The organism is Streptomyces griseorubiginosus (genome assembly GCF_001514195.1).
In the GTDB taxonomy this organism is placed as follows: Bacteria; Actinomycetota; Actinomycetes; order Streptomycetales; family Streptomycetaceae; genus Streptomyces; species Streptomyces griseorubiginosus.
This window is the reverse complement of record NZ_KQ948734.1, coordinates 437,687-493,033: the sequence shown is the minus strand read 5'-3', so window position 1 is coordinate 493,033 and position 55,347 is coordinate 437,687. Positions and strand designations below refer to the sequence as shown.

General features: G+C 71.4%; 53 protein-coding genes, 1 pseudogene and 1 riboswitch (1 of these 55 running past the window's edge). Of the genes and pseudogenes, 25 read left to right on the top strand and 29 right to left on the bottom strand.

The window, feature by feature from the left end; all coding sequences use genetic code 11:
• Positions 1-148 precede the first annotated feature (148 nt).
• Positions 149-2,278 carry a peptidoglycan recognition protein family protein gene (locus AQJ54_RS02270; RefSeq protein ID WP_062233338.1) on the top strand — a complete coding sequence of 710 codons (2,130 nt, stop codon included), beginning with the start codon at positions 149-151 and terminating at the stop codon, positions 2,276-2,278.
• Between the two features lie 157 nt (positions 2,279-2,435).
• Here the strand turns inward: AQJ54_RS02270 and AQJ54_RS02265 are convergent, their stop codons facing one another.
• A complete protein-coding gene (locus AQJ54_RS02265) occupies positions 2,436-2,828 on the bottom strand; it encodes a hypothetical protein (protein WP_174857053.1) in 393 nt (130 codons plus the stop codon).
• Positions 2,829-3,052: 224 nt separating this feature from the next.
• Here AQJ54_RS02265 and AQJ54_RS02260 point away from each other — a divergent pair, with 224 nt between their 5' ends.
• The gene (locus AQJ54_RS02260; protein ID WP_062233335.1) at positions 3,053-3,514 is read left to right on the top strand and encodes a hypothetical protein; all 462 of its coding nucleotides are present in this window, start codon (positions 3,053-3,055) and stop codon (positions 3,512-3,514) included.
• 62 nt (positions 3,515-3,576) lie between these two features.
• Here the strand turns inward: AQJ54_RS02260 and AQJ54_RS02255 are convergent, their stop codons facing one another.
• From AQJ54_RS02255 to AQJ54_RS02240, 4 genes are all read right to left on the bottom strand, one after another.
• Complete coding sequence (locus AQJ54_RS02255; protein WP_062233332.1) at positions 3,577-4,173, bottom strand: hypothetical protein; 597 nt, start codon at positions 4,171-4,173, stop codon at positions 3,577-3,579.
• A 75-nt stretch (positions 4,174-4,248) separates the two neighbouring features.
• Entirely contained in the window at positions 4,249-4,797 is a 549-nt protein-coding gene (locus AQJ54_RS02250; protein WP_062233329.1) for a hypothetical protein, read from the bottom strand.
• 169 nt (positions 4,798-4,966) lie between these two features.
• Positions 4,967-5,749, bottom strand: coding sequence for a DUF4328 domain-containing protein (locus AQJ54_RS02245; RefSeq protein WP_062233325.1), 783 nt, complete (start codon positions 5,747-5,749; stop codon positions 4,967-4,969).
• A gap of 153 nt (positions 5,750-5,902) precedes the next feature.
• A complete protein-coding gene (locus AQJ54_RS02240; protein ID WP_062234835.1) occupies positions 5,903-7,573 on the bottom strand; it encodes a beta-N-acetylhexosaminidase in 1,671 nt (556 codons plus the stop codon).
• 155 nt (positions 7,574-7,728) lie between these two features.
• On the opposite strand from AQJ54_RS02240, the gene AQJ54_RS02235 reads away from it, so the two are divergent.
• The 5 genes from AQJ54_RS02235 (at position 7,729) to AQJ54_RS02215 (ending at position 11,919) form a co-directional block, all read left to right on the top strand.
• Entirely contained in the window at positions 7,729-8,241 is a 513-nt protein-coding gene (locus tag AQJ54_RS02235) for a 2-oxo-4-hydroxy-4-carboxy-5-ureidoimidazoline decarboxylase (RefSeq protein ID WP_062023651.1), read from the top strand.
• A gap of 253 nt (positions 8,242-8,494) precedes the next feature.
• A complete protein-coding gene (sdhC, locus tag AQJ54_RS02230) occupies positions 8,495-8,875 on the top strand; it encodes a succinate dehydrogenase, cytochrome b556 subunit (protein ID WP_007384241.1) in 381 nt (126 codons plus the stop codon).
• 5 nt (positions 8,876-8,880) lie between these two features.
• Complete coding sequence (locus AQJ54_RS02225) at positions 8,881-9,363, top strand: succinate dehydrogenase hydrophobic membrane anchor subunit (RefSeq protein ID WP_062023650.1); 483 nt, start codon at positions 8,881-8,883, stop codon at positions 9,361-9,363.
• 22 nt (positions 9,364-9,385) lie between these two features.
• On the top strand, positions 9,386-11,140 hold the full coding sequence (gene sdhA, locus AQJ54_RS02220; protein WP_030316956.1) for a succinate dehydrogenase flavoprotein subunit: 1,755 nt from the start codon (positions 9,386-9,388) through the stop codon (positions 11,138-11,140).
• The gene (locus AQJ54_RS02215; RefSeq protein WP_030316959.1) at positions 11,140-11,919 is read left to right on the top strand and encodes a succinate dehydrogenase iron-sulfur subunit; all 780 of its coding nucleotides are present in this window, start codon (positions 11,140-11,142) and stop codon (positions 11,917-11,919) included. The genes sdhA and AQJ54_RS02215 overlap by 1 nt, the downstream gene beginning before the upstream one ends.
• A 63-nt stretch (positions 11,920-11,982) precedes the next feature.
• On the opposite strand, the gene AQJ54_RS02210 is transcribed toward AQJ54_RS02215, so the two are convergent.
• Entirely contained in the window at positions 11,983-12,423 is a 441-nt protein-coding gene (locus AQJ54_RS02210) for a hypothetical protein (RefSeq protein WP_062233322.1), read from the bottom strand.
• A gap of 40 nt (positions 12,424-12,463) precedes the next feature.
• Here AQJ54_RS02210 and AQJ54_RS02205 point away from each other — a divergent pair, with 40 nt between their 5' ends.
• The gene (locus tag AQJ54_RS02205) at positions 12,464-13,246 is read left to right on the top strand and encodes a hypothetical protein (protein ID WP_062233319.1); all 783 of its coding nucleotides are present in this window, start codon (positions 12,464-12,466) and stop codon (positions 13,244-13,246) included.
• A gap of 96 nt (positions 13,247-13,342) precedes the next feature.
• Complete coding sequence (locus AQJ54_RS02200; RefSeq protein WP_248845284.1) at positions 13,343-14,626, top strand: M48 family metallopeptidase; 1,284 nt, start codon at positions 13,343-13,345, stop codon at positions 14,624-14,626.
• Positions 14,627-14,757: 131 nt separating this feature from the next.
• On the opposite strand, the gene AQJ54_RS02195 is transcribed toward AQJ54_RS02200, so the two are convergent.
• The 4 genes from AQJ54_RS02195 to AQJ54_RS02180 all read right to left on the bottom strand — a co-directional run bounded on the left by AQJ54_RS02195 (position 14,758) and on the right by AQJ54_RS02180 (position 18,825).
• A complete protein-coding gene (locus AQJ54_RS02195) occupies positions 14,758-17,238 on the bottom strand; it encodes a DUF4132 domain-containing protein (protein ID WP_062233314.1) in 2,481 nt (826 codons plus the stop codon).
• Positions 17,239-17,240: 2 nt separating this feature from the next.
• Complete coding sequence (locus AQJ54_RS02190) at positions 17,241-17,633, bottom strand: hypothetical protein (RefSeq protein ID WP_062233310.1); 393 nt, start codon at positions 17,631-17,633, stop codon at positions 17,241-17,243.
• A 198-nt stretch (positions 17,634-17,831) separates the two neighbouring features.
• Positions 17,832-18,176: a DUF2752 domain-containing protein gene (locus tag AQJ54_RS02185; RefSeq protein ID WP_062233307.1), complete on the bottom strand. Its 345-nt coding sequence runs from the start codon at positions 18,174-18,176 to the stop codon at positions 17,832-17,834.
• 88 nt (positions 18,177-18,264) lie between these two features.
• On the bottom strand, positions 18,265-18,825 hold the full coding sequence (locus AQJ54_RS02180) for a TM2 domain-containing protein (RefSeq protein ID WP_062233304.1): 561 nt from the start codon (positions 18,823-18,825) through the stop codon (positions 18,265-18,267).
• 126 nt (positions 18,826-18,951) lie between these two features.
• On the opposite strand from AQJ54_RS02180, the gene AQJ54_RS02175 reads away from it, so the two are divergent.
• From AQJ54_RS02175 to AQJ54_RS02160, 4 genes are all read left to right on the top strand, one after another.
• Positions 18,952-19,362, top strand: coding sequence for a VOC family protein (locus AQJ54_RS02175; protein WP_062233301.1), 411 nt, complete (start codon positions 18,952-18,954; stop codon positions 19,360-19,362).
• A gap of 106 nt (positions 19,363-19,468) precedes the next feature.
• Positions 19,469-19,864 carry a hypothetical protein gene (locus AQJ54_RS02170; RefSeq protein ID WP_020135659.1) on the top strand — a complete coding sequence of 132 codons (396 nt, stop codon included), beginning with the start codon at positions 19,469-19,471 and terminating at the stop codon, positions 19,862-19,864.
• Complete coding sequence (locus AQJ54_RS02165; protein WP_062233298.1) at positions 19,861-20,355, top strand: thiol-disulfide oxidoreductase DCC family protein; 495 nt, start codon at positions 19,861-19,863, stop codon at positions 20,353-20,355. The genes AQJ54_RS02170 and AQJ54_RS02165 overlap by 4 nt, the downstream gene beginning before the upstream one ends.
• An 11-nt stretch (positions 20,356-20,366) precedes the next feature.
• Positions 20,367-21,170, top strand: a complete 804-nt coding sequence (locus tag AQJ54_RS02160; protein WP_079069693.1) for a TetR family transcriptional regulator — start codon at positions 20,367-20,369, stop codon at positions 21,168-21,170.
• 5 nt (positions 21,171-21,175) lie between these two features.
• Here the strand turns inward: AQJ54_RS02160 and AQJ54_RS02155 are convergent, their stop codons facing one another.
• Entirely contained in the window at positions 21,176-23,614 is a 2,439-nt protein-coding gene (locus AQJ54_RS02155) for an MMPL family transporter (protein WP_062233292.1), read from the bottom strand.
• A gap of 163 nt (positions 23,615-23,777) precedes the next feature.
• Here AQJ54_RS02155 and AQJ54_RS02150 point away from each other — a divergent pair, with 163 nt between their 5' ends.
• Positions 23,778-24,479 carry a response regulator transcription factor gene (locus AQJ54_RS02150; RefSeq protein WP_062233290.1) on the top strand — a complete coding sequence of 234 codons (702 nt, stop codon included), beginning with the start codon at positions 23,778-23,780 and terminating at the stop codon, positions 24,477-24,479.
• A complete protein-coding gene (locus tag AQJ54_RS02145) occupies positions 24,476-25,933 on the top strand; it encodes a sensor histidine kinase (RefSeq protein ID WP_062233287.1) in 1,458 nt (485 codons plus the stop codon). Before AQJ54_RS02150 ends, AQJ54_RS02145 begins: the two co-directional genes overlap by 4 nt.
• Positions 25,934-26,020: 87 nt before the next feature.
• On the opposite strand, the gene AQJ54_RS02140 is transcribed toward AQJ54_RS02145, so the two are convergent.
• The 4 genes from AQJ54_RS02140 to AQJ54_RS46570 form a co-directional block, all read right to left on the bottom strand.
• Positions 26,021-26,419 carry an ATP-binding protein gene (locus tag AQJ54_RS02140; protein WP_062233284.1) on the bottom strand — a complete coding sequence of 133 codons (399 nt, stop codon included), beginning with the start codon at positions 26,417-26,419 and terminating at the stop codon, positions 26,021-26,023.
• 134 nt (positions 26,420-26,553) lie between these two features.
• Complete coding sequence (locus tag AQJ54_RS02135) at positions 26,554-28,110, bottom strand: ABC transporter substrate-binding protein (RefSeq protein WP_062233281.1); 1,557 nt, start codon at positions 28,108-28,110, stop codon at positions 26,554-26,556.
• Between the two features lie 195 nt (positions 28,111-28,305).
• Entirely contained in the window at positions 28,306-29,715 is a 1,410-nt protein-coding gene (locus tag AQJ54_RS02130; RefSeq protein WP_062233278.1) for a metallophosphoesterase, read from the bottom strand.
• Positions 29,712-29,996 carry an SCO4848 family membrane protein gene (locus AQJ54_RS46570; RefSeq protein WP_062233275.1) on the bottom strand — a complete coding sequence of 95 codons (285 nt, stop codon included), beginning with the start codon at positions 29,994-29,996 and terminating at the stop codon, positions 29,712-29,714. Before AQJ54_RS46570 ends, AQJ54_RS02130 begins: the two co-directional genes overlap by 4 nt.
• Positions 29,997-30,189: 193 nt before the next feature.
• Between AQJ54_RS46570 and AQJ54_RS02120 the strand changes: the two genes are divergently transcribed.
• Positions 30,190-31,515, top strand: a complete 1,326-nt coding sequence (locus tag AQJ54_RS02120) for a D-alanyl-D-alanine carboxypeptidase family protein (protein ID WP_062233272.1) — start codon at positions 30,190-30,192, stop codon at positions 31,513-31,515.
• On the opposite strand, the gene AQJ54_RS02115 is transcribed toward AQJ54_RS02120, so the two are convergent.
• The 3 genes and pseudogenes from AQJ54_RS02115 to AQJ54_RS02105 form a co-directional block, all read right to left on the bottom strand.
• Positions 31,460-32,566 (bottom strand): YhjD/YihY/BrkB family envelope integrity protein, encoded by a 1,107-nt coding sequence (locus AQJ54_RS02115; protein ID WP_062233269.1) that lies wholly within the window; start codon positions 32,564-32,566, stop codon positions 31,460-31,462. The genes AQJ54_RS02120 and AQJ54_RS02115 overlap by 56 nt on opposite strands.
• A gap of 200 nt (positions 32,567-32,766) precedes the next feature.
• The gene (locus AQJ54_RS02110; RefSeq protein WP_062233266.1) at positions 32,767-33,747 is read right to left on the bottom strand and encodes a decaprenyl-phosphate phosphoribosyltransferase; all 981 of its coding nucleotides are present in this window, start codon (positions 33,745-33,747) and stop codon (positions 32,767-32,769) included.
• A gap of 149 nt (positions 33,748-33,896) precedes the next feature.
• Positions 33,897-34,391: pseudogene (locus tag AQJ54_RS02105) on the bottom strand (phosphatase PAP2 family protein); the annotation flags it as partial.
• A 133-nt stretch (positions 34,392-34,524) separates the two neighbouring features.
• On the opposite strand from AQJ54_RS02105, the gene AQJ54_RS02100 reads away from it, so the two are divergent.
• Both AQJ54_RS02100 and dprE2 read left to right on the top strand, forming a co-directional pair.
• Positions 34,525-35,952, top strand: a complete 1,428-nt coding sequence (locus AQJ54_RS02100; protein ID WP_062233263.1) for an FAD-binding oxidoreductase — start codon at positions 34,525-34,527, stop codon at positions 35,950-35,952.
• A gap of 114 nt (positions 35,953-36,066) precedes the next feature.
• Entirely contained in the window at positions 36,067-36,822 is a 756-nt protein-coding gene (gene dprE2, locus AQJ54_RS02095; protein ID WP_062233261.1) for a decaprenylphospho-beta-D-erythro-pentofuranosid-2-ulose 2-reductase, read from the top strand.
• A 117-nt stretch (positions 36,823-36,939) separates the two neighbouring features.
• Here dprE2 and AQJ54_RS02090 read toward each other — a convergent pair whose 3' ends face one another.
• Positions 36,940-37,524 carry a 2'-5' RNA ligase family protein gene (locus tag AQJ54_RS02090; protein WP_062233258.1) on the bottom strand — a complete coding sequence of 195 codons (585 nt, stop codon included), beginning with the start codon at positions 37,522-37,524 and terminating at the stop codon, positions 36,940-36,942.
• A 249-nt stretch (positions 37,525-37,773) separates the two neighbouring features.
• On the bottom strand, positions 37,774-38,787 hold the full coding sequence (gene trpS / locus AQJ54_RS02085; protein ID WP_062234826.1) for a tryptophan--tRNA ligase: 1,014 nt from the start codon (positions 38,785-38,787) through the stop codon (positions 37,774-37,776).
• 142 nt (positions 38,788-38,929) lie between these two features.
• On the opposite strand from trpS, the gene AQJ54_RS02080 reads away from it, so the two are divergent.
• The 3 genes from AQJ54_RS02080 (at position 38,930) to AQJ54_RS02070 (ending at position 41,281) form a co-directional block, all read left to right on the top strand.
• The gene (locus tag AQJ54_RS02080; RefSeq protein ID WP_062023600.1) at positions 38,930-39,490 is read left to right on the top strand and encodes an RNA polymerase sigma factor; all 561 of its coding nucleotides are present in this window, start codon (positions 38,930-38,932) and stop codon (positions 39,488-39,490) included.
• Entirely contained in the window at positions 39,483-40,382 is a 900-nt protein-coding gene (locus AQJ54_RS02075; RefSeq protein ID WP_062233255.1) for a hypothetical protein, read from the top strand. Before AQJ54_RS02080 ends, AQJ54_RS02075 begins: the two co-directional genes overlap by 8 nt.
• A gap of 164 nt (positions 40,383-40,546) precedes the next feature.
• Positions 40,547-41,281: a hypothetical protein gene (locus AQJ54_RS02070; protein ID WP_388356584.1), complete on the top strand. Its 735-nt coding sequence runs from the start codon at positions 40,547-40,549 to the stop codon at positions 41,279-41,281.
• 36 nt (positions 41,282-41,317) lie between these two features.
• Here the strand turns inward: AQJ54_RS02070 and AQJ54_RS02065 are convergent, their stop codons facing one another.
• The 4 genes from AQJ54_RS02065 to AQJ54_RS02050 form a co-directional block, all read right to left on the bottom strand.
• Positions 41,318-42,769, bottom strand: a complete 1,452-nt coding sequence (locus AQJ54_RS02065) for a glycine hydroxymethyltransferase (RefSeq protein ID WP_062234822.1) — start codon at positions 42,767-42,769, stop codon at positions 41,318-41,320.
• Between the two features lie 41 nt (positions 42,770-42,810).
• Positions 42,811-42,900, bottom strand: a riboswitch (ZMP/ZTP riboswitch).
• A gap of 109 nt (positions 42,901-43,009) precedes the next feature.
• Positions 43,010-43,861, bottom strand: coding sequence for an LLM class flavin-dependent oxidoreductase (locus AQJ54_RS02060; RefSeq protein WP_062233252.1), 852 nt, complete (start codon positions 43,859-43,861; stop codon positions 43,010-43,012).
• 270 nt (positions 43,862-44,131) lie between these two features.
• A complete protein-coding gene (locus tag AQJ54_RS02055; protein ID WP_062233250.1) occupies positions 44,132-45,316 on the bottom strand; it encodes a glutathionylspermidine synthase family protein in 1,185 nt (394 codons plus the stop codon).
• Between the two features lie 12 nt (positions 45,317-45,328).
• Entirely contained in the window at positions 45,329-45,706 is a 378-nt protein-coding gene (locus AQJ54_RS02050) for a hypothetical protein (RefSeq protein ID WP_062233245.1), read from the bottom strand.
• 134 nt (positions 45,707-45,840) lie between these two features.
• Between AQJ54_RS02050 and AQJ54_RS02045 the strand changes: the two genes are divergently transcribed.
• Positions 45,841-46,695, top strand: a complete 855-nt coding sequence (locus tag AQJ54_RS02045) for a hypothetical protein (protein WP_062234820.1) — start codon at positions 45,841-45,843, stop codon at positions 46,693-46,695.
• A gap of 10 nt (positions 46,696-46,705) precedes the next feature.
• On the opposite strand, the gene AQJ54_RS02040 is transcribed toward AQJ54_RS02045, so the two are convergent.
• Complete coding sequence (locus AQJ54_RS02040) at positions 46,706-48,298, bottom strand: aminotransferase-like domain-containing protein (RefSeq protein ID WP_062233242.1); 1,593 nt, start codon at positions 48,296-48,298, stop codon at positions 46,706-46,708.
• 46 nt (positions 48,299-48,344) lie between these two features.
• Here AQJ54_RS02040 and AQJ54_RS02035 point away from each other — a divergent pair, with 46 nt between their 5' ends.
• The 3 genes from AQJ54_RS02035 to AQJ54_RS02025 are packed head-to-tail and all read left to right on the top strand — an operon-like array spanning position 48,345 to position 50,055.
• On the top strand, positions 48,345-48,890 hold the full coding sequence (locus AQJ54_RS02035) for a carboxymuconolactone decarboxylase family protein (RefSeq protein WP_062233239.1): 546 nt from the start codon (positions 48,345-48,347) through the stop codon (positions 48,888-48,890).
• On the top strand, positions 48,887-49,330 hold the full coding sequence (locus AQJ54_RS02030; protein WP_062233236.1) for a carboxymuconolactone decarboxylase family protein: 444 nt from the start codon (positions 48,887-48,889) through the stop codon (positions 49,328-49,330). Before AQJ54_RS02035 ends, AQJ54_RS02030 begins: the two co-directional genes overlap by 4 nt.
• Positions 49,330-50,055 (top strand): isocitrate lyase/PEP mutase family protein, encoded by a 726-nt coding sequence (locus AQJ54_RS02025; protein WP_062233233.1) that lies wholly within the window; start codon positions 49,330-49,332, stop codon positions 50,053-50,055. Before AQJ54_RS02030 ends, AQJ54_RS02025 begins: the two co-directional genes overlap by 1 nt.
• Before the next feature lie 62 nt (positions 50,056-50,117).
• On the opposite strand, the gene AQJ54_RS02020 is transcribed toward AQJ54_RS02025, so the two are convergent.
• The 4 genes in view from AQJ54_RS02020 to AQJ54_RS02005 are tightly spaced (at most 1 nt apart) and all read right to left on the bottom strand, a layout consistent with a single transcriptional unit that may run on beyond the window.
• Positions 50,118-51,065: an ABC transporter substrate-binding protein gene (locus tag AQJ54_RS02020; protein WP_062233230.1), complete on the bottom strand. Its 948-nt coding sequence runs from the start codon at positions 51,063-51,065 to the stop codon at positions 50,118-50,120.
• A 1-nt stretch (position 51,066) separates the two neighbouring features.
• Positions 51,067-53,013 carry an ABC transporter permease gene (locus AQJ54_RS02015; protein ID WP_062233227.1) on the bottom strand — a complete coding sequence of 649 codons (1,947 nt, stop codon included), beginning with the start codon at positions 53,011-53,013 and terminating at the stop codon, positions 51,067-51,069.
• Positions 53,013-54,155 (bottom strand): quaternary amine ABC transporter ATP-binding protein, encoded by a 1,143-nt coding sequence (locus tag AQJ54_RS02010; RefSeq protein WP_062233225.1) that lies wholly within the window; start codon positions 54,153-54,155, stop codon positions 53,013-53,015. Before AQJ54_RS02010 ends, AQJ54_RS02015 begins: the two co-directional genes overlap by 1 nt.
• Positions 54,155-55,347 carry the 3' portion of a GMC family oxidoreductase gene (locus AQJ54_RS02005; protein ID WP_062233222.1) on the bottom strand. 337 nt of this gene lie beyond the right edge of the window, so only the last 1,193 of its 1,530 coding nucleotides appear in the window; its start codon lies beyond the right edge, outside the window — the gene reads right to left on this strand; it ends in the stop codon at positions 54,155-54,157. Before AQJ54_RS02005 ends, AQJ54_RS02010 begins: the two co-directional genes overlap by 1 nt.

Below are 55,347 nucleotides of genomic sequence, written 5' to 3'. Positions count from 1 at the left end.
TGACGTCTGAGATCGTTGGGACGCTGTGTGAGTGCCACCTGTGCGACAGGTGGCACTTCTGTGTCCGGGTTCAGGGGAACTCCGGGAAGTCCAAGGGGTGGGGTAGGTAGTGAGTCGTCGTAACAGGCGTGCGTACAGACCGCTCAGCATGAAGCGACGGGCGTGGCTGACGCTCGGTGCGGTGGTTCTGGGAGGCGGCGGCATCGCCGGCTACGCCGTCGCCAGTCCGTCGACCGACGGCGCGGGGGGTCCGGCCGAGCGACCGGTGAAGGTCTACAACCTGGGGCTGAAGGCTCCCGAGACCGGCGAGCGCGAGCTGCCGCGCACCGAGACCAAGCAGTTCTCGCTGCTCGGTATCTCCTGGACGGGGGCGACCAAGAAGCTCGACGGCAAGGCGCAGGTGCGCACCCGCAGCGTCGACACGGGCACGTGGACGTCCTGGCAGGACCTGGAGACGGACGCGGACCCGGTGGAGGACGCCGACGAGCGGGCCGGGGCGCGCGGCGCGTCCGAGCCGCTGTGGGTGGGCCCCTCGGACGGTGTCGAGGTCCAGGTCGTCCACGAGGACGGCACCACCAGCGCCGGACTGCCCTCGGGTCTCAGGGTCAACCTGGTCGACCCGGGCGTGACCGCCGCCGAAGCCGACGCCGCGACCGAGCCGGCGGCCTACGCGGAGGACGTGACCCCGAGCCCCTCGGCCCCGTCGCCTACGGCCACCACGCCCGCCGGCCCGGCATCCAACGTCCCCGAGCCGCCGATCGTCTCGCGCGCCGACTGGGGCGCCGACGAGTCGCTGAGCCCGGACCCGTCGGAGTACAACACAGACGTGAAGGCCGTCTTCGTCCATCACACGGCCGGGTCGAACGACTACACCTGCGCCGAGTCGGCGTCGATCGTGCGGGCCATCTACGCGTACCACACCGCCCCGGCCCCCAACGGCAACGGCTGGAACGACCTCGGCTACAACTTCCTGGTCGACAAGTGCGGCACGATCTTCGAGGGCCGCAAGGGGGGCGTCGACCAGCCGGTCCTGGGTGCCCACACCTACGGCTGGAACCGTGAGTCCGCCGGCATCGCGGTCATCGGCGAGTACACCGCCGCGGGCGCCTCGAACGCCGCCCTCACCTCGGTCGCCCGGATCGCGGCCTGGAAGCTCGGCCAGTACGGCGTCGACCCCGCCTCGACGGTCCAGCTGAAGGCGGGCGCCACCCAGAAGAACCTCGCCGGTACGAGCTTCACGTCCGGCACCTCCTACCCCTTCAGCGCGATCTCCGGCCACCGCGACGGCTACGCCACCGAGTGCCCCGGCAACAGCCTCTACGGCCAGCTGCCGACCATCCGCGCCTGGGCGGCCGGCCCGGTGCAGGGCCTGAAGGTCACCTCGCTGACCGGCGCGACCCTGTCCGGCTCGACGTACTGGACCAAGGGCGCGATCACCGTGAAGTGGTCGACGACCACACCGGGTTCGCTGATCTCGAAGTTCGAGCTGCTGGTCGACGGCAACGTCGTCACGACGGTCCCGGGCACGGCCTCGTCCGCGAACACGACCCTGGCAGCGGGCAGCCACAAGGTCGCGGTGCGGGCGGTGCACCAGTCCGGCAAGACCGACGAGAAGTCAACGACCACCGCGCTGACGGTCGTCGCGGACACCACCGCCCCGGTCTTCGCCACCACCCCGAAGATCACCCTGCGCACCGGCACGGTCGAGACCGCGGCCGTCCCGGTCACCCTCGGCTGGAAGGCCACCGACGCGCAGGCGCTGAAGCAGGTCAGCCTGACGTCCCCGACGACGGCCACCTTCGGCCCGACCATCACCAGCTCCAACCGCACCGCCAAGTCCGGTGCGGCGAGCACCTGGTCGATGACGGCGTACGACATCGCGGGCAACACCCGCACCTCGTCGCCCGCCTTCACGCCGATGATCCTCCAGGAGACCTCGGCCACGAAGTCCGGTACCTGGACCTCCCGTTCGTCGTCCAGCTACCTCGGCGGGAAGTCGTACTCCAGCGGCACCAAGAACGCGAGCCTGACCTGGACGTTCACCGGCCGGTCCGCCGCGTGGGTGGTCTCGCGGGCGTCCACCTCGGGACAGGCGTACGTCTACGTGGACGGCACCAAGGTCGCGACCGTGGACCTGAAGTCCTCGACCACGAAGTACCGCCAGGCGATCTGGACCAAGTCCTGGTCGAGCAGCGCCCAGCACAAGATCAAGATCGTGGTCGTCGGCACCAGCGGCCGCCCGACGATCACCACGGACGGCCTGGTCTACGTCAAGTAGCAGTCCACAAGCAGCCGTCCGCGGCACCCGGTTCACCGGCTCGGGCGCCCACTCCCCCGCATCTCGGGGAGTGGGCGCCCGTTCCGCGTTCACCGGCGCCGACAGGGATGGATCGGCGTGGCCGTCGTTCACCGGACGGCGACGGCGATCGGCGTGGTCATCGCCGTACGGCACCCGTGGCGTCCCGGCACAGCAGCCGCAGTGAGCCGTCGCCGACGAAACAGCGGCGGGCCTCGTCCACCGGGTCCCAGAGGCGGCCGTCGGGCGTGCGGACCCAGTACTCGCCGCCGGTCGTCCACCACTCGGCGCCGGTCTGACGGACCACGACCTCACCGGCGTAGGCGCCGAACCCGCGCAGCACGGTCTCGACGGCGGCGTACGGCGCCCCCTCCCGGCGTATCTCCTCGATGAGCCGGTCGACCCGCCACAGGCTCTGCGCGGAGTAGTCGAGCCGGACCCGGGCACCCTCACGCAGGGCGGACACCGCGTCGGCCGCCCAGCGCACGGGTCTGGCCGCGGCGGCGGGCCGGTGGGCCCGGTGGGTGTGCACGTCGGCGGTCGAACGGGCTGTCGCATGAGCGGTCACATCAGTCGTCACACGGGTGACAGCGCTCCGAAGGGGCCGCGCGTCACACGATCCGGGGGGCTTCGGCGACATCGGCGCAGGACCGACGCACCTTCACCGCAACGCCCTTCGGACGGTCACAGGACCCTTTCGCTCCCGAGGTTGACGCCGGAGTGACGCTTCGGTGCCTCCGTGCGCTCCTGTCTCTGATGAGTGACTACTTCCATCTCCGCGCGGTGCCGCCCTCGGCCCTGCGCAACAGCGCCAACTGGTTGCAACGGCTGTTCGAGGACGACTGGGACGCCGTACGCGAACGCATCGGCCGCCACCGTGAGGAGGTGCTGGACAAGTCCTATCTGGACCACGAACTCCTCTACACCGGCGCCGAGGTGGTCCTGGGCGGGCTGCCGGTCTACCCCGCCGACCACGACAAGCCGCCCTTCCTCCTGCTGACCGCGGCCAGGACGCACCAGGTCTCGTCATACCTGGGGGCCGCCGACTTCGAGGCCCTGTGGCGGCTCGCCCGCGAGGAGTTGCTGCCGAGGTACGGCGGGGCGGGTGCCGAGCGGGAGGCGCGGGGGGTGTTCGCGGCGGCGCACCGGGACCTGACGGCGTTCTACGGTCAGACGGCCCGGTACGGGGACGCGGTCGTCAAGTGGCTGCTCCCGTGAGGGCGCTCGCCCCGGCGCTCGCCTCGCCGCTCTCCCGGCCCTCTCCGCCCCCCTCCGTCCCTTCACCCCTTCCGCCGGCTCCTCCGTGACACCACCGCGCGCAGTACCCGGCGGCCCTCCGTGGACACCTCCAGGGCGGGACGCACGCCGGCCGGGCCGTGGCCGGCGAGGAGTTCCAGGACGGTGATCTGACGCCGGAGTTCGGCGGCGACGAGGGGCGACATGCCCTCCGTACGGCCCTCGCGGCGCTCGTCGAGCGAGCCGGCGGTGTCCTTCAGGGGGTCGAGCAGTTGGTGGATCCGCAGCGCGGCGACCGAGCAGGCGTCGGCCCATGCCCGCAGCTCGGCACCGGACCGCGCGGCCGGCGCGGCCTCCAACATCCGCCGGGCCAGTGACACGGCCTCGTCCGCACCGGCGCCCTCGGGGACGGCCTCCGCCGCCGACCCGAACTCCCCTCCCTCGCCCAGCTTTCCGCGAGCCTGGTCCAGAAGTTCGGCCCACTGTTCGGGGCGGCCGTTGTCGGTCGCGAGGGCGGCCCACAGGGGGCGCAGCACCTCGTCGTCGCCGCCGAGCAGCGGTACGCAGCGATCCAAACAAGCCAACCCGCTGGCCGCCAGCCCGCGCTCGTCGGCCTGGCCGATCAGCTCCACCAGACTCATCCACGCCTCCCTCGCGAGCGGCGTTCCCTCACGGAACCCGCACTTCCCCTTACTGCGTGCGATGGCCCGGGAGTGTCACAGGGGCACCACACCGAGTCGGTCGAGCATACGGAAGAAGAGGTTTTCGGCCAACGGGTCGGGTTCGGAGGTCAGTACGTCAAGGAGCGGTTCCTCGGCCACCACGTGCCCCGCCTCCGCCGCCCAGGCGACCGCCCGCGCGGCCGCGTCCCCGGGCTCCAGGAAGTAGTCGTCCAGGGCGAGTCGGTCCCTGTGGGAGTCGCCGGAGTCGTCGGAGTCGTCGGAGTCGTCGGAGTCGTCGGTCCCGAGATACCGGGCCATGGCGCCGCGGGCCAGACAGGTCGTCCAGCCCCCGCTCTCCGGGCCCGCCGCCTCGACCACCACCGACGCGCTGTCCATGACGTAACCGAACAGCGCGGGCGAACCGGTCTCCCGGGCGAGGGAGTTCATGTTTCCGACCTCGCCCTCGCCGCTCGCGTACTCCCAGACCTGCCATCCGTCGGGCGCCGACTCCCGCAGGACCAGGCCCTCGACTCCGACCAGCGCGTCCAGTCCGTCCAGCGGCCGCTCCGAGCGGCCCACGACGAAGTAACCCCAGTAGCCCATCCCCGGTCCCCCCGGCTGCTCGGTACGGTTAGGGCCCGAATACACCACATCCGTACGGCGGTTCACAGGGGGCGGACCAGATCCGTCAGACCGCGGCGGCCACCGTGGGTCCCCGCCGGGCCTTCCGTCAGACCGCGGCGGGCACGGTGGGCCCTCCCCCGGCCTTCCGTCAGACCGCGGCAGGCGCCGTGGGCCCCCGCCGGGCCTTCTCGTCCTGCATCCGGGTCAGTCGCAGCACCATCGCGGCGGCGACCAGGGCGGCGGCGAGGTCGAGCGCGTCCGCGAACAGCAGCTGGCGCGTGGTGTCGTGGATCTCCGCGGAGGTTTCGGCTTCCCCCGCCAGGTTGGCGAGGAACCGCCCGACGACGTTCGTCAGGAGCCACAGCGTCCACCAGACGTTGACCAGCGCATGTCCCCTCGGCCGGTCGCCCACGCTGCTCGCGTCCCAGACGTCGAGCACGATCCGGCGCGGGTACCACAGGCTCACGAACGGCACGATCCAGCCCGCGATCACCCAGCCGCGCGCCTGGCGGTGCCCGTCCGGGGCGAACACCTCGGCGTTGACCCGCACCCGCCAGAGCCAGATCACGAAGACGACGGCGCAGGCCAGCAGCACGACAAGCTGCGCGCCGGCCGCCAGCCCGGTCAGTACGTCCGACGTGTCGGCCCGGTCCAGCACCGCGGCCCCGCTGTCCCCCGCGGCGAGGTCGCCGGTGACGTCGTACCGCAGGTAGTCCGCGACGACGGCGAAGAGGTCGACGGCGGCGGCGACGCCCAGGAGCGCCACGGTGGCCCACCCGAGCCCGACCGGCGAGCGCAGCCAGACCTTCGGCGTGCCCGCTCCGGGCGTGCCGGCGCCGGGCGGGGCCGCGAAACCGGCGGGCGTGGCGCACACGGTGCACAGGACACCGTCCGGTTCCGCTTCGAAGTGATGGCAGCGCGAGCAGAGCATGGTGATCCCCCGAGGTGTTGCACAAGCTGGGCCGCGAGTGAGCCGAGCGGTGGATGAGCGGCAGACCGCGCAGGTTCTCCCCAGAGCCTCACGCGCGGCATGCGGAACATACGGTCCGCCGGCCCCGTACGTCCACCACGAATCGCGGGCCGCTCAACCCAGCCGGTCGCCCAGCGCCTTGAACTGCGTCCAGGTCAGGGCGGGCTTGCGCGGATCCCACAGCTTCTGGGCGGTCGCCCGCAGCGGCATCCGGACACCGGCCGCGACCTGGTCCTGCGTCTGCGCGTTCGGGAAGTCGCACCACACCGCGAAGTACCCGCCGAGGATCTGGCCGTCGTACTTCGAGGAGACGGCCGTCGTGCCGCGCACCACCCGCGGGGTCCACTGCTCGTAGATCCGCTGGCCCCTGGGATAGAAGAACTTGTTGGGCTGCCCGAGGACGTAGTAGAGGAACTCGTCGTTGTAGTTGACGACCTTGCGTCCCGCGCTCAGGTACTCCACCGGCTGCCGGGCGCCGATCTCCTTGCCCGTCCAGTAGGCGACCCGGATGTCGCCGGCGGGCCGCACGGACGTACCCCGGAAGAAGCCGTCGTTCCAGGCCAGCGGCGTCTTGCCCGCGGCCCGGACGGTGTCCGCGCGGTCGTTGAGCCACCCCGTCGTCAGGTCCGCGACCGTCCCGCCCGCCCCGTAGGCCTTCTGGGCGGCGGCGGCGAGCTGGGGGTAGGTCGCCGCCGGGTTCGACACCATCAGCGCCCGGTACTCGTCCCCGCCGAGATGCCAGTCGGAGCCGGGGAACAGGTCGGCGTACTCCTTGAGCAGGTCGTCGACGATCTGGGCGGCCGCGGGCTTGGAGATGTCGATGGTCCCCTGCGGCGCGTTCCCGGCCGCGCTGCGCAGCTGGAGCTCGGGGTGGGCCGCGATGACCGCGCCCAGGTGCCCGGGCGAGTCGATCTCCGGTACGACGGTGATGTGCCGCTGCGCCGCGAGCGCGACGATCTTCCGCACCTGCGCCTTCGTCAGGTGCTGCTTGGAGACGATCTCGGGGTGCGAGTCGGACGCGATCCGGAATCCCTGGTCGTCGGAGAAGTGCAGCTGGAGCCGGTTGTACTTCAGATCGCCGAGCTCCCTGACCCGGTCCTCGATCCAGCCCGCCGTGAAGCTCTTGCGGGCCATGTCCAGGGAGAACCCGCGCACCGGCTTGGCCGGCTGGTCCCGTACGACGCCCTCCGGGGCCGTACCGCCCCCGTGCACCTCCTGCTTGAGCGTGCGGGTGCCGTAGAACACGCCCGCGTCGTCCGGCCCGCTGATGTCGACCCGCCCGCCGCGCACGGTCATGCGGTACGACTCCGGGGCCGCCCCGGCACCGTGGTCGAGAGCCAGTCGTACGTCCCCGGCGCGCACGTCGTCCTTCTTCCCGGCGTACGTCAGCCCCAGCTCACCGGCGACGAGCCGCCCCTCGTCGGCGAGGCCGGCGTCGTTCACGACCACCCGCCGCCCGGCGGCGGGCCGCCAGCCGGGGCCGCGCGCCGGGGTGTGGGCGCGGACGGCCGGGATGGTGCGCGGGGTGGTGGACAGCGCGTACGAGCGGGTGGGACTCGGCGTCGGGTTCTGCCTCGGCGCGGCGGCGGACGCCGACTGCGACGGCGCGTGCCGATCGGCTCCCGCCTGCGTCTCCGCCTGCGCGGACCCGGCGGGGGCGCTGTCGTCGTGGCCCGTCCACAGCCCGAGGCCCACCCCGGCCGCCACGGTCACGGCGACCGCTCCGGTGATCAGCCCTCTCGTCCGCCTCGTCTGCTTCTCCGGTCGCTTCCTGTGCTGGCTCACACCCTCCACGCTAGGGCCTCAGCAGAAAAGGCGCGTCCACCGCACGTTCCGAAACTCTCCCTTGCGGGTGAAATTCGGGCATCCGTCGGACAGGTCATGTCCACACTCGATAACGTGACGTCACACCGCTCACAGCTTCCCCTGCCGAAACACACGTGACGCCCACACACACTTCTGGCCGAGTGGCCATACCGTCCCTGCCCACGGTTCTGGACGCCTTCAACATCGCCCCCGCCGCCGAGGCCCGGGGCCTCCTCCTGGACTGCCTGCGCAGCCTCCGCTGGGCCGAGCGCATCGCGGCCCACCGCCCCTACCCGACCGTGGAGGCGCTCCTGGCGGCCTCCGACGAGGCGGCGTACGACCTGACGTCCGCGGACCTCTCCGAGGCCCTCGCGGCCGAGACGCTCCCGCTGCTCCCGGAGGGTGCCTACTCGCCGGCCCACATGGCCATGGACGCGGCCCACGCCGCGTACGAGGCCCGCTTCGGCCACGCCTTCGTGATCTGCCTGGACGGCCTGCCCGCCGACGAGGCCCTGGACCACGTCCTGGCAGGCATCCGGTCACGATTGACAAACGATCCGGAGGAGGAACGGGTGGTGGCGGCGGAGGAGCTCCGTCGCGTCGCGAGAGGCCGTCTGGTGTCTTCCCTAAGGGGCGCGGGGCTGTAGTCGATGTGCGGCTACCGCCGCGTGGGCGCGACAAGCCCCCACGGCGCCGCACCCGGCACACAACAGTCCAGACCACCTCATTAGCCGCCCGGTTACCCCATCTGCGTGCCACTTCGATCACACCGGTAGGCCCCCCGTAAGGCTTCAGCCACCGCTTGGATAGCATGCTGGGGGCCGGTGGACCGTACCCGGCCGGGCCCGACCGACAGACCAAGCCGGCGCGGCCCCAATCCCCGCTCCCGGAGGGACTTCCGTGCCGGCTGGAACGCTGTACCGCGGCCGGGAAGGAATGTGGTCCTGGGTGGCTCACCGAGTCACCGGCGTCCTCATCTTCTTCTTCCTGTTCGTTCACGTGCTGGACACCGCTCTCGTCCGCGTCTCGCCCGAGGACTACGACAAGGTCGTAGCCACGTACAAGACCCCGCTCGTCGCGTGCCTGGAGTACGGCCTCGTCGCCGCCATCCTCTTCCACGCGCTCAACGGCCTGCGCGTCATCGCCGTCGACTTCTGGTCGAAGGGCCCGCGCTACCAGAAGCAGATGCTCTGGTCCGTGGTGGGCCTGTGGGTCGTCCTCATGATCGGGGCGATCTACCCCGTCCTCGGCCACGCCGCTCGTGAACTGTTCGGGAGCTGATACCGATGGCGACCACTGAAACCACCGCTTCCGGCATCGGCCCCGTCGAGGGCTCCTCCGGTTACGGCGTCGACAACCCGGCGCCCCTGATCGAGGCTCCGCGCAAGCGCACCAAGAAGACCCCGCGCTCGACCCGCGGCAACTTCGAGATGGCCGCGTGGCTGTTCATGCGGCTGTCCGGCATCGTGCTGGTCGTCCTGGTCATCGGGCACCTGCTGATCCAGCTCGTGCTGGACGGCGGCGTCTCGAAGATCGGCTTCGCGTTCGTGGCCGGCCGTTGGGCCTCCCCGTTCTGGCAGGTCTGGGACCTGCTGATGCTGTGGCTCGCGATGCTGCACGGCGCCAACGGCCTGCGCACGATCATCAACGACTACGCGGAGCGCGCCAACACCCGGCTGTGGCTCAAGGGCCTGCTCTACACGGCGACGGTGTTCACCATCCTGCTGGGCACGCTGGTGATCTTCACCTTCGACCCGAACATCCGCTAGGCACGGGGCTGAGGAATTCCTGATGAAGATCCACAAGTACGACACCGTCATCGTCGGCGCCGGCGGCGCCGGCATGCGCGCCGCGATCGAGTCGACGAAGCGCAGCCGTACCGCCGTGCTGACGAAGCTCTACCCCACCCGCTCCCACACGGGCGCCGCGCAGGGCGGCATGGCCGCCGCGCTGGCCAACGTGGAGGAGGACAACTGGGAGTGGCACACCTTCGACACGGTCAAGGGCGGTGACTACCTGGTCGACCAGGACGCCGCCGAGATCCTGGCGAAGGAGGCCATCGACTCGGTCCTCGACCTGGAGAAGATGGGCCTGCCGTTCAACCGCACCCCGAACGGCACGATCGACCAGCGCCGCTTCGGCGGTCACAGCCGCAACCACGGCGAGGCCCCGGTCCGCCGGTCCTGCTACGCGGCCGACCGCACCGGCCACATGATCCTCCAGACGCTGTACCAGAACTGCGTGAAGGAGGGCGTGGAGTTCTTCAACGAGTTCTACGTCCTGGACCAGCTGATCACCGAGGTCGACGGCGTCAAGAAGTCGGCCGGTGTGGTGGCGTACGAGCTGGCGACCGGCGAGATCCACGTCTTCCAGGCGAAGGCCGTGATCTACGCGTCCGGCGGCTGCGGCAAGTTCTTCAAGGTGACGTCGAACGCGCACACGCTGACCGGTGACGGCCAGGCCGCCGTCTACCGTCGCGGGCTGCCGCTGGAGGACATGGAGTTCTTCCAGTTCCACCCGACCGGCATCTGGCGCATGGGCATCCTGCTGACGGAGGGCGCCCGCGGTGAGGGCGGCATCCTCCGCAACAAGGACGGCGAGCGCTTCATGGAGAAGTACGCGCCGGTCATGAAGGACCTCGCGTCCCGTGACGTCGTGTCCCGCTCCATCTACACGGAGATCCGTGAGGGCCGCGGCTGCGGTCCCGAGGGCGACCACGTCTACCTCGACCTCACGCACCTCCCGCCGGAGCAGCTGGACGCCAAGCTCCCGGACATCACGGAGTTCGCGCGCACCTACCTCGGTATCGAGCCGTACACGGACCCGATCCCGATCCAGCCCACCGCGCACTACGCCATGGGCGGCATCCCGACGAACGTCGAGGGTGAGGTCCTGGCGGACAACACCACCGTCGTCCCGGGCCTGTACGCGGCCGGCGAGGTCGCGTGCGTCTCGGTGCACGGTGCGAACCGTCTGGGCACGAACTCGCTGCTGGACATCAACGTGTTCGGCCGCCGTGCCGGTATCGCGGCGGCGGAGTACAGCCAGAAGGCGGACTTCGTCGAGCTGCCGGAGGACCCGGCTTCGCTGGTCGTCGGGCAGGTCGAGGCGCTGCGCAACTCGACCGGCACCGAGCGCGTGGCGGTCCTGCGCCGCGAGCTCCAGGAGACCATGGACGCCAACGTGATGGTGTTCCGCACCGAGCAGACGATCAAGACGGCGGTCGAGAAGATCGCCGAGCTGCGTGAGCGCTACAAGAACGTGGCGATCCAGGACAAGGGCCGTCGTTTCAACACGGACCTGCTGGAGGCCATCGAGCTCGGCAACCTGCTGGACCTCGCCGAGGTCATGGCGGTCTCCGCGCTGGCCCGCAAGGAGTCCCGCGGCGGTCACTACCGCGAGGACTACCCGAACCGCGACGACGTCAACTTCATGCGCCACACCATGGCGTACCGCGAGGTGGGCGACGACGGAGCCGAGTCGATCCGTCTCGACTACAAGCCGGTCGTCCAGACCCGCTACCAGCCGATGGAGCGTAAGTACTGATGGCAACCCCTGTTCTGGACAAGAAGGACGCGGCCGGCGAGCCCGAGCCCGGTTTCGCCGACTCCCCGTACATCACGGTCACCATCCGGGTGCGCCGGTTCAACGCCGAGGTCTCGGCGGAGGCGGTCTGGGAAGACTTCCAGCTGGAGATCGACCCGAAGGAGCGCGTCCTGGACGCCCTCCACAAGATCAAGTGGGACCTGGACGGCTCGCTGACCTTCCGCCGCTCCTGTGCCCACGGCATCTGCGGCTCGGACGCGATGCGGATCAACGGCAAGAACCGTCTGGCCTGCAAGACGCTGATCAAGGACATCAACCCCGAGAAGCCGATCACGGTCGAGCCCATCAAGGGCCTGACGGTCCTGAAGGACCTCGTGGTCGACATGGAGCCGTTCTTCCAGGCGTACCGCGACGTGATGCCCTTCCTGATCACGAAGGACACCAACGAGCCGACGCGCGAGCGTCTCCAGACGGCCGAGGACCGCGAGCGCTTCGACGACACCACGAAGTGCATCCTCTGCGCGGCCTGCACCTCCTCGTGCCCGGTCTTCTGGAACGACGGCCAGTACTTCGGCCCGGCGGCGATCGTGAACGCCCACCGCTTCATCTTCGACAGCCGTGACGAGGCGGGCGAGCAGCGCCTGGAGATCCTCAACGACCGCGACGGCGTCTGGCGCTGCCGCACGACCTTCAACTGCACGGACGCCTGCCCGCGCGGCATCGAGGTCACGAAGGCGATCCAGGAAGTGAAGAGGGCACTGATCACGCGCCGCTTCTGATCGCCTTTCTGCTACGGCGAGTTGGGCCCCGTTCCCCGGTCTGCACCGGGGCGGGGCCCTTCCTCATTCCTCCGGTCTCAGGCTCCATTCCCGGGCCCCGGCCTTGCGCAGCAGTCGGACAGCCGACTCCGGGTCATCGCAGAGCAGCGGATGCAGGGGCTCGACGAAGGCCCGTTGCCCCACCAGGGACTTCTTCATCTGCTTGAGGTTGCGGGCGCTGTAGGAGACGGTGCCGCGCTTGTCGACGACGCCCGCGGCGATGGCGAGTTTCTCGATCCCCACCGTGAACCAGATGTCCGGCGTCCGAAGGCCTGCGGCGGTGCGCAAAGATCCGCCTTCCGACATGTCCAGGTAGATCCGGTACCCGACGGCCCCTCGCGTATAGGTCGAGACGGGCAGCACCTGTTCGGTCTCGACCGGCCCCTCCAGGCCCAGCCTCTCCGCGAGTTCCGTGTACGCCTCGCGCACATCGGCGAAGAAGACCTTCGGCATGGACACGGTCATTCCGACCCCTCCCCCGCGATCAAGACACCAGACTGACGCCATGGCACTCAAGAGAAAATCCGCCGCCGCGCTGTGCGCCGCCGCGGTACTCCTCGTGATACCCCCCACTGCCTCCGCGACCCCCGACACGCACGTGACTCTGGCCCGGGAGAACTTCGACCGGCTGCCCCTCGGGCCCGTCAGCCAGGGGCGCGACTGGGTCGGCGATACGGCCGGCGGGACCTTGACCGTCGTTCCCGGTGGGGCGGGGCATGGGCGGGAGCTTCGGATTCGTACGGAGGGGAACGGTCTGGCCTTTCTTGTGTTCGACAAGCTCTCGCCTCCCGGCAACAGCTTCTGGGGGCGCGTGCGGCTGCGGGTCGACGGGTTTCCCACCGCGCCCGACTGGGCCCACTGGACCGTCGCCGAGGCGTCGGGAGCGGACTCGCCCACGCTGGTGCGGCCGCTCGGGGGGCAGTACGCGCCGACCGACAACGGGAACTTCTGGGGCGTCGGGTCCGATCTCGGGCCGACCGGGGACTGGACCTCCTGGAAGACCTCCTCGCCCGCGGTCGCCGGGACGTGGCAGTGCGTCGAGTTCCATCTGGACGCCCGCGACAACCGCGTCACCGTGTACTCAGACGGCGTGCGGCGGTCCGACCTGACCGTCTCCACCAAGGTGCACGGGGGCACCGCGGACGACTTCGTCTTCCCGGCCTTCGACAAGCTGAAGCTGGGCTGGCAGCTCTACCAGGCCGACCCGGCCCCCTCGTCGTACGACATCCGTATGGACGACATCGCTCTCAGCACCCGGCGCGTGGGTGGTTGCGGAAACGGAGGCTGAAAAACGGGATTGTGTGCCCGCGCCGGGCGTGATCCACTGCGGCGGTCATGAGTTGAGCGGCCCCTGGGGAGGGGCCAGGGGTCGGGGGAGGCAGCGGTGCGTACCGCTGGAGAAGAGATCGTGTCGTCGTGCCCGCAGTGCGGGGTGGAGATCCGTTCCGACAGACGGTTCACCACGTGGTGCGCGGCCTGTGACTGGAACGTGGATCCACAGGGGCCCGACGGGCGCAAGCGCGGGCTGGACGGCGTGCGTCGCCGGATCGCCCAGCGGTACGGCGTGCGCCTGTTCGACGAGTTGAACGGCGAGGGCGGGGGCGGGTCGGCCGGGCGTACGGTGCCTGGTCTGCTCGCCTTCGCGCTCGCGCTCGCCGTGCACGGCCTGACCCTCGTCCTGGCCGCGATCGGGCTGCTGGGCGTGATCCGCGGCTGGGGCGGGCTCGGTATGGCGTTCGGGCTGTTCCTGCTGGCGCTGGCCTGGTCGCTGCGGCCGCGGCTGAACCGGCTGTCCGACGACGACCGCGTCCTGCTGCGCGCGGACGCGCCCGAGCTCTACGCGCTGGTCGACGAGGTCGCCGCCGCCCTGGGCACCCGGAGCGTGGACACCGTCGTGGTGGACGTCGACGCCAACGCGAGTGTGACCCAACTCGGTCTGCGGCGGCGGCTCCTGACCCTGGGGCTGCCGCTGTGGGAGGTGCTGAGCCCGCAGCAGCGGATCGCACTCCTCGGGCACGAGCTCGGCCACTTCACCCACGGCGACACCCGGCACGGCATGGTGGTGGGCACCGCGTGCAGATCGCTGGGCACCTGGCTCTACTACGTCCAACCGACGCCCAACCCGAACGTCATCCAGGCCATCACCAACCTGGCCTGTGTCCCGCTGCGTCTGCTCATCACCGGCGTCCTGGCCCTGCTCGACCTGCTGACCGCGCGGGCCTCCCAGCGCGGTGAGTACCTGGCCGACGCGGCGGCGGCCCATGCCGGGTCCACCGAGGGCGCGGTGGGCCTGATGGACCGCCTCATGGTCACCGACTCGATCGTCACCACCCTGCACCGCGAGACCAACAGCCGCCGGATGCGCGGTTCGGGGCGCGGCGGACGGCATGACGGAGACGGCCTGTGGGAGGCGCTCGCCGCCCACCTTGACTCCGTGCCGGAGTCCGAGTTCGAACGGCAGCGCAGGGTCGGGGCGCTGCGCGGGCACAGCGTCGACGCCACCCACCCGCCGACCCATCTGCGCCGGCGGCTCCTGCTGAGCGGCGCACCGGCGTCCGCCGCGGTGACTGCGGGCGACTCCCGGACGGAGCGCATCGCCGGGGAACTGGCGGAGGTCCGCGGCACGCTGGCCCGCGAAGTCGTCAGGGACGGTTACGGAAACCTGTGACGGCGACCCGCTTCCCGATGGCCCCGGTGACGGCGACCCGCTTCCCGATGCACCCGGTGACGGCGGCCCCCTTCACCCGGTGACGGCAGCCCCCCTCCCGCTTCCCGCCGCCCCGGCGCCGCGTACGGGGGTCACAGCTGGCTCAGGATCGTCGGGTCGGTGATCTTGGTGTCGGCCGCCAGCATCATCGCCTTGCTGAGGATGACCGCGAGCATGCGGTCGCCCTCGTAGGGCAGGTAACCGGTCTGCGGGGAGGCCGGGGCGGACTTCGGGACGATGCAGAGGTACTGGTCGTTCGGGGTGCGGAGGATGTTGCCCGAGCCCAGGTGGATCTTGTACGTGTGGCGGTCGCCCTTGACGTGGAGGAAGCGGCCCTCCAGGGTGCAGCGGTCGGCTATCGCGAGCCTCGGGATCAGGCGGTCCAGGAGAAGCCGACGGGTCTCGGCGCTCTGGTTGAGCTCTCCGAATCCGTACGACGTCCAGTACTCCTGGAAGCGGCCGCCGGGGCCGCCGTCCTGCCAGGTGGGGTCGTTGCCGACGCTGGCCACGCCGACGAACAGGTCGACGTCGCGCAGGACCTCGGACAGGACCAGGGGCGGAATGTCGGTCAGGGGCAGGGGCTCCACCGGCTCGGCGCCGTCCCGCAGCCACATGCGGTACTCGCCGCCCCCGCAGTGCGCTGAGTTCTCCGGGGCGTCGATCGGGTAGAAGCGGACCTGGTCGGTGCGCAGCCGCAGGTAGCTGCCGGAGTCGGTGATGTCCGAGTAGTCCGCGCCGCCGTCCCCCTCGATCCAGTACTCGGCCCGCAGGCCCCACCGGGGCAGGTTGCGGGAGGGCGGTGGCGCCTCGTCGTCGACGGCCAGCCGGAGCTTGTTGCGCCAGCCCCGCACCGCCGCCAGGGAGTGGAACTGGTGCTGGCGCAGGACGTGGGCCGCGAAACGGTTGGAGTAGGTGCCCGTGGCGCGCTCGGCGTCCGTCAGCAGGTAGACCTCGCGGTGGGCCTGCTTGAAGGGCTGTGTGACGCCGTGCCGCTCCAGCCAGTCGCGCCAGGCGACGATCTCGGCGGGGGTGTGGTCCACCGGGTGCCAGAGGCGCACTTCGGTGCCCTCGGTGACCGGGGTGTCCGCGAGGGTGCGCAGGGCGCCTTCGGCGTGGCCGACCGTGGTGCCGTCGACCGTCCACAGCAGGCGCCGGGCGAGGGTGCCGACCAGGGGGTGGTCGAGGTAGCGCTCGCGCCAGGTGGCGTAGGACCAGGTCCGGTCCGCGAGGAACTGGCGGTCCAGGCGCTCGCTCTGGGCCGAGAGCATCTTGTCGATGTCCTTGGCGGCCGCCTTGAGTTCCTTCAGGTCCTCGGCGTGGTCGCGCCGGACGGCCGCGGGGACGCTCTTCACGGCCTTGCCGCTCGCGTTGCGCCAGGTCAACACGGCCTTCGTGCCCTGGACTTCGAGGACCGCGGTGACCTCCCCGAACCGGTGCTCGGCGCGTCCGACCTCGGTCAGGCCGTAGGCGGGTACCGCGAGTTCCTCGATCTCCTCGCGGCTGAGGCCGAGAGCCGCGGCGCGGGTCTCCAGGGCCGCGTCGAGCAGCTTCAGGGTGTTCTTGTACGTCACCCGGGTGGCCAGGCGGGCGAGTTCGGCGAGGGCGGCCTCGCTGTCGATGCGGGCCAGCGCGTTGACACCGGCGTTGGCGACCTTCGGGTTGCGGGGGCCCAGGCCGGCGACCTTCTTGAGGGAGGTCTCGACCAGGGCGCCGAGGGCGCGGGCGGTGTCGGGGTGGGGCGGGAGCAGGGAGAGCAGCCAGGCCAGGCCCCGGAGGGCGTTGGCGTTGTAGGGGTCGTAGGCGCTGTTGACGTCCGGTTCGTACGTGCCGCGTTCCAGTTCGAGGGTGCGGGGGCGGCCGACGAGGGCGAGCCAGGTGAGCACGGTCTCGCGGACGCGGTCGGGACCGAGAGAGGTGCTCAGGGCCGTAGTCAGGGTCGTCGCCCGTTGGTCCCACTTGGCGTTGGGTTTGGCGGCGGTGGCGGTGGCGGCATGGGCCAGCAGGGCCTGCCAGTCGGAGTCGTCGGCCGCGTCGCTCAGGGCCTGGTCGGCCCAGGCCTCACCGACGTTGACGGGTGGTTCGGTCAGCTTCTTGGCCGTCCGGAGCAGGTCCTCGTTCTGGTAGGCGTGCGTGACCGAGCGGCGGACGGTGGCGACGACCGCGGGAGGGATCGGTCGGCCCGCGGCGAGCTCGGCCTCGACGAGGTTCTCGTAGTGGGCGCTGTACCAGAAGGAGTGTTGGCGGGCGATCTGGTCAAGCAGAGCCAGGCGCTCCGCGAGCAGGCGGTCGTGCGGTGGCAGGTCGCGGGAGACGATGCCGAGCAGGATCAGCGCGTTCTCCCGGGCTTTCGGGCCCGCCTGCTCCGAGTGGTACTGCGCCACGAGGCCGTCGGCGACCCGCGACCGCCCCTCCGGGGGCAGCCGGCGTACACGGTCCAGTACGCCGTCCCACAGCCCGGCCCAGTTGCCTTGGTTGGCGACGGCGGCCTTGAGCAGGTCGACGGCCAGCCCCTCAAGGTCGTCCTCGGCGACCCGGCGGCCGACCAGCTCCTTGTACCTCTGGATCTCGCCCATGGTCAGCCACCCACCAGCGGGACGAGCTTGAGGAAGGTGACCTCGGTGCCGAGCATGAGGTCGATCTCCTCGTCGAGCTCGGTGACCTGGTGGTCGCCGACCAGCACCAGGAAGCCGTTGCCGGCGAAGGCCTTGAGGGCGAGCTCGGTCTGGGTCTCGGGATCTATGCGGCGGGGCGTGCGCAGGGCGTAGCCGTTCAGCACGCGTTCGGTGTCCTCGGGCTGGACCAGGCCCTGGAAGACCGCGGGCGTACGGGCGTTGTACTCGGCTACCTCCTGGAACACCCGGCGCCGGATCAACTCCCGTACGGCGAGCCGCTCCTCGGCGATCTCCAGCCCCCAGCCGTCACTACGGCTCCCGCTTGTCGTCTCGTCGACGAACATCACGATTCCCATGCCGAGACAGTACGAGCCACCACTGACAACGGGGCTGTGAGGAGGGTGAGCGGCCCGTGGAGCGGGCGCGAAAGGCCGACGGTCCCGTCGTGGCGCACGTGGACTGCACCCCCCAGGGGCGCGGGGAACTGCGCGACCAGCCCCCACGCGGCCGCGCCCGCCCCACAACCGCACCCGGCAAATGGTCAGGCCCGCCCGCTACACGATGTTGCGCGCCACCGTCCACGTCACCGCCACCGCGAGGACGACCAGCTGGGCCCGGGGGCTCAGCGTGGGGCGCCAGTGGCGGCCGTGCAGGCCCTCCCACGCCCAACGGCCCAGCAGGTACAGCGCGTACGGCGAGGCCAGCAGCAGGGCCCGGTTGTCCAGCCAGGCCTCGGTGAAGTGGCCGTGCATCAGGTCGTACACCATGCGGGTGCCGCCGCAGGCCGGGCAGAGCAGACCGGTGAGCATGCGGAACGGGCACTGCGGCAGGAGGTGGCCCGGCTCGTGCGGGTCGGTGCGGTAGAGGTAGGCCGCGCCGACGGCTCCCGCGGCGAGCACCGCCGAGGGTGCCGCGGCGGGGTGGCGGAGCGGTGAGCGCCGTACAGGCCGCGGGGGCGCCGCCGGCCCGGTCCCGGCGCCCTGCGTCCTAGCTGCGGAGGATCCGGCCGTGTTCATCGGTGTGGTCGTTCCCGGTGAGCAGGAGGATGCCGTCGATCAGCGACCAGACGCCGAGCCCGCCGCAGGTGAAGAGCTGTGCGAGCCCCATGCCGACGTTGCCCAGGTAGAAGCGGCCGACGCCGAAGCCGCCGAGGGTGAGCTGGAGGATGCCCGCGATGACCTTCGACTTGTCGGAGTACGGCCGTCCGTACGGGTCGTAGCCGTAGGGGGCGTTGGGGTCTCCCGTGTAGGTCCCCGGGGGCGGGTAGTAACCCGGCGGCGGGAACCCGGGAGGCGCGTAGCCGGGGGGCGGGTATCCCTGCTGCTGGTGATCCTGCGACTGGTATCCCGGCGGCCCCTGCGGCGGACCCTGCTGGTATCCCGGCGGCCCCTGCGGCGGACCCTGCTGGTATCCCGGCGGCCCCTGCGGCGGACCCTGCTGGTATCCCGGCGGTCCCTGCGGCGGACCCTGTTGCTGGAAGCCCTGCGGGGACTCCTTCCGCGGCCCCTGCTGGGGATCCTGCTGCTCGTGACCCTGCTGCTCGCTCAAGGGGGACTGCTCCTGGGGACCTAAGCGGGACGACCCGCGAAAAGACGACAATGCGCCCGGTCATCATGCCCGACGGACACCGCGTCGCAGAAGCCCGTTCGAGGACTCCCGGCTTAATCTGACGACATGTCAGATGACGAGTCGTACGAACTGCTCGGTTTCGACAACGTGCTGCTGCCCGTCGGGAACCTCGGCGAGGCCGTCTCCTTCTACGAGCGCGCGGGCTTCACGGTCGGATTCCGGCTCGACGAGGCCGGGATCGCGCTGCTGAAGGTCGGCGCCGAGACACCCGGGATTCTGCTCCGCCAGGAGGAGGGGCTCGGGCACCGACCGCCCCCGTGGCCCGCCACGCGCGTGTGGCTGGAGGTTCCGGACGCCCGGGCCGCCGCCCGGGAACTGTGCGCGGCGGGCATCGGAGTGCTCGACGAGGTCTTCTCCGTGGCCACCGGCTGGACGGCCGAGATCGCCGACCCCTGGGGGAACGTCCTCGGGTTCACCGACTACACCAAGCGCCCGGCGCTCGCCCGGCGAGCCTGAGGCCCAGGTCAGGCACTGCCCCCTCCCCTTGAGTTGAACATGTTCAAAAGCAGGTCTAGAGTCATCCCTGTCAGCTTTTTGAACATGTTCAAGAAGGGGGAGGCGCATGGACCGCACGGTCGTCGCCTACGTCATCTACCTCGTCGTCAGCATCGCCCTGACCGTCTGGGTGGCCCGCACGCTCAGCCGCAACGGACGGGTCTTCCTCGCCGACGTGCTGCGCGGCAACGAGAAGCTCGCCGACGCCGTCAACCACCTCCTGGTGGTCGGCTTCTACCTCGTGAACCTCGGGTTCGTCGCGCTGTACCTCAGTGGCGACGGGACGATCGAGGACACCCGAGGCGTCTTCGAGGCCCTGTCGACCAAGCTGGGCGTCGTGCTGCTGGTGCTCGGCGTGATGCACCTGGCCAACGTGTACGTCCTCAACCGGATCCGCAGGCGGGGTGCCCTGGAGCGGGAGCAGGTGCCGCCGGTCGCGCCCCAGGACTGGGTCCAGGCGTGAACGGCGGCACCACGGCGGACCGCACCCCGGTCCGCCGGCTCACCGTCCTGTACGACGCCGAGTGCTCGCTGTGCGCCTTCCTGCGCGGCTGGCTCGTACGACAGCCGCAACTGGTGCCGCTGGAGCTGGTCCCGGCGGGGTCCGAGGAGGCCCGGCGGCGGTTCCCGGGGCTCGACCACGGCACCACCCTGGAGGAGATCACCGTCGTCGGTGACGCGGGGCAGGTCTACCGCGACATGGCCGCGTGGATCGTGACCCTGTGGGCGCTGCGCGAGCACCGGCCGCTCGCCCACCGGCTCAGCACCCCGTCCGGGGCGCGGCTGGCGAGGGGCGCGGTGCTCGCCGCCGCCAAGTGGCGGGGCGCGCAGTGGCAGAAGGGCCAGTGGGGCGGCACGGTGTACCGCCGCTCGGACGGCTGGGCGTACGACCCCCGCCGGGGCTGGTTCCACACCCCGCCGGGCTGTGCGGGCGACAGCTGTGCCACTGGCTAGGCTCTCTTGTCGTGCCTGCGAACAACGACCCCGCCAGCAACGACCCTGCGAACAACAAGCCTGCGAACAACGAGCCTGCGAGCAACGACGGCCCCCGAGAGGGCGCTCCCCCGAGTGCTTCGAGCAAGTCCGAGCAGACTCGCGCGCTGATCCTGGAGACGGCCATGCGGCTGTTCCAGGAGCGGGGGTACGACAAGACGACCATGCGGGCCATCGCCCAGGAGGCCGGGGTCTCCGTGGGCAACGCGTACTACTACTTCGCGGGCAAGGAGCACCTGATCCAGGGCTTCTACGACCGGATCGCCGCCGAGCACCAGGTGGCGGTCCGGGAGGTGCTGGCCCGGGAGAGCGACCTGGAGGCGCGGCTCGCGGGCGTGCTGAAGGTCTGGCTGGACATCGCGCAGCCGTACCACGAGTTCGCCGTGCAGTTCTTCAAGAACGCCGCCGATCCCGACAGCCCGCTCAGCCCCTTCTCCCCGGAGTCGGAGCACGCGCGCGTGGAGGCCATCTCGGTGCACCGGGAGGTGCTGCGGGGCGCGACGAGGACCAAGGTGCCCGAGGAACTCCGGGACGTGCTGCCCGAGTTGCTGTGGCTCTCCCAGATGGGTCTCGTCCTGTACTGGATCTTCGACCGCACGGAGGGCCGCGAGCGCAGCTACCGGCTCGCGGAGCGCGGTGCCCGGCTCACCGCGCGGGGCGTGTCACTGGCCCGCTTCCGGGTGCTGCGGCCGCTCGTGCGGGAGGTGCACGAGCTGTTCACCGACTTCCTGCCGGGGATGACGAAGGTGATGCCGAGCCCCGGCGGGAAGCCCTAGTCACGTCAGTTGACGGCGTCGACCTCGCCCTCGGCCAGTTCGACGTCGTACACCAGCGGCCCCTCCCCCACGACGACGTGCCGCGCGCGCGAGCCGTACGAGGGAGCCGCGGCCGCCAGCAGATACGTCCCCGGTGCCGGGACCGAGACGATGTAGGAACCGTCGGCCAGCGAGACCACGCGGTCCAGTTGACGGCCCCCGGCCGACAGCAGGGTCACGGACGCGCCCTCCACCGGGTCCCCCTCGGTCGTACGGACGTAGCCGTGGACGGCCGAGGCGGGACCGCCGTCCGCACCGGCCCCGGCGCGGGTGTCGGCGGCGCCCGCCGCTGTGGAGGGCAACGCCTCCTCCTTCGGTTCCACCGCGAGGTGCGGCAGCCGCTTCTCCAGCCACCCGGGCAGCCACCAGTTGGCGTTGCCGAGCAGATGCATCGCGGCCGGCACCAGGGCGGTGCGCAGGATGAACGCGTCCAGGGCGACGGCGGCGGCGAGGCCCACGCCCGCCATGGCGGCGCCCGAGTCACCGCTGAGGACGAACGCCATGAACACGCAGACCATGATCAGGGCGGCGGAGTTGATGACCCGGCTGGTCTCCGCGAGGCCGACGCGCACCGCGCGGGCGTTGTCGCGGGTGTGCACCCACTCCTCGTGCATACGGCTCACCAGGAAGACCTGGTAGTCCATCGAGAGCCCGAAGAGCAGGGACAGCATGATGACCGGCAGGAAGGCGTTGATCGGCCCCTCCTTGCCGAGACCGAGCAGTTCCAGGCCCCAGCCCCACTGGAAGATCGCGACCAGGACGCCGAAGGAGGAGGCGGCGGCGATCAGGTTCATCAGGGCGGCTGTCAGCGGCACCACCAGCGAGCGGAAGGCGACCAGCAGGAGCAGGAAGCCGAGTCCGATGATCGTCGCGATGAACAGTGGCAGACGGTCGCCCGTGACGGTGGAGAAGTCCTTGGACACGGCCGTCACCCCGCCCACGTGGGCCTCCACGCCGGCGGCGGGGATCACGTCGTCCCGCAGCCGGTCGATCAGCCGGTCCGTCTCCACGGACTGGGGTGAGGTCGTGGGCACGACCTGGATGACCGTCACGCCCCGCGCGGGCGGCAGCGCGGCCACCTGGGCGACCCCGGGCGTGTCCTGGAGGCCCTTGACCAGGGCGCTCGTCTCGCCGCCCTCGGTGACCACCTGGAGCGGTCCGTTGAAGCCCGGTCCGAAGCCCTCGGCGAGCAGGTCGTAGGCCTTCCTGGTGGTCGTCGAGGCGTCGTCGTTGCCCTGGTCGGTGGCGCCGAGGCGGAGCGACAGCACGGGAACGGCCAGCACGGCCATGAAGACCAGGGCGAGCGCGGCGATCCTGCGGGGACGCTTCTCGACGGCCGTCGACCAGCGGGCCGCCAGACCCGAGGCGCCCTCGGACTCCGGGCCCTGGGCGGCCAGCCTGCGCCGCTGGCGGCGGCTGAGCACGCGCGGGCCGAGGAAGCCGAGCAGGGCCGGCAGGAGGGTGGTGGCGGCCATGACGCTCAGCACCACGGTCAGCGAGGTGCCGATCACCACGCCGTCCAGGAAGCGCAGGCGCGTCACCAGCATGCCGGCCAGCGCGATGCAGACCGTGCCGCCCGCGAACAGCACCGCACGGCCCGAGGTGTTGAGGGCAGTGACCGCGGCCTCCTCGGGGTCCAGGCCCCGCTGGATGCCCTTGCGGTGCCGGGTGACGATGAACAGGGCGTAGTCGATGCCGACGCCGAGGCCGATCAGGGAGGCCAGCAGCGGGGCGATGTCGGGGACGTCGGTGGTGTGGCTGAGCAACTGCGTGGCGAACAGGCCCGTGCCCACGCCGAAGACGGCGATCGCGATCGGCAGCGTCATGGCGAAGAACGAGCCGAAGGCCAGGAACAGCACGACGGCGGCCGCGACGATGCCGACCCCCTCCGACAGCCCCTGCGGCGGCTCCTGCACCCGCTGGATCGCCTGGCCGCCCAGCTCCACCTGGAGACCGGCCCGGTCGGCCCCCTGCGCGGTGTCGAGGACGTCCTGGACGAGTTCCTTGGGCACCTCGTTGGCGCGCTTGACGAAGGTGACCTGCGCGTACGCGATGGTGCCGTCCTTGCTGACCTGCCCGGCCCCCCGGGCGTCGTAGGGACTGGTCACGGCCCCGACGCCCGGCATCTTCGCGATGTCGTCCAGGACGGGCCGTATCCGGTCCCGCACGGCCTGGTCCCGCACCGAGCCCTCGTCGACCTTCCAGACCACCGTGTCGGTGTCGCCGGAGGTGTTCGGGAAGGCCTTCTCCATCAGGTCGTACGCGCTCTTGGAGTCCGTGTCGGGCAGGGAGAACACGTTCGCGTAGTTCGTGCCCGCCGTCGAGGCCGAGAAGCCCAGCCCGAACAACGCCCCCACCCACAGCAACAGGACCACCAGCCGGTGCCGATAGCACCAACGTGCCAATGCCGCCACGCTCAACTCTCCTCAGTAGTCGGTCGGTCCCCCAGGTCCTGCGGAACAGGATCGGCGGCGGCACGCACGCGTGGACATGAGACACCCATGACTCTCAAGGAACTCCAAAGGGCGAACCGGCCCGACTGTCAGTGGCCCGGCCGATACTGGGGGCATGACTGGGGGAGAGACGAAGAGTCCGGGCACCGTGCTGGTGGTGGAGGACGAGGAGAGCATCGCCGACGTCCTCGCCATCGCCCTGCGCTACCACCGCTTCGAGGTGATGGTCGCGGGCTCCGTCCGCGAGGCGCTCGCGCTCGCCGAGCGCACCTGCCCGGACGTGGCCCTGCTCGACGTCATGCTGCCCGACGGCGACGGCCGCGCCCTCGGCCGTGAACTGCGCGCCCGCACGCCCGGCCTGGCGCTGGTCTTCCTCACCGCGCGGGACTCCCCCACCGAGATCGTCGGCGCGCTCGGCTTCGGCGACGACTACATCACCAAGCCGTTCAACATCGACGAGGTCGTCGCCCGGATCACCGCCGTGCTGCGCCGCACCCGCCCGGCCGACGTCCTGCCGCAGCGCCCGCCCCTGCGCTACGGCGACCTGGAGCTGGACGAGACGACGTACTCGGTGCACCGCGACGGCCGCACGGTCGAGCTCACCCCCACCGAGTACGCGCTGCTGCGCTTCCTGGTGCGCAACGGCGGCCGGATCGTGCCCAAGGAGCAACTGCTGCGCCATGTCTGGCAGTACGAGCACACCCCGGCCGAGTCGACCGTCGTGGAGACCTACATCAGCTACCTGCGGCGCAAGCTGGACGTCCTGGGCCCGCCGGTGATCACCACCCGGCGGGGTGTCGGATACGGGCTCGCATGAAGGTCCGCCTGTCCCGTCGCCGGCACGGCATCCACTCCCTGCGCGGCAAGCTGACGCTGGCGAATGTGGCGCTGCTCGCGATCGGCATCGTCGCGGCGACCGCCGTGAGCGTGATGGGCATGCGGTACTACCTGCTCGACCAGATCGACAGCCAGCTCATCAAGACCCGGGACTCCCTGGGCGGTTCGGAGCTCACGCTCCGGGAGATCGACTCGCTGAGCATGCTGAGCTTCGTCCGCGACCGGCTCATCCCCGCGCAGGACGGCAGGGACCGCTCGACGGGCACCGTCTTCGCAGCCGTCGACAAGAACGGCAAGCCGGTCGGGATCCTGGGCTTCGATCCGAGCGAGTCCCAGCGGGGCCTGGCGGAGGCGGTGGGCGACCCGAGCGGGCTCGCCGCCGCCTCCCGACCGCACGACGTCACGCTCGACGGCTCCACCTACCGCGCGACGGCGGCCCGGCTGGGCGACGGCACGTACGCCCTGCTCGCCGCACCCACCGACGTCCTGCACCAGGGCGTCGCCAAGGCCGTCCGGCTCGACCTCGCGATCGGCAGCCTGCTGCTCGCGCTGCTGGCCTGTCTGACGATGTTCAGCGTCCGGCGCCGGATGCGGCCGCTGGAGGACATGGTGGAGACCTCGTCGGCGATCGCCGAGGGCGACCTGACCCGGCGCATCCCCTCCAGCTGCGAGGCCACCCTGGAGGTCGAGCAGCTGCGGGTCGCCCTCAACTCCATGCTCCACCAGGTCGAGTCGGCGTACCGCACGCGCGAGCGCAGCGCGGCCCAGCTGCGCAGCTTCGTCGCCGACGCCTCGCACGAGCTGCGCACCCCGCTGTCCGCGATACGCGGCTACCTCCAGCTGTACGACAAGGGCATGCTCTCCGACCCGGACGAGCGGAAGCGGGCCTGGACCAGGGTCCTCGCGGAGACCGACCGGATGGGGCGGCTGGTGGACGAGCTGCTCACCCTGGCCCGCCTCGACCAGCAGCCCGAACTGCGCTTCAGGAACGTCGACCTGAGCCGGCTGGTGCGGGAGGCGGCCGACGATCTGCGGGTGCAGCAGCCCGACCGGCCCGTGGAGGTCGCCGCCGAGGGCGCGCTGCTGGTGCGGGCCGACGAGTCCGGGCTCAGACAGGTGCTGGGCAACCTGGTGGGCAACGTCCGCACCCACACGCCCGCCGAGGTGCCGGTGCGGCTGTGCGTGGAGCGTGCGGACGGGGTCGTGCGGCTGTGCGTCGCGGACCAGGGGCCGGGGCTGTGCGAGGAGGACGCGGCGCGCGTCTTCGACCGGTTCTTCCGGGCCGGCGGCGGCGCGGGCAGCGGTCTCGGGCTGGCGATCGTGCAGGGTGTGGTGCGGGCCCATGGCGGCGAGGTGGCGGTCCGTACGTCCCCGGGCGAGGGGCTGGCGGTGACGGTCACGCTGCGGGACGGGAGGCCGGCGGCCGACGCCTGACGCCGGGCTCTGCCTGGTGGGGGTGCCGGGGGCGGGGGCCGGGTGGGTGGGGGAAGGAGCGGGGGTGTACGGCCGTATCGCTGGAAGTCAGTGGGCGAGGACCAGGGCCCAGACGGTCTTGCCGTGTCTGCCGCGGGCCCAGACGCCCCAGGCCGCGGCGATGTTCTCGACGAGGTGCAGGCCGCGGCCGGTCTCCTCGGACTCGCCGACGACCCGCAGACGGGGTTCGACACGGCCCTCGTCGGAGACCTCTATGAGGCAGGAGCCGTCGGCGAGGGCGGTCACCGCGACCTCGAACTCGCGCTCCAGGAGCGGCCCGTGGCGGACCACGTTGGTGGCCAGTTCCGAGACCAGCAGTACGGCGTCGGCCAGCGCCGGATCGTCCGGCCCGTGCCCCCAGTCGGCCAGGTGGTCACGGACCCGGCGCCGGGCGAGACCGACGGAAGCCGGATGCCGGGGCAGTCGGAAGGAGTTGCGTCTCAGCACGTCGGCTCCTCACCCCACCCACACCTCCGCCACATGGTGCTGCGTCGAGTGGCTGCCCGGCGTCGCTCGGGCGAATGCCGGTTCCGTGGAAATGCGTCAGCCGCCGCGTCGGACATGGCGCGATCGTGTCGGGTTCAGATCCAGTTCAGGCTCCACAGGCGGAAGACTCCGGTGCCGTCCGAGAGGTACTGGCCGCCGCCGACGTCCTCGCTGGTGACGACGTAGTCCTTGGCCTGCCAGAGCGGGATGACCGGGACGTCCTTGGCGATGTCCGACTGGAGGTCCCGGAAGTCCTGTTCGGCCTCGCTGCGGTCGGCGTAGCGTCGGCTGTCCTGAATGAGGTGGTCGACCTCGTTGCTGCTGTACCCGGTGTTCATGGTGCCGTCGCTGCCGACGAGCGGGGAGCCGTAGGTGTCCGGGTCCGGGTAGTCGGCCACCCAGCCGACCGCGTAGGCGTCCAGCTTCCCGCTCGCCCAGCGCTTCTGGAAGTCGGTCCACTCGTAGCCCTTGAGCGTCACCTTGAACAGGCCGCCCGCCTCCAGTTGCTGCTTGAGCTCCTTGGCCTCCGCGGCGGCGGAACCGCTGCTCAGGCCGTAGCCGTAGGTGAAGCTGACCGGGGTCGACACACCGGCCTGGGCGAGCAGCGCCCGCGCCTTCTTGATGTTCGGCTCCGAGTAGGCGTCGAAGAACGACGTGGTGTGGCCGGTGATGCCGGTCGGAATCAGCGAGTAGAGCGGGTCGACGGTCCCCTCGTACACCGAGGCGGCCAGCTGCTCGCGGTTGATCAGCCAGGCCAGGGCCTGGCGCACCTTGGTCTCGTGCAGCGGCCTGCCCGCGCGGGTGTTGAGGTAGAGGTTGCGGATCTCGGAGCTGTCGGCCTCCGAGACGCGCTGGCCGGGGTCGCTCGGATTGAGTCCGGCGAGCACCTGCGGCGGCAGCTGGCGGTAGGCGACGTCGAGCTGCTTGGCCTTCCAGGCGCTGTTGAGCTTGGCCGAGTCGGCGTAGTAGTCGAGTTCGATCGGGCGGCCGGTTTTCTTGATCGCGCCCTGGTAGTTCCCGTTGGGCGCGAGGACCGCCTTCTTGCCCTTCGTGTACGACGTCAGCTCGTACGGTCCGGTGCCGTCGACCTCGTTGTCCTTGCGCAGCGAGTCGGCGGGGTACTTGTGGCTGTCGACGATGGCCCCAGCGCCCGTGGCGAGCTTGAACGGGAAGGTGGCGTCGGGCGAGGACAGCTGGAAGGTGACCGTGCGCCCACTGGCCTGGACCGACTTGAGGGTGTCCAGGAGGGCCGCCGGACCGACGTCCGAGTTGATCTTCTTGACCCGGTCGAAGGAGTACTTGACGTCCTCGGCGGTCATCTCGCGGCCGCTCGGGAACCTCAGGCCCTCGCGCAGCACACAGCGGTAGGTGCGCAGGCCGCTGCCCTGGAAGCCGCAGCTCTGGGCGGCGTCGGGCACGGGTGCGGCGCTGCTCGGCTCGAAGGCCAGCAGCGACTGGAAGACGTTGTTGAACAGCGCCCAGGAGCCGGCGTCGTAGGCTCCTGCCGGATCGAGCGAGGTGACCTCGTCGGTCGTCCCCACCTTGATCGTCCTGCCCGTGCTCCCGTCGGACGGGAGCAGCTGCCAACCGCCTACTCCCACGACCCCCAGAACAAGCAGCGTCGCGAGAATCCGCACGCGAACCGACCGCATCGGTTTGCCCTCCCCGGACCCCTGTGGGTCCCAGTGCACACGCCACCCCCTAGTGGCGCGGATCACCTAATCACAGGTGTTTCACCTGGGGGAAGAGGGATTTGTCCATTTGGGCAAGACGTTACCGCGGGGAGTTTCGGCCATATTTCACAGAGCTCTCACAGGGGCTTCGCGTGAGCCGCCGTGAGCCGCTGTTCAGGCCTGCTTCGACGCCAGTTCGATCACCGTGATGTCCGAGGGGGCTCCCACGCGCGTGGGCGGGCCCCAGGCGCCGGCGCCGCGGCTGACGTAGAGCTGGGTGTCGCCGTAGCGCTCGAGACCGGCGACCGTGGGGTTGGCGGCCTCCGCGACGAGGTTGCCGGGCCAGAGCTGGCCGCCGTGGGTGTGGCCGGAGAGCTGGAGGTCGACGCCGTGGTCGACCGCGTCGTGGATCTGGACCGGCTGGTGGGCGAGGAGCACGCACGCGCGTGCCGTGTCCCGGTCGCCCAGCGCCCTCGCGAAGTCGGGCCCCTGGCCCTCGCTCTCGCCCGCGATGTCGTTGACCCCGGCGAGGTCGAACCACGGCAGTTCCGTGCGGTCGTTCTCCAGCGGGCGCAGGCCCAGTCTTCGCACCTCCTCGACCCACTGCTCGGCACCGGAGAAGTACTCGTGGTTGCCGGTGACGAAGTACGAGCCGTGCCGTGCCCGGAGCTGGGCGAGGGGGGCGGCCGCCGGGCCCAGGTCCTTCACGCTGCCGTCGACCAGGTCGCCGACGACCGCGATCAGGTCGGGCTGGGTGGAGTTGATGGTGTCGACGACCTTCTGGGCGAAGCCGCGCCCCAGCACGGGGCTCAGATGGATGTCGCTGACCACCGCGATCCGGTAGCCCTGCGCCGCGCGCGGGAGCTTCGCCAGCGGCACGGTGACGCGCTTGACCCGGGGGCCGCGCAGGACGCCGTAGGTGCCGTAGCCGACGGTCCCCACGGCGGCCGCGGCAGCGGCACCGGCCACGACGCGGGAGACGAAGAGGCGGCGGGAGGGGGCGGGTCCGCCGGCGGGGGTGGTGGAGACGGGGTCGCCGGGCGGGGCGGGCGCGGGGGCGGCGGATGAGGGGGCGGGCGCGGGGGCGGCGGATGAGGGGGCGGGCGCGGGGGCGGTCGTCGCGTCGTCCGAGGGGGCCGCTCCGGCTTTCCGGGTCTCCTGAGGGGGCCTCAGGGCATCGCCCCCGGTCTCCTGCCGTTCCTGCGCGGGCGCTCCCGCCGGGACCCGCTCCGGGTGGGGTACGGCGGTCAGGGGCGGCTCGCGGCGCCGGTCCCGGCGTTCCAGGAGACGTCCCAGCAGCGGTCGTACGACCTCACCCGCCACGACCGCGAGCAGCAGGTAGATCGACAGCGCCAGCCACAGGAAACCGGGCCACGCGAGCACGCGCTGGAGCCAGAAGGGGGCGCCGGTGCGCTCCGCGACCAGGGCACCGATCGCCAGCACCCAGCCGCCGCCGATGACCGCGGCACCCACCCGGCGGGTCCGGCCGGGGCCGGCGGTGGTGTCACGGAACAGGCGGCGCCACAGGTACCAGTTGGCCGTCACGAGGACGGTCAGGGCGAGCAGCGCGAAAACAATGATCACGCAGAGTCAACTTCGCGGGGCGACTGTGAGTTCCCACTCTGTGAGTTCCCACGCAGTGCGCGCAGCCCACGCAACCCGATGAGCCCGACGACCGTCCCCAGTACGAAGGAGACGACTGCCAGCAGCAGGTGCACCCAGAAGTACCCCGTCGGGTCGCCCGCGTCGTCGAACGCGAGTCCGCTGGCGTCCTTGACGAGGTTCTTGACGAAAGTGATCCAGATGATCCAGCTCCACACCCCGAAGGCGAGCAGGAACCAGGAGACGGGGCGGCTGAGCTTCATGGGTCCAGTATCGCGGGCTGCCGCCTCTCACTGCGGCCGGGGTGGCGCCGCCCCCTACGGCGGCCCGGCTACCCCTCATGGCGGCCCGGGTGGTGCTACCCCTTACGGCGGCCCGGATGGTGCTACCCCTTACGGCGGCCCGGGCGGGCTGAGCGGTGGGACTCCCCCCACGGCGCCATGTACGTTCCTGAACGTGTCCGCTCCCCAGAAGAAGACCATCGGGCGATCCCTGCTGGTCACCTCCGCCGCCGTCCTGTCGTCCCTCGCGCTGACCGCGCCCGTCGCGCTCGCGGCCCCCAGTCCCTCGCCCACCGGCCCTTCGCCGAGTGCCAGTCCCTCGGTCACTCCCCCGGCGAAGATGTCCACCGTGGGCGGCGCGCGGCTCGGCCTCGCGGGCACCCAGGTCAATCTGGCCAACGGGGTCCCGGTACTGCCCAAGGACATCACCGCGCGCTCCTGGATCGTGACGGACGCCGAGTCGGGCGATGTGCTCGCCGCGCACAACGCGCACTGGCGGCTGCCCCCGGCGAGCACCATGAAGATGCTCTTCGCGGACACGGTGCTGCCGAAGTTCCCCAAGACCGAGAAGCACAAAGTCCTCCCCTCCGACCTCGCGGGCATCGGCGCGGGCTCCAGCATGGTCGGGATAAAGGAGAACGAGACCTACACCGTCCACGACCTGTGGCTCGGTGTCTTCCTTCGCTCCGGCAACGACGCCGTGCACGTCCTGTCGGCGATGAACCAGGGCGTCGCCAAGACCGTCGCCGAGATGAACGAGCACGCCGAGGAGCTCCAGGCCCTCGACACGCACGTGGTCAGCCCCGACGGCTACGACGCTCCCGGCCAGGTCTCCTCCGCCTACGACCTGACCCTCTTCGCCCGCTCCGGGCTTCAGAAGAAGGACTTCCGCGAGTACTGCTCGACGGTCACCGCGGAGTTCCCGGGCGCCACGACGAAGAACAAGAAGGGCAAGACCGTCCGCAAGCCCTTCGAGATCCGCAACACCAACCGGCTGCTGAGCGGCGACTACGACATCTCCCAGTACCAGGGCATCGCAGGTGTGAAGAACGGCAACACCACCAACGCCGGAGCCACCTTCACCGGTGTCGCCGAGCGCAATGGCAGGGTCCTGCTCGTGACGGTCATGAACCCGTCCAAGGAGGAGCACAACGAGGTCTACAAGGAGACCGCCAAGCTCTTCGACTGGGGCTTCAAGGCGGCCGGCAAGGTGGAGCCGGTCGGTGAGCTGGTGCCGCCGAAGGGCGCCGCGGGGTCCAGCGCCCAGCCGGCGGCCTCGGGACAGGCCGGGGGCGGGTCCGGGGGCTCGGGTGACTCGGGTGGCTCAGGGGCGTCGGCCAAGCCCGTCACGTCCGCCACGGCCGGCGGCGGCTCCGGGGGCGTGTGGACGGCCCTCGGCATCACGGGCGGGCTGCTGGTGCTGCTGGCTGCCGGGGGGTTCCTCGTCAACCGCCGCTGGCCGCTGCCCGATCTGGTACGTCGCCGCTCTTCTCGTCCTTGAGCCGCCGGTCCTCGAGGGCCTGGTCGTCGGGTGCTTGCTCTTCTCGTGCTTGCTCTTCTCGTGCTTGCTCTTCTCGTGCTTGCTCTTCTCGTGCTTGCTCTTCTTGTGCTTGCTCTTCTCGTGCTTGCTCTTCGACTTCCTGGTCCTCGAGTTCGTGCTTCTCGAGTTCGTGCTTCTCGAGTTCGTCTCCCTCGAGCTCCTGCTCTTTGCTGCCTGTGGCCGTCCACGCGGCGCAGAACAGCACCAGCTTCGACGTGAAGTTGATCCACAGCAGCAGGGCGACGGGGACACCGAACGCGCCGTACATGCTCTTCGTCGCCACGCCCTGCATATAGCCGCTCAGCAGGAGCTTCAGCAGCTCGAAGCCGACCGCGCCGGTCAGTGCGGCGACCAGCAGCCGGCGGCGGTGCGGTTCGACGCCGGGCAGCAGGGTCAGGACGTACAGCAGGAGCAGGAAGTCGGCGAGCACGGCGACGAGGAAGGCGGTGGCCTGGAGGAGCAGGCTGCCCCAGCCCTCACGGTCGATGCCGGCCTGGTCGGTGATCCAGCCGACCATCGCGGAGGCGATCGTGGAGATGGCGATCGTCACCAGGACCGCGCCGCCGAGCCCGACCAGGATGCCGAAGTCCTTGGCCTTGCGCAGGATGGCGTTCTCGTCCTCGTCGGGCAGCTCCCACACCGCGCGCAGGCACTCGCGCGTGGACCCCGCCCAGCCGATGCCGGTGAACAGCAGGGCACCGGCGGCGATCAGGCCGACGGTGCCGGCGTTCTGCACCAGGGCGCCGACGTCCAGCTGGTCGGAGATGCCGGGGACCTGGTCGGCGATCTTGTTCTGGAGCTCGTCCTGCTGCTTGGTGCTCAGCGTGGCGGCGGCGATCGCGGCGGCCACGGTGAGCAGCGGGAACAGCGCGACGAAGCTGGTGAACGTCATCGCCGCGGCCAGCCGGGTCCACTTCACCCGGTCCAGCCGTTCGTACGACCGCCACGCGTGCGTGGCCGTCAGGCGCACCCAGAGCGGCCCGACGACGGGGAGTTTCTTCAGCCAGTCCATGATCGGATCTTGCCCTCCGTGCGGACGACCGATGTGCGGGTACCCCGAAAACGTGGGGTGGTGACGAGTATGGGGGCCGGTGTCGGGGTTGCTCCGTCGGCGATGCCGGTGTTCTTGCGGGTGTCGACGCCGGAGTTCTTACGGGTGTCGGTGCCTGTGCCTTAGGAGGTGTCAGTGCCAGGTGCCGGTTTCCGCGGGTGTCACCATCGGGCGACCGCCAGGCCGTACATCGCGAGCCACGTCAGGGCGATGAGGGCGAGGGCGCGGTCGCGCAGGACGACCTCCTCGGGCTCGCCCGCCGTGCCGCGGTCGGCGAAGACGGCGTATCTGAGGATCGCCAGGATGAAGGCCACCACCGACAGTTGCCGCCAGGGCAGCAGGCCGCCGTGCGGGCCGTGGTGGTCCTCCAGGGCCCACAGGCAGTAGCCGAGCACGGCGACCCCGGCCGCGAGCTGCCAGACGAAGCGCAGATAGCCGGTGGTGTACTCGGTGAGCAACGCGCGCGTGGCGCCCGCGTTCCCGGCCATCTGGACGGCCTCGGAGTAGCGCTTGGCCGACACCATGAACAGCGCGCCGAACCCGGTCGTGATCAGGAACCAGCGCGAGAGCGGGATGCCCAGCGCCAGACCGCCCGCCGCCGCCCGCATCAGGAAGCCGGTCGTGACGACCGCGAGATCGACGACGAGGACGTGCTTGAGGCTGACGCAGTAGGCCAGTTGCATGCCGACGTACGCCGCGAGGAGCGCCGCGACCGGGGGCGAGGCCAGCTGGGCCGCCACGGCCGGTGTGAGGACGGCCAGGGTGCCGCCGACGGCGTAGGCGACGGGCACCGGGACCTGCCCTGCGGCGATCGGGCGGTGGCGCTTGGCGGGGTGGGCGCGGTCGGCCTCGACGTCGCGTGCGTCGTTGATCAGGTACACGGCGGCGGCGCAGGCGGTGAAGAGGGCGAAGACGAGGGCCAGTCGGGGAAGGGCGTGCGGGTCGAAGAGGCGGCCCGCGGCGGCGGGCGCGGCGACGACGAGGACGTTCTTGACCCACTGCTTGGGCCTGCCCGCCCTGAGCAGCCCTCGCAGGACACCGGTGAGGGTCCGGGGCCGGGGCGGCGGGACACGGCGGGGAGGGGTGCGCTGCTCCAGGAGCGGGGGGCGGGTGGCGTTGCCGAGGGGCGCTGTCTCCGTCACGCGCACTCCTGGTTGCCTGTCGGCCTGTTGCTGATTGACGGCCTGTTGGTGCTTGACGGCCTATTGGTGCGTGACGGCCTATTGCTGCTCGTCGAGCCGCTGCTGCTTGTCGAGCCGTTGCTGCTTGTCGGCCTGTTGTCGCTTACTGCCCTCATCCAGCGTGCTCCAAGGCGTGCCGTGAGTGCCCCCAGGGCCGCGCCCGCCAGGACGTCCGACGGGTAGTGGACGCCGACGACCAGCCGGGAGAGGCACATCGCGGCGGCGAGCGGCGGGACGAAGTGCGCGCCCAGCGTGCCGAAGGCGACGGCCGCGGTCGCGGCGGAGGTGGCGTGGGAGCTGGGGAAGGAGTGCCGCCCCGCCGTGCGTACCAGGGGCTCGACGTGCGCCGGGCGTGGACGCCGCACCACCCTCTTCACGCCCATGCTCACGAGGTGCGCGCCCGCGGTCAGAGCCGTACCGCGCAACCAGGCGTCCCGGCGCGGGTCGTCCATGGCCGCCCCGGCGAGCCCCACCGTGAGCCACAGCGCCCCGTGTTCGCCGGCCCGGGACAGGGCACGCGCGACCCCGGCCACGCGCGGATCGCCGCCGCCCCGGGCCCGGAGCGCCGAGAGAATGTGGTGGTCCATGCCACCCATGCCGTCCATGGGGACTCACTGTTCACGGGACCACGACCGGAACTCCGGCAATATTGAGCGACATCCCATTAATCACCCATTTCGGGGAGAAAAGGGATGTTTACGAACGAATCGCAGCTATAGCGGCGATACGGTCACCGGCATGTCTGCCGACACCGTTCCCCTCACGGGCTGGGGCCGCACCGCCCCCACCGCGGCCCGTCCGACCCGCCCCCGCAGCTACGAGGAGGCCGTGGCCGCCGTCCGGGGCTGCGGGGCCCGCGGCGGCATCCCGCGGGGCCTGGGACGGGCGTACGGGGACGCGGCACAGAACGCGGGCGGCGCGGTCTTCGACATGACCGGCCTGGACCGCGTCCACGCGATCGACGCGGACGGCGGCACCGTGCTGTGCGGCGCGGGCGTCTCCCTGCACCGGCTGATGGAGGTGCTGCTGCCGCTCGGCTGGTTCGTGCCGGTGACGCCCGGCACCCGCCATGTCACCGTCGGCGGCGCGATCGGCGCGGACGTCCACGGCAAGAACCACCATGTGTCCGGCTCCTTCTCCCGCCATGTGCTGTCCTTCGAACTCCTCACCGCCGACGGCGAGATCCGCACCGTGCGGCGGGACACGCCCCTGTTCGACGCGACCACCGGCGGCATGGGCCTGACCGGGATGATCCTCACCGCGACGGTCCAGCTCCAGCCGGTCGAGACCTCACTGATGTCGGTCGACACGGAACGCGCGCGTGACCTCGACGACCTGATGGCCCGTCTGACGGCGACCGATCACGCCTACCGCTATTCGGTCGCCTGGATCGACCTGCTGGCCCGCGGCGCGGCAACGGGCCGGGCGGTGCTGACGCGGGGGAACCACGCTCCGCTGGAGGCGCTGAGGTCGTCGGGAGCGCCGGAAGGCGGCGCACGCGCGCGTAGGGACGCGTCGGGCACACGCGCGCGCAGGGACCCGTCCGGCACACGCGCGCACAGGGACCCGCTGGCCTTCCGGACGCCGCGCTTCCCGGCCCCGCCCGCGTTCTTCCCCGAGGGGCTGCTCAACCGCACGACCGTGGGGCTGTTCAACGAGCTCTGGTACCGGACGTCGCCTCGCGCGCGTACCGGCCGCCTCCAGGGGATCCCCGCCTTCTTCCACCCCCTGGACGGCGTGCCCCACTGGAACCGGGTCTACGGCCGCGGCGGCCTCGTGCAGTACCAGTTCGTCGTCGGACACGGCCACGAGGAGACGCTGCACCGGATCGTGCGGCGGGTCTCCGGACACCGGTGCCCGTCCTTCCTCGCCGTGCTGAAGCGGTTCGGAGACGCCGACCCGGGCTGGCTGTCCTTCCCGGTGCCCGGCTGGACGCTGGCCATGGACCTGCCGGCCGGCCTTCCCGGCCTCGGCGCTCTCCTCGACGAGATCGACGACGAGGTGGCCGCGGTCGGTGGGCGCGTCTACCTCGCCAAGGACTCCCGGCTGCGGCCGGAACTGCTCGCCACCATGTACCCGCGTCTGGACGACTTCCGTGCGCTGCGGGCGGAACTGGATCCGCGCGGGGTGTTCACCTCGGACCTGTCCCGTCGTCTCGCCCTCTAGCCGGGCCGGTCGCCTCCCCGTCGGACCGCCCTGCCGTCCCACCGCCCGCCGTTCCCCCGTCCGGCCCTGCCACCGTCTTGCCTTCCTGCCGTCCGCCGTCCCAAGGAGCTGCTCGTGAAAGACGCCTTCGGTCTCCCCCAGTCCCTGCTCGTCCTCGGCGGCACGTCGGAGATCGCGCTGGCCACCGCCCGCCGTCTCGTCGTCCGCCGCGCCCGCACGGTGTGGCTGGCGGGGCGCCCCTCCCCCGCCCTGGAGAGCGCCGCGGCGGAGCTGCGCGCCCTGGGCGCCGACGTCCACACCGCCGCCTTCGACGCGCTCGATCCCGAGTCGCACGAGACGGTGCTCGGCAAGATCTTCGCCCAGGGCGACATCGACATGGTGCTGCTCGCCTTCGGGATCCTCGGCGACCAGGCCCACGACGAGCGCGATCCGGTCGCCGCGGTGCGGGTGGCGCAGACCAACTACACGGGCGCCGTCTCGGCCGGACTGGTCTCCGCGCGCGCGTTGCAGGCGCAGGGGCACGGCTCTCTGGTCGTGCTCTCCTCCGTCGCCGGGGAGCGGGCCCGCCGGGCCAACTTCATCTACGGCTCCAGCAAGGCCGGCCTCGACACCTTCACCCAGGGCCTAGGCGACGCGCTCCATGGCACCGGCGTGCACGTCATGGTCGTACGCCCCGGGTTCGTCCGGTCCAGGATGACGGCGGGACTGGAGGAAGCGCCGCTGGCGACCACTCCGGAGGCGGTTGCGACGGCCATCGAACTGGGGCTGCGGCGGCGCTCGGAGGCGGTGTGGGTGCCGGGAGCGCTGCGGATGGTGATGTCGGCGCTGCGGCATCTGCCGCGGGGGGTGTTCCGGCGACTGTCGCTGTAACTGTGGTTACAGCCGCTGTGATCGGCTGTGGTCGGAATTACAACTGGCTCGTCGGACTTACAGCCGGCTCTTCGGAGTCACAGCTCGCTCGTCGGAGTTACAGCCGGCTCGTCCGCGTCACAGCTGGCTCGTCGGCAAGGAGCCGCGTTCCACGCGTCCCGCCTGGGGCGGCACGATCGATCCACCGAAGGTGAACTCCCGCAGCTTGCGCCAGACCCCGTCGGGGCCCTGCTCATAGAGCGCGAATCCGGTGCAGGGCCATTCGGCCTCGAAGTCGGCGAGCTCCTCGAAGGCGCGGTCCATGGCCGCCTCGTCGATGCCGTGCGCCACCGTGACGTGCGGGTGGTACGGGAACTGGAGTTCCCGTGCGACCGGCCCGGAGGCGTCGCGGACCTGCTTCTGGAGCCAGGTGCAGGCCTCGGCGCCCTGGGCGATCCGGACGTACACGACCGGCGACAGGGGCCGGAAGGTGCCGGTGCCGGACAGTTTCATCGGGAAGGGCCGGCCCGCCGCGGCGACCTCGGTGAGGTGCGCCTCGATGGCGGGCAGCGCGCCGCTGTCGACCTCGGTCGGCGGCAGCAGGGTGACGTGGGTGGGGATGCCATGAGCCGCGGCGTCGCCGAAGCCCGCGCGCCGCTCCTGGAGCAGGCTGCCGTGAGGCTCCGGGACCGCGATCGACACGCCGATCGTTACGGTCCCCATGTCGTCTCCTGTTCGTCCCTGTGGTCCTGTCGGATTCGTTCCCAGCCGTCCGGCTATCGACTGTACGGCCACGGCTGTGCTGTGGGCAGGCGCGGGCGTAGTGATGTGCAGCGCTCCGCCCGGTGGTGCCGGTGTGCGGTGGTACGCCCCGGGGACCGGCGGTGAGGGCCGGTCCCTGAGGTCAGTGCGGCTTTCGGTGCGGGCGTTCACTGATGGACGCTCACTGTCGGGCCGTTCACTGTGGGGCTTTCAGTGCTTGGCGGGCAGGAAGCCCACCCTCTCGTACGTCTGGCAGAGGGTCTCCGCGGCGACCGCGCGCGCCTTCTCCGCGCCCTTGGCCAGGATCGAGTCCAGCGTCTCCGGGTCGTCCAGGTACTGCTGGGTGCGCTCCCGGAAGGGCGTCACGAAGTCGACGACGATCTCGGCGAGGTCCGTCTTGAGCGCGCCGTAGAGCTTGCCCTCGTACTGCTGCTCCAGCTCCGGGATGCTCGTGCCCGTCAGGGTCGAGTGGATGGTGAGCAGGTTGCTGACGCCCGGCTTGTTCTCGGCGTCGTAGCGGATGACGGTGTCGGTGTCGGTGACCGCGCTCTTGACCTTCTTGGCGGTGACCTTCGGCTCGTCGAGGAGGTTGATGAGGCCCTTCGGCGTGGACGCCGACTTGCTCATCTTGATCGACGGGTCCTGGAGGTCGTAGATCTTGGCCGTCTCCTTGAGGATGTACGGCTTCGGGATCGTGAAGGTCTCCCCGAAGCGGCCGTTGAAGCGCGTGGCGAGGTCGCGGGTCAGCTCGACGTGCTGGCGCTGGTCCTCGCCGACCGGGACCTCGTGGGCCTGGTAGAGCAGGATGTCCGCGACCTGGAGGATCGGGTACGTGAACAGGCCGACGCTCGCGCTGTCGGCGCCCTGACGGGCTGACTTGTCCTTGAACTGGGTCATGCGGGAGGCCTCGCCGAAGCCGGTGAGGCAGTTCATGACCCAGGCGAGCTGGGCGTGCTCGGGGACGTGGCTCTGGACGAAGAGCGTGCAGCGCTCGGGGTCGAGCCCGGCGGCGAGGAGCTGGGCGGCGGCCAGGCGGGTGTTGGCCGTGAGCTCCTTCGGGTCCTGCGGGACCGTGATCGCGTGCAGGTCGACGACCATGTAGAACGCGTCGTGGGTCTCCTGCAGGGCCACCCACTGGCGGACGGCGCCGAGGTAGTTGCCGAGGTGGAACGAGCCTGCGGTGGGCTGGATTCCGGAGAGCACGCGGGGACGATCAGAGGCCATGCCCACCATTCTCTCAGGTGTCGGGGGCCGATCCGGAACCAGTCGGAAACAGAAGTGCCACGGGTGGGAACCGATTCGGTCCGGGCGGTGTACCCATCGTGTGAGAACGCGGGAGGGGGGCCGCATCGTCGATGAGGCCGCGGTGATCGCACGCGTACGCGCCGGAGATCCGGAGGCGTACGCGGACCTGGTGCGGGCCCATACGGGCATCGCGCTGAGGGCGGCCGCCGCGCTCGGGGCGGGGGCGGACGCGGAGGACGTGGTGCAGCAGGCCTTCGTCAAGGCGTACTGCGCGCTGGGCCGGTTCAAGGACGGCTCGGCGTTCAAGCCGTGGTTTCTGTCGATCGTGGCCAATGAGACGAGGAACACAGTGCGCACGGCGGCCCGCCAGCGCACCCTCGCCGGCCGCGAGGCGGCCTTCGCCGAGGCCGAGCCGCTGATACCGGAGGCGACGGACCCGGCGGTGGCAGCGGTGGAGATAGAGCGCCGCGTCGCACTGGAGTCCGCGCTGGACAAGCTGAGCGAGGAGCACCGCCTGGTCGTCACCTACCGCTATCTGCTGGAGATGGACGAGTCCGAGACGGCCCAGGCCCTGGGCTGGCCCCGGGGGACGGTGAAGTCCCGACTGAACCGCGCGCTGCGCAGGCTCGAAAAACTGCTGCCGGATTTCGAGCCCCGGGAAGGAGGTGAGGAGCGTGGGTGAGTCCTACGGCGACGAGGGCGCCGACGGGAGCGCGCGTGAGCGTACGTCCCGGCTGCCCGAGGAGCTGCGGGCGCTCGGGCGGTCGCTGGACGCGCCGGGTGCGGGTTGGTCCGAGTCGATGGTGGAGCGGGTGCTGGAGCAGATACTCGCCGAGCGGCTGGCGGTCCCGGTGGCCGAGGCGCCGGGTCCCGGTGCGCGGCTGCGGGCGGTGCGCCGGTGGACGCGGCTGCGGTGGCGGGCGCTGACCGCGACCCTGTGCGGGCTCCTGACGGTCCTCGCGCTCACTCCCCCGGTGCGGGCGGCGGTGCTGGACTGGTTCGACTTCGGCGGGGTCGAGGTGCGGTACGACCCGTCGGCGGTGCCGTCGCCGGGGGCCGAGGTGCCCGGCTGCGGCCGTTCGCTGTCATTCGCGCAGGCGGAGCGGCGGGCGGGGTTCGAGCCGCTGGTCCCGAGGGCGCTCGGCACTCCCGGCGCGGTGACGGTGACGGCCGAACCGCGGGGGCGGTTCCTGACGAGCCTGTGCTGGCGGGAGGGCGGGCGCACGATCCGGCTGGACGAGTTCCCGCAGCGGCTCGACCCCAGCTTCGCCAAGACACTGCGTGAGCCGCCGGAGTGGATCACGCTGGACGGCCCTCCGGGAGCCGACGGGGTGCGGGACTACGCCCTGTGGTTCCCGCGCCCCCATCTGCTCGGTTTCTGGCTGGTCGACGACTCCGGGCACCGCTTCACCCGTACGGAGCGGACGGCCGGGCCGACGCTGCTGTGGATCCATCACGGTGCCGGAGGGAGCGTGACGCTGCGCCTCGAGGGCGTGGCGTCGAAGGGCCGGGCGGTGAGGATCGCGCAGTCGCTCGACGGTCCGGGCAGCGAGGGTGCCGGGTCTCCCAAATAGTGCGCGCGAGGTGGGAACCCCGGCGGGTCGGGCGGTGTACCAGAAGTGACAAGCGGCTCGGGGACGGGTCGCACGGGGATCGTCCGACGGGGGAACTGCTGTGTGACGAAGGGAGGGGTTCGCGAGCTTGAGTTGGTGAGACGGTGTCGATCGAGGGGGATGCGGTGCGGAACGGACAGGGAGAACTGCGGCTCGGGCCGCGCCGGGCGTTATGGGCGCTGGCACCGGCGGTCCTGGCGGTGAGCGCGTTCGGAGCTCCGGCGGCCGACGCGGCGACGGCGTCGGCGTCGGCACGGGGAGCGGAACTCGGCGGACCCGACCTGGCGATGGTGGTCGTCGCCGGCACGGAGCGGACGCGGGCGGTGCGTTCCGACGAGCCGGCTTTCGCCCGCCTGTGGGAGCTGCTCCAGCCGACGTATGCGGGCACCGAGCGGGTGTCGGACAGGTGGCAGGAGGGTCGCTATCCGCCGCCGCGGATCACCGTGGTGTGGGGGCTGACGGGTGTCGGCGGCTGGCCGCAGACGGACTCGGCACCGGGAGGCGATGTGGCCGTGGAGCGCCAGGACCAGTTGTTCGTCACCCGAGACGGCACACCGTGGGTGCGCACGGATCCGGCGCCGGAGCGGGAGGACGACGACATCCGCTGGCACCGGGCGGACCGGACCGTCTTCGACCGGCTGGACCGGGCAGGGTTGTTGGGCGGTTCCGGCGGGGGACATGCCGGGGGCGGCCGCCAGGGCGAAGGTGCCGGTCCGCGCGGCGTCTGGTGGGCGGTACCGGGGCTCGCCGTGGGATTCGCGGCCGGGGCGGGCGGCACCCGGCTGATACGCCGCGCGGCGGCCCGGCCGGGAGCCGGACCGCCGCGGGAGGAGCCACGACAGGAACTCATCGATCTCTAGGCGTCACTGTTCTTTGACAACTCAAGAGAGGAAGCGTCAGCCCAGGTCGATCTCGGGGTAGAGCGGGAAGCCGGCCACGAGCTCGGTGGCCCGGTGGGAGATCTCGTCCGCGACCTTCGCGTCGAGGATGTGCACGGCCTTGGAGGGGGCGCCCGACTTGGTGGTGCCGGCCTCGGTGGTGGTGAGGACGCGGTCGATGAGACCGGCGACCTCGTCCATCTCGGCGGTGCCGAGGCCCCGGGTGGTCAGGGCGGGGGTGCCGATGCGGATGCCCGAGGTGTACCAGGCACCGTTCGGGTCGGCCGGGATCGCGTTGCGGTTGGTGACGATGCCCGACTCCAGCAGGGCGGCCTCGGCCTGGCGGCCGGTGAGGCCGTAGGACGTGGAGACGTCGATCAGGTTGAGGTGGTTGTCGGTGCCGCCGGTGACCAGGGTGGCGCCGCGGCGCATCAGGCCCTCGGCCAGGGCGCGGGAGTTGTCGACGATGCGCTGGGCGTAGTCCTGGAAGGAGGGCTGACGCGCCTCGGCGAGGGCGACGGCCTTGGCGGCCATGACGTGCGGGAGCGGGCCGCCGAGGACCATCGGGCAGCCGCGGTCGACCTGGTCCTTGAGGGAGTCGTCGCACAGCACCATGCCGCCGCGCGGGCCCCGCAGGGACTTGTGGGTGGTGGTGGTGACGATCTGGGCGTGCGGGACCGGGTCGAAGTCACCGGTCAGGACCTTGCCGGCGACGAGACCGGCGAAGTGGGCCATGTCGACCATGAGGGTCGCGCCGACCTCGTCGGCGATCTCCCGCATGATCCGGAAGTTCACCAGGCGCGGGTAGGCCGAGTAACCGGCCACGATGATGAGCGGCTTGAACTCACGGGCCGAGGCGCGCAGGGCCTCGTAGTCGACGAGACCGGTGGCCGGGTCGGTGCCGTAGGAGCGCTGGTCGAACATCTTGCCGGAGATGTTCGGGCGGAAGCCGTGGGTGAGGTGGCCGCCGGCGTCCAGGGACATGCCGAGCATGCGCTGGTTGCCGAAGGCCTGGCGGAGCTCGGCCCAGTCGGCGTCGGAGAGGTCGTTGACCTGGCGGGCACCGGCCTTCTCCAAAGCGGGGACCTCCACGCGCTGGGCGAGGACGGACCAGAAGGCGACGAGGTTGGCGTCGATGCCGGAGTGCGGCTGGACGTAGGCGTGCCGGGCGCCGAAGAGCTCCTTGGCGTGTTCGGCGGCCAGGGACTCGACGGTGTCGACATTGCGACAGCCGGCGTAGAAGCGGCGGCCGACGGTGCCCTCGGCGTACTTGTCGCTGAACCAGTTGCCCATCGCGAGGAGGGTGGCCGGGGAGGCGTAGTTCTCGGAGGCGATCAGCTTGAGCATCTCGCGCTGGTCGTGGACCTCCTGGCCGATGGCGTCGGCGACGCGCGGCTCGACGGCGCGGATCACGTCGAGGGCGGCGCGGAAGGCCGTGGACTCGGGGGACAGGGGCTGCTGCTCTGACATGGCGGCCTCCGGGCTGCGTGGCTTGAAGCGGTCACGGATCACGGTTCGGCCCAGGCGCACGGCACTTGGTCACTCGCAGGCCGCTCCCCGATGGTCCGTCCCATCCCAGCGCGCCAGTCACGGCCTGTCGGCCAGCCTACCGGGCGGGCCCAACGGCTCCGGGCCGGCGTCCACCATGCGAGCGACGGCAGCGAGGCCCGGCGGGGCGCGCGGTTCTCGCTGCCGTGGCGGTGGACGACGTCAGAACAGCAGGTCGGCCAGGCGGTCGACCTGGTCGGGGTCCGGGGCCCAGCAGTAGAGCATCACCTCGTCGGCGCCGATGCCGAAGTAGGCGTCGGTGGTCTCGCGGATCTGCTGCGGGGTGGTGAGGAGACCGGCCTCCATGTACTCCACGTGGCCGCTGAAGGCGTAGTAGTCGCGGAGGTTGCTGCGGGCCCGGTCGAGGGTCGTCTCCGGACCCAGGGCGACGTTCGCCTGGGCGACCAGGCGGGGGCGGCCGGGGCGGTCGTGCTTCTGCCAGGCCGTGGTGGCGTCGCGGAACAGGTTGGCCATGAAGGAGGGCGGCAGGGCGGCGCCGAGGAAGCCGTCCCCGAAGCGGCCGACCCGTTCGAGGGCGGCGGGGGCGAACCCGCCGAAGAGGACCTCCGGGCCGCCCGGCGTCACCGGGGCGGGGCCGATGGGGCCGACCCCCTCGCCGTACGGCTGACCGGACCAGGTGCGGCGCAGCAGGGTCATCTGTTCGTCGAGGCGGCGGCCCCGGCGGTGGAGGTCGATACCGGCGGCCAGGCAGTCGTCCTCCCGGCCGCCGACGCCGATGCCGAGGGTGAAGCGCCCGCCGGAGAGGCGGTCCAGCGTGGCGGTCTGCTTGGCGAGCAGGGCGGTGTTGTGGAGCGGGGCGAGGAGCACCTCGGTCTGGACGCGGATGCGGGAGGTGGCACCGGCCAGAGTGGCGAGGGTGACGAGGGGCTCGGGGTTGTCGTAGACGAGGCGGTCGAGCAGACCGAGGGTGCGGAAGGGGCCGGTGTCGGCGCGTCGGGCCCAGGTGAGCAGCTGGGCGGGATCGTCGATGGGCAGGCCGAGGCCGATGTTCATGGGAGTGTCCTCCGGAGGGCGTACGGGATCCGCCGGTCGGCCGGATCCGGTGCCGCCCCTCCGTGACACCGCGCGCTGTGCGCGGGCCTGCTCTCGTTCTGCGGCGATGGTTCTGGAGAGCGGGTGCTTCAGAGTGCGTCGAACGTAGCGCGCGGGGGCACGGGGCGACAACGTATTTCCTGGCGGGCCTGCCCCTGCGTACGCCGCCGTTGACGCCCGCCCCCGACACCGTCCGCTCAGACCATCCGTCCGCTCAGACGATCCGTCCGCTCAGCGGATCACATGCGGCAGGAAGCGTGCGTACTCGTCGGTGATCAGGCCCGAGGACTCCCGGATGCCCAGGCCCGCCGACTCGTCCTCGACGACCCACGCGCCCAGGACGACACGGTTGCCGTCGAAGTCGGGCAGGGGGGCCAGTTCCTGGTAGCAGCAGGCCTCTTCGCGGAGGGGTGCGGTCGTGCCGGGTTCGTGGATCGTGACTCCGGCGCCCTCACGGCCCAGCAGGGGCTTGGCGACGTAGCCGGTGGTGGTGGCCAGGTCCCGGGGGCCGTCGAGATAGGCGGGGAGGAGGTTGGGGTGGTCCGGGTACAGCTCCCAGAGGATGGCCAGCAGCGCCTTGTTGCTGAGGAGCATCTTCCAGGCGGGTTCGATCCACAGGGTGCTGCCGGTGCCGCCGCCGTTGTCGAGGGTGTCGAGGACGTGGTCGGCGAAGCGGTCGGTGGTGAGCCACTCCCAGGGGTAGAGCTTGAAGCAGCTGCGGATGAACCGGAGTTGGTTGTCGACGAAGCGTCCGGAGAGCGGGTCCCAGCCGATCTCCTCCATCGAGATCCAGTCGGTGGTGACGCCGGCCTGCTCGGCGGTCTCCTTGAGGTAGGCGACCGTCATGAGGTCCTCGCCGAGTTCGTCGGCGGAGGAGTGCGCGAAGTACAGGGGACTGCCGGGCGGGAGCAGGGCGGCCTGCTTCTTCCACGCGGCGACGAGGCGTTCGTGGAGGGAGTTCCACTGGTCGGCGTCCGGGAAGAGCTCCTCCATCCAGAACCACTGGGGTGAGGCGGCCTCGACGAGGGACGTGGGGGTGTCGGCGTTGTACTCCAGGAGTTTGGCCGGGCCGTCGCCCTCGTAACGGAGGTCGAAGCGGCCGTAGACGGAAGGGAGTTCGGCACGACGGTGCCAGGCCTCCGCGACCGCCTCGGCCACGCGGGGGTCGGTGATGCCGAGGTCGGTGAAGCGGTTCGCGGTGACGATGTGGTCGGCGGCCGTGAGACACATGCGGTGGAGCTCTTCGACGATCTCCTCCAGCGCCTCGACCTCGGGGAGCGTGAAGGAGTAGTAGGCGCTCTCGTCCCAGTACGGCCGCAGGGAGTCGTCGGGGTGGCGGGTGAGCGGGTAGATCAGTCCCTGGGATTCGACGGTCTGCTGCCAGCCCGGGCGGGGGGCGATGGTGTGTCGGCGCATGGTGATCGGCCCTCAGCCGCCGGAGCTGCCCTTGCCGGTACCGCCGTCGCCGTCGCCTCCGCTGCCGAAGCCGCCGCGGTCGACCCCGCTGCCCCCACTGCCGCCGCCGCTCGACGAACTGCCGGATCCCTTGGACTTCTTGCTGAAGGAGCCGCCCGAGACCCAGCTGCCGTTCTTCTTGCCTCCGTAGTAGTAGGTGCCCCTGACGGAGGTGGAGGACTTGCAGTTCTTGTCGGCGACGACCTGGTAACCCTTGCCGAGGGTGTAGCTGTCCCGGTCGACGCAGCGCTTGTCGGGGTCGGAGGAGCAGGCGGTGAGGGCCGCAGCGAGCAGTCCCACACCGCCGAGTGCGATGGTGCCGGAGCGAAGTTGTCGGCGTGCGTCCGCCATGTCCGTGTCTCCCCGTTGATCAGGCCGTGTGTGCGGTGTGCGTGTGTGGCGGACAGCTTAGAGATCCGTAAGAGCCGGCTTGAAGGCAGCCCGACCTTCACCTCCTCCCCTAAGGTCACTTCGTGCTCTTTGGAATGGTGTGCGCCCTCGGGGCCTCGGTCTGCTTCGGGACGGCCACCGTGTTGCAGGCGATGGCAGCGCGGACCGCGGACGCGGGAGGTGGTGACGGCGAGGGGTCGGCGTTCGCGGTGACGCTGTTCCTGCGGGCGGTGCGGCAGTGGCGTTATCTGGCGGGACTGGCGTTGGACGGGCTGGGGTTCCTGCTCCAGATCGCCGCGCTGCGGTCGGTCCCGATCTACGCGGTGGGCGCGGCGCTCGCGTCGAGTCTCGCGGTGACCGCGGTGGTCTCGGCGAGGCTGCTGAAGGTCCGGCTGAGCGGGGCCGAGTGGGGTGCGGTCGGGGTGGTGTGCGCGGGGATGGCGCTGCTGGGGATCGCGTCCGGGACCGAAGGGGACCGCGACGGGCCGCCGGCCTTGGGGTACGCGATGCTCGCGACGGCACTGCTGGTGCTGGTGCTGGCGCTGCTGGGCGGGCGGCTGCCGGAGCGGGGGCGGCCGTTGGCGCTCGGACTGGGGGCGGGGTTCGGGTTCGGGGTCGTGGAGGTGTCGGTCCGGCTGATCGACTCGCTGGCGCCGTCGGATCTGGCGACCAACCCGGCGACCTACGCGCTCCTCGTCGGCGGGGGTGCGGCCTTTCTGTCGCTGACGTCGGCGCTCCAGCGGGGTTCGGTGACCACGGCGACCGCCGGAATGGTGATCGGGGAGACGATCGGGCCCGCACTGGTGGGGGTGGTCTGGCTCGGGGACCGCACGCGGGAGGGGCTGGCGTGGGTGGCGGTCCTGGGCTTCCTGGTGGCCGTGGCGGGGGCGTTGGCGCTGGCCAGGTTCGGGGAGGCGCCGGTGGATGCCGACCGGGAGACCGTCCCGTAAGCGGGCCGCGCTATTCGGGCAGGGCCGCGCACAGCGCCTCCAGCGCTCCCGACCAGGCGTGCTCCGGTGGGGTTCCGTAGCCCACGACGAGGGCGTCGTCCTGCTCGACGCAGGCCTCGGGGTGTCGGAACCGGTGCAGTCCGTGGACGGCGAGGCCGTGCCAGGCGGCTGCCCGCAACGCCTGTTGCTCGGTGCCCGGGGGCAGCCGCAGCACCACGTGCAGACCGGCCGCGATCCCGGTGGCGCGGACCTTCGGGGCCCGGCGGGCGAGCTCGGCGACCAGGGCGTCACGGCGGCGCCGGTACCGCAGCCGGGCGGCGCGCACATGACGGTCGTAGGCGCCGGAGGTCAGGAACTCGGCGAGGGTCAGCTGGTCGAGGGAGCCGCAGGCGTCGATGCCGCCCTTGGCCCGCAGGACCTCCGCCATGAGGTGGGGCGGCACCACCAGCCAGCCCAGCCGGAGTCCCGGTGCGAGGGACTTGCTGGCCGTCCCCGCGTAGACCACGTGGTCGGGGTCCAGGCCCTGGAGGGCGCCCACGGGCTGGCGGTCGTAGCGGAACTCCCCGTCGTAGTCGTCCTCGACGACCAGCCCTCCGGTGCGCCGGGCCCAGTCGACCACGGCCGCCCGCCGGTCGCGGTGCAGGGTGCCGCCCACCGGGAACTGGTGCGCGGGGGTGAGCAGCACCGCGTCCTCGTCGGTCAACCGGCCAGGGTCGGTGCCGCGTTCGTCGAAGGGCAGCGGGGTGGTGCGCAGACCGGCGGCCGCGAGCAGGTTCCAGTGCACGTCGAGGCCGTACGACTCCACGGCGACCGTGCGTGCGCCGCGGGCCCGCAGCAGGGCGCCGAGGAGGCGCAGGCCGTGTGAGAGCCCGGCGCAGACCACGATGCGGTCGGGGTCGGCGCGGACCCCGCGGGCGCGGGCCAGGTAGTGGGCGAGGGCGGTGCGCAGTTCGACGCGGCCGCGGGGGTCGCCGTAGTCGAGGGCCTGGTAGGGGGCGGTGGTGAGGGCGCGGCGGGCGGCCTTGAGCCACTCGGCGCGCGGGAAGGAGGCGAGGTCGGGGGTGCCGGGGATCAGGTTGTAGAGGGGCCGGGGGGCGGGCGGTGGCGGGAGCCCGCGGGTGCGTCGGTGGACGGGTTCGGGGGACGGGGACGTGCCGGGGACACCGGGCCGGGAGCCGGGGCCGGCCAACACACCGGCGACACCGACACCGGCACCGACCCCGCCCACAGCAGCGGTACCGGCAGCGACACCGGCACCGCCCACAGCACCGGCACCCGCACCCGCACCCGCACCCGCACCCGCACCCGCACCGACATCGCCCCCTGCCCCCACCCCGACCCCCCGTTCGGCCACCCGCGTGCCCGACCCCTGGCGGGCGCTGAGCCACCCCTCGGCGACCAGGTCGGCGTAGGCGTCGGCGACCGTGTTGCGGGCGATGCCCAGGTCGGCGGCGAGGGAGCGGGAGGAGGGCAGCCGGGTGCCGGGGGCGAGGCGGCCGGTGCGGACGGCCTCGCGCAGGGCGTCCGTGAGGCCGCGCCGCAGGCCGCCCGCGGCGGGTTCGAGATGCAGGTCGATGCCGAAAGTGGCCCAGGGTTTCGCCATGAAAGTGGACCATACCCCTGGGCTGCCTGGCTCCTAGGGTCGAGGCATGACCACAGAGGAGACCGCCCGCACCACCCGCCCGGAAACCGCCCGCCGCTCCCCCGAGGAACCCGCCCGCCACACCGCCGAGACCGCCCCCCGCCTGGCCTGGGCCCAGCACGCCCCCGAGGTCTACAAGGCGATGCTCCGCCTCGACACCGCCGCCCGTAAGGGTCTGGACCCCCGGTTGCTGGAGCTGGTGAAGATCCGGGCCTCGCAGCTCAACCACTGTGCGTTCTGCCTCGACATGCACTCCAAGGACGCCCTCGCGGCCGGCGAGAGCGTCGAGCGGATCATCCAGCTCGGCGCGTGGGAGGAGTCGCGGCACTTCTACACCGAGCAGGAGGTCGCGGCCCTCGCGCTGACCGACGCGGTCACCGTCCTCACCGACGGCTTCGTGCCGGACGAGGTGTACGACCACGCGGCCAAGCACTTCGAGGAGGCCGAGCTGGCCCAGCTGATCGCCGCGATCACGGTGATCAACGCGTGGAACCGGTTCGGTGTGACCTGCCGGATGGTGCCGGGCCACTACGAGGCGGGGAAGCACGAGTGAGCCGTACGGACGTCCTGGACCCCGAGGTCGCCCGCGCCCTGTCCGCACTCAGCGCGGCCGCGAAGAGGGGGCTCGGCGATCCCGCCCTCGCCGAGTTCGTCGTCGTCCGGGCCTCGCAGCTCAACCACTGCGCGTTCTGCCTCGACATGCATCTCACGATCGCGCGCGAACTCGGCGTGAGTGCCCAGCAGTTGGATCTGCTCGCCGCCTGGGAGGAGGCGGAGGGCGTCTTCGACGAGCGGGAGCGGGCCGCGCTAGCGCTGACCGAGGCGGTGACCGTGCTGACGGACGGCCGGGTGCCCGACGAGGTGTACGAGAGGGCCGCGAAGCACTTCGACGACCGTGAACTCGCCCATCTCATCGGCCTGGTCGTCGCCATCAACAACTGGAACCGGGTGATGGTCGGCCGCCGGATTCCGCCTGGGGGGTATCAGCCGTGATGTCGGACAAGGTGGAGATCTTCCGCGCCCTGCACAGGAACCGGCTCCCGGGCGATCCGCTCGTCCTGCCCGGCCCCTGGGACGCGGTCAGCGCGCGGGTGCTGGAGGAGGCCGGGTTCCCGGCGCTCGCCACGCCCAGTGCGGGGATCGCCGCGGCACTCGGCCACCAGGACGGGTCCACACCGGCCGACGAGATGTTCGCGGCGGTGGCGCGCGTCTGCGGGGCCGTGGACGTCCCCGTGTCGGCGGACGTGGAGGGCGGGTACGGCCTGGCGCCCAAGGAGTTGGTGGAGCGGCTGCTGGAGGCGGGCGCCGTGGGCTGCAACCTGGAGGACTCCCACCAGGGGGTGCTCAAGGACCCGCGTGGGCACGCGGAGTGGCTGGCCGAGGTGCGGTACGCGGCCGGGGACCGGCTGTTCGTCAACGCGCGCGTGGACACCTTCGCCTACGGCGACGGTGATCCCGCACGGGCCATCGAGCGGGCGGCGTTGTACGTCGCCGCGGGCGCCGACTGTGTGTATCCGATCGGCGCCCCGCCCGACGTACTGCCCCTGCTGCGGTCCGGGATCCAGGGGCCGCTCAATGTGTTCGGGCGTCTGGACGGCGAGGGCCCCTCGCCCACCGCGCTCGGTGAACTCGGGGCCACACGCGTCACCTTCGGACCGGGCCTGCAACGCCGGGCCGCCCTGGCGCTCCAGGGGATGACCGACGAACTCAGGCGCTGACAGCGGCGGCCACGGCAGCCACGCCCCCTACGGACTCAGGGCAGCCACGCCCTCCCACGGGCTCAGGACAGCCACGCCTTCCACGTGGACTCGTGGCTGTCCACCCACTTCTTCGCCGCGTCCTCCGGCGTCATCTTCTGGTCGGCGATCATCAGGGAGACCTCGTTCTGGTCCTCGGTCGTCCACTTGAACTTCTTCAGGAAGGCCGCCGCCTTGCCGCCGGACTTGGCGAAGTCCGTGTTGAGGTACTTCTGGAGCGGGGTGTGCGGATAGGCGCAGGTGATCTTCGCCGGGTCCGCGTCGCAGCCCTCCTTGTAGGGGGGCAGCTTGACCTCGGTCATCGGGACCTTCTTGAACAGCCACTGGGGGGCGTACCAGTAGGTCAGGAAGGGCTTCTTCTCCTTGGCGAACTGCCGGATCTGGGTGATCTGCGCGGCCTCGGAGCCGGCGAACACCACCTGGTAGTCCAGCTTGAGGTTCTTCACCAGCGCCTTGTCGTTGGTGACGTAGGACGGGGAGCCGTCCATGAGCTGGCCCTTGCCGCCGCTCTCCGCGGTACGCAGCTGGGAGGCGTACTTGTTGAGGTTCTTCCAGTTGGTGACGTCCGGGTGCTGCTTGGCGAAGTACGTCGGGACGAACCAGCCGATGTGCCCGGTCACGCCGAGCCCGCCGCCCGGCGTGATGGTCTTCTTGTCCTTGACGTACCGCTGTTCCTGCTCGGGGTGGCCCCAGTCCTCCAGGATCGCGTCGACCCGGCCCTGGCTGAGCGCGTCCCAGGCGGGCACCTCGTCGACCTGGACGGTGTCGACGCGGTAGCCGAGCTCGTGCTCCAGCAGGTACTGGGCGACGGCCACGTTGGCCTGTGCGCCGACCCAGGACTGCACGGACAGGGTCACGCTCTTGGAGCCGTGGGCGTTGGCGAACGGCGAGGCCTGCTTGGTCATGTCGGCGGCACCGCAGCCCGTGAGCAGCAGCAGGGATCCGGCGGCGGCGAGTGTACGGACGCGCATGTCAGGCTCCCTTCCCCGTACGGCGTTCGGTCGGCTGGGTGACCCGGTCGAGCATCAGGCCGAGGCAGACGATGGCGGCACCGGCGACAAGGCCGGTGGCCAGGTCGCCCTGGGCCAGGCCGAAGACCGTGTCGTAGCCGAGCGCACCGCCGCCGACCAGGCCGCCGATGACGACGACGGCGAGGACCAGGACCACGCCCTGGTTGACGGCGAGCAGCAGCGCGGGCCGGGCGAGCGGGAGCTGGACCTGGCGCAGCTGCTGCCAGCTGGTCGCGCCGAGCGAGTGCGAGGACTCCATGGCGGCCGGGTCGACCTGGCGCAGTCCCTGGGTGGTGATGCGGACGACGGCGGGCAGGGCGTAGACGACGGCTGCCGCGGCGGCGGGTGCGCGGCCCACGCCGAACAGGGCGACGACCGGGATCAGGTACACGAACTGCGGCATCGTCTGGAAGACGTCCAGGACGGGTCGCAGCATGCGGTCGAAGCGGTCGCTGCGAGCGGCCGCGACGGCGGTCGCGAAGCCCAGCACGAGGGTGACGGCGACGGCCGCGAGGACCTGCGAGAGCGTGTCCAGCGCCGGTGTCCACACCCCGAGGACGCCGATCGCGGCCATGGCGAGGACCGCGGTGAGGGCGGTGCGCCAGGTGCCGATCAGCCAGGACAGGGTGGCCACGACGAGCAGCACGGACCACCAGGGCAGCGCCTGGAGACCGTCGCGGACCGGGTCGAGGATCCAGGTGGTGAAGTGGGCGGCCCAGTCGGCGGTGCCGCCGATGACGGGGACGCCGGAGTAGAGGTGGGCGGTCATCCAGTCGACGGCCCGGTTGACGGGCTCGGCGATGTTCAGGGTCCAGGCGTCGGGCCAGTCGAGCCTGCCGAGCAGCCGTCCGGCGACCGCCACGACGACGGCTCCCGCGAGGGCGTACGCCCAGGCGGCGCGGCCCGCGTCCTCAGCGCTGTCGTCGACCGCGCCGGCCGCGCCGGTGACCCGGTCGAGGACGACGGCCAGCAGCACGATGGGGATGCCGGCCGCGAGGGCGGCGCCCACGTCGACCGAGGCCAGCGCCTGGTAGACGCGGTCACCGAGGCCGCCGGCGCCGATCACGGACGCGATGACGGCCATCGACAGGGCCATCATGATCGTCTGGTTGAGGCCGAGCATGAGTTCCTTGCGCGCCAGCGGGATGCGGGCGGTCAGCAGCCGCTGGCGGGCGGTGGTGCCGAGGGACTCCACGGCTTCCAGGACCCCCTTGTCCGCGCCCTGGAGGCCGAGCGCGGTGAGGCGGGCCATGGGCGGGGCGGCGTAGACGACGGTGGCGAGGACGGCGGCGGGCACGCCCATGCCGAACACCAGGACCACCGGGAGGAGGTAGGCGTAGGCGGGCATGACCTGCATGGTGTCCAGGACCGGTCGCAGGATCTTGTCCATCCGGGGGGAGAGTCCGGCGGCCAGCCCGAGCAGGGCGCCGACCAGGACCGAGGCGAGCACGGCGACGACCATCAGGGCGAGGGTCTGCATGGTGGGGACCCACATGCCGAGCAGCCCGCAGGCGAGGAACGCGGCCGCGGTGCCCAGGGCGAGCCGCAGACCGGCGACCCGCCAGGCCACCAGGGCGCCGAGCGCGGTGACGCCGGCCCAGCCCGCGCCGAGCAGGACCACGTACACGGCGTGCACGGAGATCACGACGGCGTTGCTGAGGTAGCCGAAGAAGTAGAGGAACAGCGGGTGGCTGTCGCGGTTGTCGATGATCCAGTCGCTGGCGCTGCCGAGCGGCTTGGTGAGGTCGACGGTGAGGGCGGCGGGCCAACTGCCGCTCGCCCACTGCGCGTTGGCGAGCGGCACGAGGACCGCCGCGGCGAGGGCGATGAGCAGGATCTTGTGGACCGCACGGTGCCTGAGCAGATGGGTGGGCAGGGAGCGGGGCGTGGACGCGGTGACGGTAGCCATCAGACGGCCTCCTTGCGAAGCTCCGTTCCGGAGGCTCCGGAGGCCCCCTCGGAAGACCGCGGTGCCGGGGATCCGTCACGGAGTTGCGTACCGGCGACCACGCCGAGCAGCCGCTCGTGGTCGACGACACCCAGGCAGCGGCCCCGCTCGACGACGCACGCCGGGCCGCCGCGCTCGGCGACCACCTTGATGGCGTCGGCGACGACGGCGTCGGGGGCGAGGGCGCCCGGGTGCGTCGGGCCCGCGCAGCCGCCGGGCTGCATGGCCCTGCGGACCGTCATGACCTGCTCGCGCGGCACGTCCCGGACGAACTCGCGGACATAGCCGTCGGCCGGGGAGCCGACGATCTCCTCCGGGGTGCCCAGCTGGACGACCTTGCCGTCGCGCATCAGGGCGATGCGGTCACCGAGCTTGAGGGCCTCGCTCAGGTCGTGCGTGATGAAGACCATCGTGCGGCCCTCCTCGCGGTGCAGGCGCACGACCTCCTCCTGCATGTCCCGCCGGATCAGCGGGTCGAGCGCGCTGAACGGCTCGTCGAACAGCAGGACCTGGGGGTCCACGGCGAGCGCCCGCGCGAGGCCCACGCGCTGCTGCTGGCCGCCGGACAGCTGGGACGGCTTGCGCTGTTCCATGCCCTCCAGGCCGACCTTGACGACGACCTCGGCGGCCCGCGCCCGGCGCTCGGCCTTGCCGACGCCCTGGACCTCCAGGCCGTACGCCACGTTGTCGAGGACCGTGCGGTGCGGGAGGAGGCCGAAGTGCTGGAAGACCATCGCGGCGCGGTGGCGGCGCAGTTCGCGCAGCCGGGACTTGTCCATCGCGCGGACGTCCTCGCCGTCGATGCAGATGGTGCCCGCGGTCGGCTCGATGAGCCGGGTCAGACAGCGCACCAGCGTGGACTTGCCGGAGCCGGACAGGCCCATGACGACGAAGACCTCGCCCTTGCGGACGTCGAAGCTCACATCGCGGACGGCGGCCGTGCAGCCGGTCCGCTCGCGCAGGTCGGCGGGGTCGAGGGCGGCCAGTTCGGCGTCCTCGGGCACGAGGTCCGCCTTGGGGCCGAAGACCTTCCACAGGCCGTCGACGGAGAACACCGGGTTGTCGGTGGTCGGGGGCTTCTCCATGGTCGCGGTCGTACTCATCACGCACCACCTCCCAGCAGATCGACGGCTTTCTCACCGACCATGAGCACCCCGATCATGGGGTTCACGGCGGTCATGGTCGGGAACACGGACGCGTCGGCGATGCGGATGCCGTCGAGGCCGCGGATCCTCAGTTCGGGGTCGACGACGGCCAGTTCGTCGTCGGCGGCACCCATGCGGCAGGTGCCCGCCGGGTGGTAGACGGTGTGCGCGACCTTGCGGGCGTACTCGCTCAGCTCCTCGTCACTTGTGATGTCGGGGCCGGGGCACACCTCCCGCTTGAGCCAGCCGGCGAGCGGTTCGGTCGCCGCGACCTCGCGGGCGATCCTGATGCCGTCGACGAGGGTGCGGCCGTCGTAGTCGTCCTCGTCGGTGAAGTACCGGAAGTCGAGGGCCGGCTTGACCTCCGGGTCCGCGCTGGTGAGGTACAGGCGGCCGCGGCTCTTCGGCTTGGGGATGTTCGGGGTCATCGAGACGCCGTACGCGGGGCGTTCGTAGCCGAGACGTTCGGGGTTGTCGGTGAAGGGGACCTGGTAGAAGTGGAACATCAGGTCGGGGCCCGCGTGGTCGGGGTCGCGGCGCACGAACAGGCCCGCGTCGGAGTCCATCGCGGAGTTGTCGGGGATCGGGCCGTCGGTCTCCCAGACGATCACCGACTCGGGGTGGTCGAGGAGGTTCTCGCCGACGCCCGGCAGATCGTGCACGACGGGGATGCCGAGCGCCTCGAGGTCCTTCCGCGGGCCGATGCCGGAGTGCAGCAGCAGCCGGGGCGAGTCGACGGCGCCCGCGCACAGGACGACTTCACGGCGAGCCGTGATCAGGGTCTCCGTGCCGTCCTTGGACCGCACGTGCACGCCGTGTGCCCGCGTGCCGTCCAGCTCCAGCTTGTACGCCCAGGTCTCCAGCAGGATGGTGAGGTTGGGGCGCTCGTCCATCACCGGGTGCAGATACGCGACCGACGCCGAGGACCGCTTGTTGTTCTCGGGGTGGTAGGCCAGGTCGAAGAAGCCGACGCCGTCGTCGAAGGGCTTCTTGTTGAAGCCTTCGACCCGCGGCACCTGGAGGGCCTTCTGGGCCGCGTCGACGAAGTCGCGGGCGATGGCGTTCCGGTCCTTCTCGTCGACCGGGACGATGTTGTTCTTCAGCCGGGCGTAGTACGCCTCCATCGGCACCGCGCCCCAGCCCTTGGCGC

Bases quoted from the DNA above. Each gene is read 5' to 3' on its own strand.
- AQJ54_RS02065 (WP_062234822.1), bottom strand. From the start codon at position 42,769: ATGTCAGAGCAGCAGCCCCTGTCCCCCGAGTCCACGGCCTTCCGCGCC.
- AQJ54_RS02150 (WP_062233290.1), top strand. From the start codon at position 23,778: ATGACTGGGGGAGAGACGAAGAGTCCGGGCACCGTGCTGGTGGTGGAG.
- AQJ54_RS02225 (WP_062023650.1), top strand. From the start codon at position 8,881: ATGGCGACCACTGAAACCACCGCTTCCGGCATCGGCCCCGTCGAGGGC.
- AQJ54_RS02015 (WP_062233227.1), bottom strand. From the start codon at position 53,013: ATGGCTACCGTCACCGCGTCCACGCCCCGCTCCCTGCCCACCCATCTG.
- AQJ54_RS02195 (WP_062233314.1), bottom strand. From the start codon at position 17,238: ATGGGCGAGATCCAGAGGTACAAGGAGCTGGTCGGCCGCCGGGTCGCC.
- AQJ54_RS02255 (WP_062233332.1), bottom strand. From the start codon at position 4,173: ATGAGTCTGGTGGAGCTGATCGGCCAGGCCGACGAGCGCGGGCTGGCG.
- AQJ54_RS02170 (WP_020135659.1), top strand. From the start codon at position 19,469: ATGGACCGCACGGTCGTCGCCTACGTCATCTACCTCGTCGTCAGCATC.
- AQJ54_RS46570 (WP_062233275.1), bottom strand. From the start codon at position 29,996: ATGAAGCTCAGCCGCCCCGTCTCCTGGTTCCTGCTCGCCTTCGGGGTG.
- AQJ54_RS02050 (WP_062233245.1), bottom strand. From the start codon at position 45,706: ATGGCGGACGCACGCCGACAACTTCGCTCCGGCACCATCGCACTCGGC.
- AQJ54_RS02260 (WP_062233335.1), top strand. From the start codon at position 3,053: ATGAGTGACTACTTCCATCTCCGCGCGGTGCCGCCCTCGGCCCTGCGC.
- sdhA (WP_030316956.1), top strand. From the start codon at position 9,386: ATGAAGATCCACAAGTACGACACCGTCATCGTCGGCGCCGGCGGCGCC.
- AQJ54_RS02215 (WP_030316959.1), top strand. From the start codon at position 11,140: ATGGCAACCCCTGTTCTGGACAAGAAGGACGCGGCCGGCGAGCCCGAG.
- AQJ54_RS02055 (WP_062233250.1), bottom strand. From the start codon at position 45,316: ATGCGCCGACACACCATCGCCCCCCGCCCGGGCTGGCAGCAGACCGTC.
- AQJ54_RS02205 (WP_062233319.1), top strand. From the start codon at position 12,464: ATGGCACTCAAGAGAAAATCCGCCGCCGCGCTGTGCGCCGCCGCGGTA.
- trpS (WP_062234826.1), bottom strand. From the start codon at position 38,787: ATGGCCTCTGATCGTCCCCGCGTGCTCTCCGGAATCCAGCCCACCGCA.
- AQJ54_RS02245 (WP_062233325.1), bottom strand. From the start codon at position 5,749: ATGCTCTGCTCGCGCTGCCATCACTTCGAAGCGGAACCGGACGGTGTC.
- AQJ54_RS02090 (WP_062233258.1), bottom strand. From the start codon at position 37,524: ATGGGGACCGTAACGATCGGCGTGTCGATCGCGGTCCCGGAGCCTCAC.
- AQJ54_RS02270 (WP_062233338.1), top strand. From the start codon at position 149: ATGAAGCGACGGGCGTGGCTGACGCTCGGTGCGGTGGTTCTGGGAGGC.
- AQJ54_RS02025 (WP_062233233.1), top strand. From the start codon at position 49,330: ATGTCGGACAAGGTGGAGATCTTCCGCGCCCTGCACAGGAACCGGCTC.
- AQJ54_RS02250 (WP_062233329.1), bottom strand. From the start codon at position 4,797: ATGGGCTACTGGGGTTACTTCGTCGTGGGCCGCTCGGAGCGGCCGCTG.
- AQJ54_RS02020 (WP_062233230.1), bottom strand. From the start codon at position 51,065: ATGCGCGTCCGTACACTCGCCGCCGCCGGATCCCTGCTGCTGCTCACG.
- AQJ54_RS02100 (WP_062233263.1), top strand. From the start codon at position 34,525: ATGTCTGCCGACACCGTTCCCCTCACGGGCTGGGGCCGCACCGCCCCC.
- AQJ54_RS02010 (WP_062233225.1), bottom strand. From the start codon at position 54,155: ATGAGTACGACCGCGACCATGGAGAAGCCCCCGACCACCGACAACCCG.
- AQJ54_RS02175 (WP_062233301.1), top strand. From the start codon at position 18,952: ATGTCAGATGACGAGTCGTACGAACTGCTCGGTTTCGACAACGTGCTG.
- AQJ54_RS02115 (WP_062233269.1), bottom strand. From the start codon at position 32,566: ATGGACTGGCTGAAGAAACTCCCCGTCGTCGGGCCGCTCTGGGTGCGC.
- AQJ54_RS02040 (WP_062233242.1), bottom strand. From the start codon at position 48,298: ATGGCGAAACCCTGGGCCACTTTCGGCATCGACCTGCATCTCGAACCC.
- AQJ54_RS02060 (WP_062233252.1), bottom strand. From the start codon at position 43,861: ATGAACATCGGCCTCGGCCTGCCCATCGACGATCCCGCCCAGCTGCTC.
- AQJ54_RS02145 (WP_062233287.1), top strand. From the start codon at position 24,476: ATGAAGGTCCGCCTGTCCCGTCGCCGGCACGGCATCCACTCCCTGCGC.
- AQJ54_RS02035 (WP_062233239.1), top strand. From the start codon at position 48,345: ATGACCACAGAGGAGACCGCCCGCACCACCCGCCCGGAAACCGCCCGC.
- AQJ54_RS02045 (WP_062234820.1), top strand. From the start codon at position 45,841: ATGGTGTGCGCCCTCGGGGCCTCGGTCTGCTTCGGGACGGCCACCGTG.
- AQJ54_RS02210 (WP_062233322.1), bottom strand. From the start codon at position 12,423: ATGACCGTGTCCATGCCGAAGGTCTTCTTCGCCGATGTGCGCGAGGCG.
- AQJ54_RS02135 (WP_062233281.1), bottom strand. From the start codon at position 28,110: ATGCGGTCGGTTCGCGTGCGGATTCTCGCGACGCTGCTTGTTCTGGGG.
- AQJ54_RS02190 (WP_062233310.1), bottom strand. From the start codon at position 17,633: ATGGGAATCGTGATGTTCGTCGACGAGACGACAAGCGGGAGCCGTAGT.